This is a genomic window from Pseudomonas sp. GL_103 (assembly GCF_057835175.1).
Genome location: NZ_CM174420.1, coordinates 782,672 through 840,342, shown reverse-complemented (window position 1 = coordinate 840,342; position 57,671 = coordinate 782,672). Strand labels below are relative to the sequence as shown.

General features: G+C 57.7%; 50 protein-coding genes and 1 other RNA gene (2 of these 51 running past the window's edge). 27 read left to right on the top strand and 24 right to left on the bottom strand.

What is annotated here, in order from left to right:
* The 4 genes from glmM to rlmE all read right to left on the bottom strand — a co-directional run.
* Positions 1–347: the 5' end (the start) of a phosphoglucosamine mutase gene (glmM, locus tag AC3IP0_RS03740; protein ID WP_489318305.1), read on the bottom strand. It extends 991 nt beyond the left edge of the window; the window shows 347 of its 1,338 coding nt (coding positions 1–347); its start codon is at positions 345–347; the stop codon falls past the left edge of the window.
* A 16-nt stretch (positions 348–363) separates the two neighbouring features.
* The gene (gene folP, locus AC3IP0_RS03735) at positions 364–1,215 is read right to left on the bottom strand and encodes a dihydropteroate synthase (RefSeq protein WP_489318304.1); all 852 of its coding nucleotides are present in this window, start codon (positions 1,213–1,215) and stop codon (positions 364–366) included.
* 8 nt (positions 1,216–1,223) lie between these two features.
* Positions 1,224–3,134 carry an ATP-dependent zinc metalloprotease FtsH gene (ftsH, locus tag AC3IP0_RS03730; protein WP_489318303.1) on the bottom strand — a complete coding sequence of 637 codons (1,911 nt, stop codon included), beginning with the start codon at positions 3,132–3,134 and terminating at the stop codon, positions 1,224–1,226.
* 199 nt (positions 3,135–3,333) lie between these two features.
* Positions 3,334–3,966, bottom strand: a complete 633-nt coding sequence (rlmE, locus tag AC3IP0_RS03725) for a 23S rRNA (uridine(2552)-2'-O)-methyltransferase RlmE (protein ID WP_489318302.1) — start codon at positions 3,964–3,966, stop codon at positions 3,334–3,336.
* A gap of 105 nt (positions 3,967–4,071) precedes the next feature.
* Here rlmE and AC3IP0_RS03720 point away from each other — a divergent pair, with 105 nt between their 5' ends.
* Positions 4,072–4,380 (top strand): YhbY family RNA-binding protein, encoded by a 309-nt coding sequence (locus tag AC3IP0_RS03720; RefSeq protein ID WP_007942889.1) that lies wholly within the window; start codon positions 4,072–4,074, stop codon positions 4,378–4,380.
* Positions 4,381–4,389: 9 nt separating this feature from the next.
* On the opposite strand, the gene AC3IP0_RS03715 is transcribed toward AC3IP0_RS03720, so the two are convergent.
* The 8 genes from AC3IP0_RS03715 to grpE form a co-directional block, all read right to left on the bottom strand.
* Positions 4,390–4,794: an MFS transporter gene (locus AC3IP0_RS03715; protein ID WP_489319715.1), complete on the bottom strand. Its 405-nt coding sequence runs from the start codon at positions 4,792–4,794 to the stop codon at positions 4,390–4,392.
* Between the two features lie 28 nt (positions 4,795–4,822).
* Positions 4,823–5,299, bottom strand: coding sequence for a transcription elongation factor GreA (gene greA, locus AC3IP0_RS03710; RefSeq protein ID WP_108218328.1), 477 nt, complete (start codon positions 5,297–5,299; stop codon positions 4,823–4,825).
* Positions 5,300–5,301: 2 nt separating this feature from the next.
* Complete coding sequence (gene carB / locus AC3IP0_RS03705) at positions 5,302–8,523, bottom strand: carbamoyl-phosphate synthase large subunit (protein WP_223458586.1); 3,222 nt, start codon at positions 8,521–8,523, stop codon at positions 5,302–5,304.
* Positions 8,524–8,641: 118 nt separating this feature from the next.
* On the bottom strand, positions 8,642–9,778 hold the full coding sequence (gene carA / locus AC3IP0_RS03700) for a glutamine-hydrolyzing carbamoyl-phosphate synthase small subunit (protein ID WP_218429214.1): 1,137 nt from the start codon (positions 9,776–9,778) through the stop codon (positions 8,642–8,644).
* A gap of 259 nt (positions 9,779–10,037) precedes the next feature.
* Positions 10,038–10,841 carry a 4-hydroxy-tetrahydrodipicolinate reductase gene (gene dapB, locus AC3IP0_RS03695; RefSeq protein WP_489318300.1) on the bottom strand — a complete coding sequence of 268 codons (804 nt, stop codon included), beginning with the start codon at positions 10,839–10,841 and terminating at the stop codon, positions 10,038–10,040.
* A 10-nt stretch (positions 10,842–10,851) separates the two neighbouring features.
* Positions 10,852–11,976 carry a molecular chaperone DnaJ gene (gene dnaJ, locus AC3IP0_RS03690; RefSeq protein ID WP_489318299.1) on the bottom strand — a complete coding sequence of 375 codons (1,125 nt, stop codon included), beginning with the start codon at positions 11,974–11,976 and terminating at the stop codon, positions 10,852–10,854.
* A gap of 295 nt (positions 11,977–12,271) precedes the next feature.
* Positions 12,272–14,188 carry a molecular chaperone DnaK gene (gene dnaK, locus AC3IP0_RS03685; RefSeq protein WP_489318298.1) on the bottom strand — a complete coding sequence of 639 codons (1,917 nt, stop codon included), beginning with the start codon at positions 14,186–14,188 and terminating at the stop codon, positions 12,272–12,274.
* A 102-nt stretch (positions 14,189–14,290) separates the two neighbouring features.
* On the bottom strand, positions 14,291–14,857 hold the full coding sequence (gene grpE / locus AC3IP0_RS03680; protein ID WP_046038692.1) for a nucleotide exchange factor GrpE: 567 nt from the start codon (positions 14,855–14,857) through the stop codon (positions 14,291–14,293).
* 240 nt (positions 14,858–15,097) lie between these two features.
* On the opposite strand from grpE, the gene recN reads away from it, so the two are divergent.
* A complete protein-coding gene (gene recN / locus AC3IP0_RS03675) occupies positions 15,098–16,771 on the top strand; it encodes a DNA repair protein RecN (protein ID WP_489318297.1) in 1,674 nt (557 codons plus the stop codon).
* Positions 16,772–16,846: 75 nt separating this feature from the next.
* On the opposite strand, the gene fur is transcribed toward recN, so the two are convergent.
* Entirely contained in the window at positions 16,847–17,251 is a 405-nt protein-coding gene (gene fur, locus AC3IP0_RS03670) for a ferric iron uptake transcriptional regulator (protein ID WP_003197684.1), read from the bottom strand.
* A gap of 97 nt (positions 17,252–17,348) precedes the next feature.
* Between fur and AC3IP0_RS03665 the strand changes: the two genes are divergently transcribed.
* On the top strand, positions 17,349–17,876 hold the full coding sequence (locus AC3IP0_RS03665; protein ID WP_007973139.1) for an outer membrane protein assembly factor BamE: 528 nt from the start codon (positions 17,349–17,351) through the stop codon (positions 17,874–17,876).
* A gap of 61 nt (positions 17,877–17,937) precedes the next feature.
* Here the strand turns inward: AC3IP0_RS03665 and AC3IP0_RS03660 are convergent, their stop codons facing one another.
* The 3 genes from AC3IP0_RS03660 to AC3IP0_RS03650 are packed head-to-tail and all read right to left on the bottom strand — an operon-like array spanning position 17,938 to position 20,090.
* Positions 17,938–18,252, bottom strand: a complete 315-nt coding sequence (locus AC3IP0_RS03660) for an RnfH family protein (protein ID WP_489318296.1) — start codon at positions 18,250–18,252, stop codon at positions 17,938–17,940.
* Entirely contained in the window at positions 18,245–18,679 is a 435-nt protein-coding gene (locus tag AC3IP0_RS03655) for a type II toxin-antitoxin system RatA family toxin (RefSeq protein ID WP_489318295.1), read from the bottom strand. Before AC3IP0_RS03655 ends, AC3IP0_RS03660 begins: the two co-directional genes overlap by 8 nt.
* Before the next feature lie 7 nt (positions 18,680–18,686).
* Positions 18,687–20,090, bottom strand: coding sequence for a sodium-dependent transporter (locus tag AC3IP0_RS03650; RefSeq protein WP_489318294.1), 1,404 nt, complete (start codon positions 20,088–20,090; stop codon positions 18,687–18,689).
* 118 nt (positions 20,091–20,208) lie between these two features.
* On the opposite strand from AC3IP0_RS03650, the gene smpB reads away from it, so the two are divergent.
* Complete coding sequence (gene smpB, locus AC3IP0_RS03645; RefSeq protein WP_008057382.1) at positions 20,209–20,691, top strand: SsrA-binding protein SmpB; 483 nt, start codon at positions 20,209–20,211, stop codon at positions 20,689–20,691.
* Positions 20,692–20,806: 115 nt separating this feature from the next.
* Here the strand turns inward: smpB and AC3IP0_RS03640 are convergent, their stop codons facing one another.
* Positions 20,807–21,574: a GntR family transcriptional regulator gene (locus AC3IP0_RS03640; protein ID WP_150727499.1), complete on the bottom strand. Its 768-nt coding sequence runs from the start codon at positions 21,572–21,574 to the stop codon at positions 20,807–20,809.
* Positions 21,575–21,835: 261 nt separating this feature from the next.
* On the opposite strand from AC3IP0_RS03640, the gene AC3IP0_RS03635 reads away from it, so the two are divergent.
* The 11 genes from AC3IP0_RS03635 to AC3IP0_RS03585 all read left to right on the top strand — a co-directional run bounded on the left by AC3IP0_RS03635 (position 21,836) and on the right by AC3IP0_RS03585 (position 34,187).
* Positions 21,836–23,530 (top strand): lactate permease LctP family transporter, encoded by a 1,695-nt coding sequence (locus AC3IP0_RS03635; RefSeq protein ID WP_489318293.1) that lies wholly within the window; start codon positions 21,836–21,838, stop codon positions 23,528–23,530.
* 151 nt (positions 23,531–23,681) lie between these two features.
* Positions 23,682–24,506 (top strand): (Fe-S)-binding protein, encoded by an 825-nt coding sequence (locus AC3IP0_RS03630; protein ID WP_489318292.1) that lies wholly within the window; start codon positions 23,682–23,684, stop codon positions 24,504–24,506.
* The gene (locus AC3IP0_RS03625) at positions 24,503–25,957 is read left to right on the top strand and encodes a LutB/LldF family L-lactate oxidation iron-sulfur protein (RefSeq protein WP_489318291.1); all 1,455 of its coding nucleotides are present in this window, start codon (positions 24,503–24,505) and stop codon (positions 25,955–25,957) included. Before AC3IP0_RS03630 ends, AC3IP0_RS03625 begins: the two co-directional genes overlap by 4 nt.
* Entirely contained in the window at positions 25,957–26,628 is a 672-nt protein-coding gene (locus tag AC3IP0_RS03620) for a LutC/YkgG family protein (RefSeq protein ID WP_489318290.1), read from the top strand. The genes AC3IP0_RS03625 and AC3IP0_RS03620 overlap by 1 nt, the downstream gene beginning before the upstream one ends.
* Positions 26,625–29,435, top strand: coding sequence for an FAD-binding and (Fe-S)-binding domain-containing protein (locus tag AC3IP0_RS03615; protein WP_489326681.1), 2,811 nt, complete (start codon positions 26,625–26,627; stop codon positions 29,433–29,435). Before AC3IP0_RS03620 ends, AC3IP0_RS03615 begins: the two co-directional genes overlap by 4 nt.
* A gap of 202 nt (positions 29,436–29,637) precedes the next feature.
* A complete protein-coding gene (locus AC3IP0_RS03610) occupies positions 29,638–29,913 on the top strand; it encodes a hypothetical protein (RefSeq protein ID WP_489318288.1) in 276 nt (91 codons plus the stop codon).
* Between the two features lie 334 nt (positions 29,914–30,247).
* Positions 30,248–30,526 (top strand): hypothetical protein, encoded by a 279-nt coding sequence (locus AC3IP0_RS03605; RefSeq protein WP_489318287.1) that lies wholly within the window; start codon positions 30,248–30,250, stop codon positions 30,524–30,526.
* A 94-nt stretch (positions 30,527–30,620) separates the two neighbouring features.
* Positions 30,621–31,017, top strand: a transfer-messenger RNA (tmRNA) gene (gene ssrA / locus AC3IP0_RS03600).
* A 186-nt stretch (positions 31,018–31,203) separates the two neighbouring features.
* The gene (locus AC3IP0_RS03595; RefSeq protein WP_489326680.1) at positions 31,204–32,460 is read left to right on the top strand and encodes an integrase domain-containing protein; all 1,257 of its coding nucleotides are present in this window, start codon (positions 31,204–31,206) and stop codon (positions 32,458–32,460) included.
* A gap of 883 nt (positions 32,461–33,343) precedes the next feature.
* The gene (locus AC3IP0_RS03590) at positions 33,344–33,667 is read left to right on the top strand and encodes a type II toxin-antitoxin system TacA family antitoxin (RefSeq protein ID WP_124304554.1); all 324 of its coding nucleotides are present in this window, start codon (positions 33,344–33,346) and stop codon (positions 33,665–33,667) included.
* Complete coding sequence (locus AC3IP0_RS03585; RefSeq protein WP_124304553.1) at positions 33,630–34,187, top strand: GNAT family N-acetyltransferase; 558 nt, start codon at positions 33,630–33,632, stop codon at positions 34,185–34,187. The genes AC3IP0_RS03590 and AC3IP0_RS03585 overlap by 38 nt, the downstream gene beginning before the upstream one ends.
* 515 nt (positions 34,188–34,702) lie before the next feature.
* On the opposite strand, the gene AC3IP0_RS03580 is transcribed toward AC3IP0_RS03585, so the two are convergent.
* The gene (locus tag AC3IP0_RS03580) at positions 34,703–36,580 is read right to left on the bottom strand and encodes an AAA family ATPase (RefSeq protein ID WP_489326679.1); all 1,878 of its coding nucleotides are present in this window, start codon (positions 36,578–36,580) and stop codon (positions 34,703–34,705) included.
* Positions 36,581–36,814: 234 nt separating this feature from the next.
* Between AC3IP0_RS03580 and AC3IP0_RS03575 the strand changes: the two genes are divergently transcribed.
* From AC3IP0_RS03575 to AC3IP0_RS03560, 4 genes are read left to right on the top strand one after another with little or no spacing between them, the layout of a single operon-like run.
* Complete coding sequence (locus AC3IP0_RS03575) at positions 36,815–37,156, top strand: hypothetical protein (RefSeq protein ID WP_241189846.1); 342 nt, start codon at positions 36,815–36,817, stop codon at positions 37,154–37,156.
* A gap of 4 nt (positions 37,157–37,160) precedes the next feature.
* Positions 37,161–38,369, top strand: a complete 1,209-nt coding sequence (locus AC3IP0_RS03570) for a PfkB family carbohydrate kinase (protein WP_489326678.1) — start codon at positions 37,161–37,163, stop codon at positions 38,367–38,369.
* A complete protein-coding gene (locus AC3IP0_RS03565) occupies positions 38,366–38,971 on the top strand; it encodes a 7-cyano-7-deazaguanine synthase (protein ID WP_124304550.1) in 606 nt (201 codons plus the stop codon). Before AC3IP0_RS03570 ends, AC3IP0_RS03565 begins: the two co-directional genes overlap by 4 nt.
* Positions 38,949–39,632, top strand: a complete 684-nt coding sequence (locus AC3IP0_RS03560; protein ID WP_489326676.1) for a nitroreductase family protein — start codon at positions 38,949–38,951, stop codon at positions 39,630–39,632. The genes AC3IP0_RS03565 and AC3IP0_RS03560 overlap by 23 nt, the downstream gene beginning before the upstream one ends.
* On the opposite strand, the gene AC3IP0_RS03555 is transcribed toward AC3IP0_RS03560, so the two are convergent.
* Together AC3IP0_RS03555 and AC3IP0_RS03550 are read right to left on the bottom strand one after the other, a co-directional pair.
* Positions 39,629–40,399: an 8-oxoguanine DNA glycosylase gene (locus tag AC3IP0_RS03555; protein WP_124304548.1), complete on the bottom strand. Its 771-nt coding sequence runs from the start codon at positions 40,397–40,399 to the stop codon at positions 39,629–39,631. The two genes, AC3IP0_RS03560 and AC3IP0_RS03555, sit on opposite strands and share 4 nt — an antisense overlap.
* Positions 40,399–41,037 carry a DNA adenine methylase gene (locus AC3IP0_RS03550; protein WP_489326674.1) on the bottom strand — a complete coding sequence of 213 codons (639 nt, stop codon included), beginning with the start codon at positions 41,035–41,037 and terminating at the stop codon, positions 40,399–40,401. Before AC3IP0_RS03550 ends, AC3IP0_RS03555 begins: the two co-directional genes overlap by 1 nt.
* Before the next feature lie 1,338 nt (positions 41,038–42,375).
* Here AC3IP0_RS03550 and AC3IP0_RS03545 point away from each other — a divergent pair.
* Genes AC3IP0_RS03545 through AC3IP0_RS03530 form a run of 4 tightly spaced genes read left to right on the top strand, consistent with a single transcriptional unit; the run spans position 42,376 to position 45,343 of the window.
* Positions 42,376–43,776 (top strand): YfjI family protein, encoded by a 1,401-nt coding sequence (locus tag AC3IP0_RS03545; RefSeq protein WP_489326673.1) that lies wholly within the window; start codon positions 42,376–42,378, stop codon positions 43,774–43,776.
* Positions 43,760–44,119 carry a hypothetical protein gene (locus AC3IP0_RS03540; RefSeq protein ID WP_274321127.1) on the top strand — a complete coding sequence of 120 codons (360 nt, stop codon included), beginning with the start codon at positions 43,760–43,762 and terminating at the stop codon, positions 44,117–44,119. The genes AC3IP0_RS03545 and AC3IP0_RS03540 overlap by 17 nt, the downstream gene beginning before the upstream one ends.
* Positions 44,097–45,077, top strand: a complete 981-nt coding sequence (locus tag AC3IP0_RS03535; protein WP_489326671.1) for an integrase domain-containing protein — start codon at positions 44,097–44,099, stop codon at positions 45,075–45,077. Before AC3IP0_RS03540 ends, AC3IP0_RS03535 begins: the two co-directional genes overlap by 23 nt.
* Complete coding sequence (locus tag AC3IP0_RS03530) at positions 45,074–45,343, top strand: hypothetical protein (protein WP_489326669.1); 270 nt, start codon at positions 45,074–45,076, stop codon at positions 45,341–45,343. Before AC3IP0_RS03535 ends, AC3IP0_RS03530 begins: the two co-directional genes overlap by 4 nt.
* Positions 45,344–45,376: 33 nt before the next feature.
* Here AC3IP0_RS03530 and AC3IP0_RS03525 read toward each other — a convergent pair whose 3' ends face one another.
* Positions 45,377–47,137, bottom strand: coding sequence for a hypothetical protein (locus AC3IP0_RS03525; RefSeq protein WP_124304543.1), 1,761 nt, complete (start codon positions 47,135–47,137; stop codon positions 45,377–45,379).
* Between the two features lie 457 nt (positions 47,138–47,594).
* Between AC3IP0_RS03525 and hsdR the strand changes: the two genes are divergently transcribed.
* From hsdR to AC3IP0_RS03510, 3 genes are all read left to right on the top strand, one after another.
* On the top strand, positions 47,595–49,961 hold the full coding sequence (hsdR, locus tag AC3IP0_RS03520) for an EcoAI/FtnUII family type I restriction enzme subunit R (protein ID WP_489326668.1): 2,367 nt from the start codon (positions 47,595–47,597) through the stop codon (positions 49,959–49,961).
* An 89-nt stretch (positions 49,962–50,050) separates the two neighbouring features.
* Positions 50,051–51,520 carry a type I restriction-modification system subunit M gene (locus AC3IP0_RS03515; protein ID WP_489326666.1) on the top strand — a complete coding sequence of 490 codons (1,470 nt, stop codon included), beginning with the start codon at positions 50,051–50,053 and terminating at the stop codon, positions 51,518–51,520.
* Positions 51,517–53,745 carry a restriction endonuclease subunit S gene (locus tag AC3IP0_RS03510; protein WP_489326665.1) on the top strand — a complete coding sequence of 743 codons (2,229 nt, stop codon included), beginning with the start codon at positions 51,517–51,519 and terminating at the stop codon, positions 53,743–53,745. The genes AC3IP0_RS03515 and AC3IP0_RS03510 overlap by 4 nt, the downstream gene beginning before the upstream one ends.
* A 397-nt stretch (positions 53,746–54,142) precedes the next feature.
* On the opposite strand, the gene AC3IP0_RS03505 is transcribed toward AC3IP0_RS03510, so the two are convergent.
* Positions 54,143–55,279 (bottom strand): helix-turn-helix transcriptional regulator, encoded by a 1,137-nt coding sequence (locus AC3IP0_RS03505; RefSeq protein ID WP_489326663.1) that lies wholly within the window; start codon positions 55,277–55,279, stop codon positions 54,143–54,145.
* Positions 55,280–55,518: 239 nt separating this feature from the next.
* Between AC3IP0_RS03505 and AC3IP0_RS03500 the strand changes: the two genes are divergently transcribed.
* Complete coding sequence (locus AC3IP0_RS03500; RefSeq protein WP_489318280.1) at positions 55,519–56,259, top strand: TetR/AcrR family transcriptional regulator; 741 nt, start codon at positions 55,519–55,521, stop codon at positions 56,257–56,259.
* 32 nt (positions 56,260–56,291) lie between these two features.
* Here AC3IP0_RS03500 and AC3IP0_RS03495 read toward each other — a convergent pair whose 3' ends face one another.
* Entirely contained in the window at positions 56,292–57,260 is a 969-nt protein-coding gene (locus AC3IP0_RS03495; protein ID WP_489318279.1) for an acetyltransferase, read from the bottom strand.
* Positions 57,257–57,671: the 3' end of a sulfate adenylyltransferase subunit CysN gene (gene cysN / locus AC3IP0_RS03490; protein WP_489326661.1), read on the bottom strand. The gene runs 1,487 nt beyond the window's last position; 415 of the gene's 1,902 nt are visible here — the last part of the coding sequence; the start codon falls outside the window, past its right edge — the gene reads right to left on this strand; it ends in the stop codon at positions 57,257–57,259. Before cysN ends, AC3IP0_RS03495 begins: the two co-directional genes overlap by 4 nt.

The window sequence follows — 57,671 nt, the reverse complement described above, 5'->3', positions numbered from 1 at the left end:
TTGCCGGAGAAGAACTTGATGCCGTTGTCATCATGCGGATTGTGCGACGCGCTGATGACGATACCTGCCTCGGCATGGAAAGTACGCGTCAGATAGGCGATAGCCGGAGTCGGCATCGGCCCCAGCAGCATCACATCGGCACCTGCCGACGTCAGCCCTGCTTCAAGCGCCGACTCAAACATGTAGCCGGAGATTCGGGTGTCCTTGCCGACCAGCACCTTGCAGGCGCCCATCTTGCGGAAGGCCATGCCAGCAGCCCAGCCGAGCTTGAGCATGAAATCAGGAGTAATCGGGTATTCACCGACACGCCCACGAATACCATCGGTGCCAAAATATTTTTTGCTCATAGGTGCTCCATCATTCTTATTCGGCTGATTCCACTGCGGCGATCATCCGCACCACATCCACTGTTTCGGCTACATCATGGACGCGCAATATACGCGCACCTTTCGCCGAAGCCAGCGCCGCGAGCGCCAAACCACCATACAGCCGATCTCCCACCGGACGATTCAACGCCTGACCAATCATGCTCTTTCGCGAAACCCCGACCAACAGGGGCCGCCCCAAGGCATGCAAGGCTTCCATATGTTTGAACAAGCTTAGATTGTGCTGCAAGGTTTTGGCGAAGCCAAAGCCGGGATCAAGAATGATCCGCTCAGCCGGAATACCCGCCAAAGAACACTGATGCAGGCGCTCGGCGAGAAACTCGCCGACCTCCCTGGTGACATCCTGATACTGCGGATTGTCCTGCATATCGCCCGGCTCGCCCAGCATGTGCATCAGGCAGACCGGCAGCCCGGTGGCCGCTGCAGCATCCAGGGCACCATCGCGACGCAACGAACGCACGTCATTGATCAACCCTGCACCCAGGCGCGCAGTTTCACGCATGACCGCTGGTGTGGAGGTATCGACCGAGATGATGACATCCAGTTCGCGACTGATACGCTCGACAATGGGCGCTACGCGCTCCAGCTCTTCCAGTGGCGATACGACCCTGGCACCGGGGCGGGTGGATTCTCCACCGACGTCGATCAGCGTCGCACCGGCCGCCACCATGGCTTCGGCGTGGCGCATGGCCGCGTCGAGCTGGCTGTATTGGCCACCATCGGAGAAAGAATCAGGAGTGACATTGAGAATACCCATGACATGCGTCTGGGCCAAATCAAGAACCCGGTTGCCGCAAGGCAACCGGGTCGAGGACTGAACAGAAGTCATTTCAAACCTTATACGTCAGCAGCAGGACCACCGATCGGTGTTTCCGGACGCTCATCCTGCACCACCGGCGGGGTGCCGGAAGTACCCGTGCCACCCGACCAGTCGCGCGGCTCGCGAGGCGGACGACCCGCCATGATGTCGTCGATCTGCTCGGCATCGATCGTTTCGTACTTCATCAAGGCATCGGCCATCGCATCGAGCTTGTCACGGTTGTCCGAGAGAATCTGCTTCGCCGTGCCATAGCACTGATCGATGATGCTGCGCACTTCGGAGTCGATCAGCTTGGCTGTCTCACCAGAGAAGCTTGCACTCTGACCGCCACCGCCGCGACCAAGGAACACTTCACCCTCTTCTTCGGCGTACATCAACGGACCGAGTTTTTCCGAAAGACCCCACTTGGTCACCATGTTCCGCGCAATCTGGCTGGCGCGCATGATGTCGTTGGAGGCACCGGTGGTCACGCCATCGAAGCCCAGGGTCATTTCTTCAGCGATACGACCGCCGTACAGCGAGCAGATCTGGCTGATCAATGCACGCTTGGACAGGCTGTAACGATCTTCTTCCGGCAGGAACATGGTCACACCCAGCGCACGACCGCGCGGGATGATCGACACCTTGTACACCGGATCATGCTCAGGCACGACACGACCCACGATGGCGTGGCCCGCTTCGTGATAAGCCGTGTTCTGTTTTTCTTTCTCGGACATGACCATGGACTTGCGCTCGGCGCCCATCATGATCTTGTCTTTCGCCAGTTCGAACTCTTTCATCTCGACGATGCGCTTGCCGGCACGGGCAGCGAACAAGGATGCCTCGTTCACCAGGTTGGCCAGGTCAGCACCGGAGAAGCCTGGAGTACCACGTGCGATCACGGCCGGGGCAACGTCGTCGCCCATCGGCACCTTGCGCATGTGAACCTTGAGAATCTGTTCGCGACCACGGATGTCCGGCAGACCGACCACAACCTGGCGGTCGAAACGGCCCGGACGCAGCAACGCAGGGTCGAGCACATCAGGACGGTTGGTCGCAGCAATCACGATGATGCCGTCATTCATTTCAAAGCCGTCCATCTCAACCAGCAACTGGTTGAGCGTCTGCTCGCGCTCGTCGTGACCACCACCCATGCCAGCACCACGATGGCGACCGACCGCATCGATTTCGTCGATGAAGATGATGCATGGAGCGTGTTTCTTGGCCTGTTCGAACATATCGCGAACACGGCTGGCACCAACACCGACGAACATTTCGACGAAGTCGGAACCGGAGATGGTGAAGAACGGCACTTTGGCTTCGCCGGCAATCGCCTTGGCAATCAAGGTTTTACCAGTACCAGGAGGACCGACCATCAGCACGCCACGAGGAATGCGACCGCCCAAGCGCTGGAATTTGCCCGGATCACGCAGGAACTCGACCAGCTCGCCGACTTCTTCCTTGGCTTCGTCGCAACCGGCAACGTCAGCCAAAGTGGTTTTGACCTGATCTTCGGAGAGCAGGCGTGCCTTGCTCTTGCCGAAGCTCATCGGCCCGCCCTTGCCACCGGCACCGCCCTGCATCTGCCGCATGAAGAACATGAACACGGCGATGATCACGAGGATAGGGAAGCTGGCGACCAGAAGCTGAGTCCAGATGCTTTGTTGTTCAGGCTGTTTGCCTTCGACCACGACGTGGTTATCCACCAGGTCGCCGATCAGGCCGTTGTCCTGGATCGCCGGGCGAATGGTCTTGAAGCTGTCGCCATCGTTGCGCTTGCCGGTAATCACGTAGCCATCAACCGCCACGCGCTCGACCTTGCCATCCTTGACCTGCTGGATGAAGTCGGAATAGTTGAGGGTCTGCGGCTCGTTAGGGCTGGAGAAGTTGTTCATCACCGTCACCAGGACAGCCGCGATGATCAACCACAGGATCAGATTCTTTGCCATATCGTTCAATTAACTACCCTCTGAAGCAAGCTCCGCTACTGGCGCGCGCTTCGCATGATATTCACCGGCCTAACTTACTACATTACCTACAACTTGGCAGGCGCCGTCTGTAACCCTTTGTGAAACACTTCCTACACAATATTCGCTAATTCTGACAAGGCGTAATACAAAAATTCTATCACCCTGATCGAAAATTCACTCAACCCTCACTGCGTCCGCGGAAACCGCGACCCAGCAGGTACTGTTCGCGAGAACGGTCGCGCGACGAGGTCGGCTTGCGCATCTGCACCTTATCGAACTGTTGGCGAACGCTCTTGTGGAACTCGTCGAAGCCTTCGCCCTGGAAGATCTTGATCAAAAAATCACCACCGGGCTTGAGCACTCGAGTCGAGAGATCCAGTGCCAACTCGCACAGGAACATCGCTCGCGGCATGTCGACAGCCGGCAATCCACTCATATTGGGGGCCATGTCGGAAATCACAAGGTCTACTTCCTTATTTCCGACGGCATCGAGGATCTGAGCCAGCACGGCATCCTCGGTAAAGTCGCCCTGAATGAAGGTCACGTCCGGGATGCTGTCCATTTCCAGAATGTCAGAAGCGATCAGTGTGCCCTGCCCACCAATCAGACGACTGGTCACCTGGGACCAGCCACCCGGGGCCGCACCAAGGTCGATTACGCTCATGCCCGGGCGGATCAGACGGTCCTTTTCCTGGATCTCCAGCAGTTTGTAGCTGGCGCGGGAACGGTACCCGTCTTTTTGTGCCATTTTGACGAATGGGTCGTTGAAATGCTCTTGCAGCCATTTAAGACTTGTCTTGGAACGGGCCACGGGCCACCTCGAAAATAAAACGGGTCGTGATTAACTGGGCGGTCCCGGACTCGCTCGGGTAAACTGGCCGCCGCTTTTTACAAGATCAGACGCAGGGGTCAGATTATGCCGCTCACTCAAGAGCAGAAGAAACAGTACAAATCCATTGGCCACCATCTGAAACCGGTTCTGATTGTGGCAGACAATGGTTTGACTGAAGGTGTGTTAGCCGAACTCGAACGCGCATTGGCGGATCACGAGCTGATCAAGATCAAGCTCAACATCCTCGATCGCGAATCGCGCCTGGCGTCCATTGCAGAACTCTGCAAGGTCGGCAAAGCGGATCTGGTCCAGGTCATCGGCAAGATGGCACTGATCTACCGCAAGAACTTCAGCGTCAACAAGCAGCTGTCGAACGTCCATCGCTTCAAGTGATGGCAAGGGTCAAGGGTGTGCTTCGCGCACCCTGCCACTCCATCCCGGCACCGGCTGCAACACCAGCACCAGCCCGGAAAAGCCCAGAACAAGATAGCTGAACGCCTGCCAACGATCGGCATCCGGCCAGCCGAAACGCACCGCGAAGTACATCGCGCACGCATACAGCGCCATCAACAGCAGTTGCCCGCGAATATCCCGCCATAGACTGGCAAGGCCCTCGGTCTTAACCAGCACCAAAGCCTGAAATATCACACACGCCGTAGCGAATCCCACTACCAGCGTATTGAGCATGCCTGCGATTTCGTCGATCAGCAGCGGCGCCAGGCCAATTCGTCCCAGCACCGGCATCAGACCGATTTGCAACAGCCACAAGCCGCCGACCCACAACATCTGAGTCAGCTGCCAAAGCATGGCGCCCGCACGAAGCGGGCGCCGACCTTCAGATGTGACGAACTTCGACAATCTCGTACTCGATAACGCCGCCAGGCGTTTTCACGGCGACCACATCACCCTCTTCCTTGGCAATCAAGGCGCGGGCCAGTGGCGAACCCACCGAAATCTTGCCGAGTTTGAAGTCAGCCTCATCCTCACCCACGATGTGGTAAGTGACGCGCTCATCCGTCTCGACGTTGGCGATTTCAACGGTGGTGCCGAAAATCACTTTGCCGGTGTGCGGAATGCTCGTGACATCAATGATGACCTGATTCTGAATCCGGCCCTCGATGTCACGAATCCGCGCCTCGACCATACCCTGCTGCTCGCGGGCAGCGTGGTATTCGGCGTTTTCCTTCAAGTCACCCAACTCGCGGGCCGTACCGATGTCCTGGCTGAGCTTCGGACGAACGACCTTGGTCAGGTGAGTGTGCTCTTCTTCCAGGGCGCGAGCGCCCTGAACGGTCATTGGGTACTTCGTTATGCTCATGCCTTCAATCCTGCGTGTAGATCCTGCAAGCGGCGCACGGTCTTCTCGGGACCAAACTTCAGCGCTTCACAGATGGCTTCGCCAGCAGCAATGGTGGTGGTGCAGTAAATCTTGTGCTGCAAGGCATTACGACGAATGGAGTACGAATCAGCGATCGACTGACGACCTTCGGTGGTGTTGATGATCAGCGTGACTTCGTCATTCTTGATCATGTCGACCACGTGCGGACGACCCTCGGTCACCTTGTTCACACGGCGCACTTTCAGGCCTGCAGCCTCGATCAGCTTGGCAGTACCGGCAGTGGCGACCACTTCGAAGCCCAAGTTGATCAGATCACGGGCCACGCCCGCAACCAGTGGCTTGTCGTCGTCACGTACGCTGATGAACGCAGTACCGCCGGTCGGCAACACTTCGCTGGCACCCATCTGGGCCTTGGCGAACGCTTCACCGAAGGTATCACCCACGCCCATCACTTCACCGGTCGACTTCATCTCTGGGCCGAGGATCGGGTCAACGCCAGGGAATTTGGCGAACGGGAACACCGCCTCTTTCACGCTGTAGAAGTTCGGAATGATTTCCTTGGTGAAGCCGATTTCTTTCAGAGTCTTACCGGCCATCACGCGAGCCGCGATCATTGCCAGGGAAACACCGATGCACTTGGACACGAACGGTACGGTACGCGAAGCGCGCGGGTTGACTTCGATGACGTAGATGTCGTCGCCCTGCAGCGCCAACTGAACGTTCATCAGGCCGACCACGCCCAGTTCCAGAGCCATTTTCTTGACCTGTTCGCGCATCTCGTCCTGGATGTGCGCCGGCAGCGAGTACGGCGGCAGCGAGCACGCGGAGTCACCGGAGTGAACACCGGCCTGCTCGATGTGCTGCATGATCGCGCCGATTACCACGTCCTTGCCGTCGCAGACCGCATCCACGTCCATTTCGATGGCGCAGTTGAGGAAGTGGTCCAGCAGCACCGGGCTGTCGTTGGACACTTGAACCGCTTCACGCAGGTAGCGCTTGAGTTCTTCTTCTTCGTAGACGATTTCCATCGCACGGCCGCCCAGTACATAGGACGGACGCACCACCAGCGGGTAACCGATCTTGCTGGCGGCACGAATCGCTTCGTCTTCGCTGCGCACGGTGGCGTTTGGCGGCTGACGCAGGTTCAGGCGCTGGACCATCTGCTGGAAGCGCTCACGGTCTTCGGCACGGTCGATGGCGTCAGGACTGGTGCCGATGATCGGCACGCCGGCGGCTTCCAGGGCACGCGCCAGTTTCAGCGGGGTCTGGCCGCCGTACTGGACGATCACGCCTTTCGGCTTCTCGACGCGGACGATTTCCAGCACGTCTTCCAGGGTCACTGGTTCGAAGTACAGGCGATCGGAAGTGTCGTAGTCGGTGGAAACGGTTTCCGGGTTGCAGTTGACCATGATGGTCTCGTAGCCGTCATCGCGCAGGGCCAGTGCCGCGTGTACGCAGCAGTAGTCGAACTCGATGCCCTGGCCGATACGGTTAGGACCGCCACCCAGGATCATGATCTTGTCGCGACCCGATGGTGCCGCTTCGCACTCTTCCTCGTACGTCGAGTAGAGGTAGGCAGTATCGGTGGCGAACTCGGCGGCGCAGGTGTCGACGCGCTTGTAGACCGGGAAGATTTCCAGCTTGTGACGGTGAGCGCGCAGGCTCTTCTCGGTCACACCCAGCAACTTGGCCAGGCGCATATCGGAGAAGCCCTTGCGCTTGAGGCGGAACATCAGATCGCGGTCGATGCTGGTCAGACCCAGGGTCTTGACCTTCTCTTCTTCCTTGATCAGGTCTTCCATCTGCACCAGGAACCAAGGGTCGATCATGGTCATGCCGAAGATATCTTCGACGCTCATGCCTGCGCGCATTGCGTCCGCCACGTACCAGATACGCTCGGCGCCAGGCACGGTCAGCTCGCGTTTGAGTACGCTCATGCTTTCCGGGTTGGCCAGATCAACCTTCTCGTCCAGACCGCAAACGCCCACTTCCAGACCGCGCAGGGCTTTCTGCAGGGATTCCTGGAAGGTACGGCCGATGGCCATGACTTCACCCACCGACTTCATCTGAGTGGTCAGGCGCGCGTCAGCCTTGGGGAACTTCTCGAAAGCGAAGCGTGGCAGCTTGGTGACGACGTAGTCGATGGACGGTTCGAAGGACGCCGGGGTCTTGCCGCCGGTGATGTCGTTCGACAGTTCGTCGAGGGTGTAGCCCACGGCCAGCTTGGCCGCGACCTTGGCGATCGGGAAGCCGGTGGCTTTCGAAGCAAGTGCCGAGGAACGCGATACGCGCGGGTTCATCTCGATCACGACCATGCGGCCGGTGTTCGGGCAGATACCGAACTGAACGTTGGAACCGCCGGTTTCCACGCCGATCTCGCGCAGTACCGCCAGGGAGGCGTTACGCAGGATCTGGTATTCCTTGTCAGTCAGGGTCTGTGCAGGAGCCACGGTGATCGAGTCACCGGTGTGCACGCCCATCGGGTCGAAGTTTTCGATGGAGCAGACGATGATGCAGTTGTCCTTCTTATCGCGGACAACCTCCATTTCGTATTCTTTCCAGCCGATCAGCGATTCGTCGATCAGCAGCTCTTTGGTCGGCGACAGGTCCAGACCACGGGCGCAGATTTCTTCGAACTCTTCACGGTTGTAAGCGATACCGCCACCGGTGCCGCCCATGGTGAAGGACGGACGGATGATGCACGGGAAGCCGAGCTTCTCGAGGACCGCATTGGCCTCTTCCATGCTGTGGGCGATACCGGAGCGCGGGCACGCCAGGCCGATGGACTTCATCGCCTTGTCGAAACGCGAGCGGTCTTCAGCCTTGTCGATGGTGTCGGCGTTGGCACCGATCATCTCTACGCCGAACTTCTCCAGAACGCCTTCGCGCTCCAGGTCCAGGGCGCAGTTCAGGGCGGTCTGGCCACCCATGGTCGGCAGCAGCGCGTCCGGACGCTCCTTCTCGATGATCTTGGCAACGGTCTGCCACTTGATCGGCTCGATGTAGGTGGCGTCGGCCATGGCCGGGTCGGTCATGATGGTGGCCGGGTTGGAGTTTACCAGGATGACGCGGTAACCCTCTTCGCGCAGGGCTTTGCAGGCCTGGGCGCCGGAGTAGTCGAATTCGCAGGCCTGGCCGATCACGATCGGGCCAGCACCAAGAATCAGGATGCTTTTAATGTCTGTACGTTTTGGCATGGGTTTGTCACTCAAATCCGCAGGTCAGTCGGCAAGCCGTCTTGTTCAATCTCTGAAGACTTGAGGGGGTCGCCGGTGTCGGGACCACCCTCAAGCTTTGCTACATCAGGGCGAGCGATCAGCGTCGCTTGGCCATCTCGGTGATGAAGCGATCGAACAGTGGCGCTACGTCGTTCGGGCCAGGGCTGGCTTCCGGGTGACCCTGGAAGCTGAAGGCGCTCTTGTCGGTACGCTCGATACCTTGCAGGGTGCCGTCGAACAGCGATTTGTGGATCGCGCGAACGTTGGCCGGCAGGGTCGCTTCGTCTACGGCAAAACCGTGGTTCTGGCTGGTGATCATCACCACGCCGCTGTCCAGGTCCTGGACGGGGTGGTTGGCACCGTGGTGGCCGTGACCCATTTTCAGGGTCTTGGCGCCGGAGGCCAGGGCCAGCAGTTGGTGACCGAGACAGATACCGAAGACCGGGATCTCGGTTTCCAGCACGTCCTTGATCGCCTGGATCGCGTAGTCGCAAGGCTCCGGATCACCAGGGCCGTTGGACAGGAACACGCCGTCCGGCTTGAGTGCCAGAACGTCGGACGCTGGAGTCTGTGCAGGCACCACGGTCACGCGGCAACCGCGCTCGACCAGCATGCGCAGGATGTTCACCTTGACGCCGTAGTCGTAGGCAACCACGTGGTACGGCAGCTCGGAGGCTTCGATGGTCGCGTGGCTGTCGGTTTTCAGATCCCAGACAGTCGAGCGCCACTCGTAGCTTTCCTTGGTACTGACGACTTTCGCCAGGTCCATGCCCTTGAGGCCAGGGAAACCCTGGGCGGCGGCGATGGCGGCGGCTTCGGAAATGTTGTCACCGGCCATGATGCAGCCGTTCTGCGCGCCTTTTTCACGCAGGATGCGCGTCAGGCGGCGGGTGTCGATACCGGCGATGGCCACAACATTGTTGGCCTTCAGGTAGTCGGACAGAGACATCGTGTTACGCCAGTTGCTCGCCACCAGTGGCAGGTCACGGATGACCAGGCCGGCAGACCAGACGCGGTTGGACTCGGCGTCTTCCGGCGTGGTGCCGGTGTTGCCGATGTGCGGGTAAGTCAGGGTAACGATCTGTTGGGCGTAGGAAGGATCGGTAAGGATTTCCTGATAGCCGGTCATTGCGGTGTTGAACACCACCTCACCAACGGTCTGACCGTCGGCTCCAATGGCTTCGCCGCGAAAAATGCTGCCATCAGCAAGGGCGAGTATGGCTGGCTTAGTCAAGAAGACCTCCCGTAAATAAAGCCTGAAAGGGCGATCGCAGGTTGTAAAAAAGCGGAGTGACGTATGGACACGTCACCCCGCTTCTTCACTGAATTATTCTGCGCGCTTTTAGTGGACACACTAAAGCTGTAGCTTACAGAAAAAGGCATTTTTGGTCTACCGCCAATGAGCCTTAAAGGCTGGAGAATGCGACAGGACGTCGCTTGGCGGAACAAAACCGGGCTCAAACGCTGTGCGCGAGCCCGATTTCGGGTGCATCTTAACGCAGATCGAGCACGTCTTGCATGTCGTAAAGGCCAGGCTCGCGCCCGTCCAGCCACAAAGCAGCACGTACCGCGCCCTTGGCGAAGGTCATGCGACTGGACGCCTTGTGGGTGATCTCGACACGCTCGCCGTCGGCGGCGAACAGCACGGTGTGGTCACCAACGATGTCGCCAGCGCGTACGGTGGCGAAACCAATAGTCTCGCGATCACGAGCGCCGGTCTGGCCCTCACGACCATACACCGCCACCTTTTTCAGATCGCGACCCAGCGCATCGGCAATCACCTCACCCATGCGCACGGCAGTGCCGGACGGCGCATCGACTTTATGCCGATGATGAGCTTCAGTGATTTCGATATCGACATCGTCGCCCAATACGCGAGCGGCCGTGTCGAGCAACTTCAGGCACAGGTTGACCCCGACACTGAAGTTGGCCGCGAAGACAATCGGAATGTCCTTGCCCGCTTCCGCCAGCAACTGCTTTTCTTCAACGCTGAAACCGGTGGTACCGATGATCATGGCCTTGCCGTGTTTACGGCAGAAAGCCAGGTTCCTCAGGGTCACCGTCGGGTGGGTGAAGTCGATCAGCACGTCGAACTCGTCGACCACCCGATCCAGATCACCGGACAGAGGCACGCCGATTCGACCCAGCGCAGCCAGCTCACCGGCATCCGCGCCGACCAGCGTGCTGTCGGGACGATCCACCGCCGCCGTCAGGCCGGCACCCGGGGTTTGCTGCACGGCTTCAATCAGGGTCTTGCCCATACGCCCGGCGGCGCCCATCACTGCAATACGTCGCATGCCTGTCTCCTTACAAATCGCCGAAGAAGCGCTTCACGCCTTCGAACCAACCGGTGGTTTTTGGCGAATGGCTGTTGTCATCCGCCAGCGAACTACGGAATTCCTCGAGCATTTCACGCTGGCGACGGCTCAGGTTGACCGGAGTCTCGACCGCCACGCGGCACATCAAGTCGCCAGCACCACCGCCACGCACAGGCGCGACACCCTTGCCACGTACACGGAACTGCTTGCCGGTCTGAGTCCCTTCAGGAATCTTCAGCTTGACCCGACCATCCAGGGTCGGAATCTCCAGCTCGCCACCCAGCGCCGCATCGACGAAGCTGATCGGCACTTCGCAGAACAGATGCTTGCCATCGCGCTGGAAAATCGAGTGCTCGCGCACGTTGATCACCACGTACAGGTCGCCAGTCGGCCCACCCTGGGCACCCGCCTCGCCTTCGCCGGACAGACGAATGCGGTCACCGGTATCGACACCGGCCGGCACTTTCACCGACAGGGTCTTGTACTCTTCGACACGACCTTCGCCGTGGCAGGAGTCGCACGGATCGGAAATGATCTTGCCCTGGCCATGGCAGCGCGGGCAGGTCTGCTGCACCGAGAAGAAGCCTTGTTGCATGCGCACCTGGCCGATACCGCCGCAAGTCGGGCAGGTCACCGGCGCAGAACCTTTCTTGGCGCCGGAGCCGTGGCAAGGCTTGCAGTTGACCAGCGTCGGAACACGGATATTCACGGTCGTACCGCGCACCGCCTCTTCGAGGTCCAGTTCCAGGGTGTAGCGCAAGTCACTGCCGCGCTGAGCGCCGCCACGGGAACCGCCGCGACCGCCACCGAAGAAGTCACTGAAGACATCGCCAAAGATGTCGGAGAAGTTCTGACCGCCGAAACCGGCACCGCCGCCACCCATGCTCGGGTCGACACCGGCATGGCCGTACTGGTCGTATGCCGCGCGCTTGCTGGAATCGGACAGTACTTCGTAGGCCTCGTTGGCCTCCTTGAACATATCTTCCGACGCCTTGTCATCGGGATTACGGTCCGGGTGGTGCTTCATCGCCAGGCGACGGTAAGCCTTCTTCAGGTCCGCTTCGCTTGAGCCACGCTCAACACCCAACACTTCGTAATAGTCACGCTTTGCCATAAGTCTTTGCACTCTTGAGGACGTCCGACAAAACCCTCCTGAGTTTGCCGAACTCGTTGAGCCCCAATACAGGCCCGGACCCAACTCACGTCAATTCAACGATCCTGGTCTTTGATTCTTGCGGTATTTGCGGCACGAAAAGCAGGAGCATTTCCGGCCATACCACCAACATCCGAACGTTGTCGCATGCTGTAAAAATTCGCGTATTCCAGATACGCCAACGCGGGAGCAAGCTCCCGCGCGGCGACATCCTACCAGTCACCGCCTGAAGGCAGTCAACCGGCCGACCAACAACTTACTTGTGGTCTTTGACTTCTTCGAACTCGGCGTCGACAACGTCGTCAGCCTTTTCCGCCTTGTCGTCGTGCGGTGCAGCGCCTTCAGCAGGCTGAGCCTGTTCGGCGTACATCTTCTGCGCCACTGGAGCGGAGACTTTCGACAGCTCTTCAACCTTGGCGTCGATAGCAGCCTTGTCGTCGCCTTTAACGGCGGCCTCCAGGGCAACTACAGCCGCTTCGATTGCAGTTTTCTCTTCAGCGGTCACTTTATCGCCGGCATCGGCAACCATTTTGCGCGTCGAGTGAACCAGTGCATCACCCTGGTTACGGGCAGTGGCCAGCTCTTCGAACTTGCGGTCTTCCTCGGCGTTAGCCTCGGCATCACGCACCATGCGCTCGATTTCTTCGTCGGACAGACCGGAGTTGGCCTTGATCACGATCGACTGAGTCTTGCCGGTAGCCTTGTCCTTCGCACCTACGTGCAGGATGCCGTTGGCGTCGATATCGAAGGTCACTTCGATCTGCGGCACGCCACGTGGAGCTGGTGGAATGTCGGCCAGGTCGAACTTGCCCAGAGACTTGTTCTGTGCGGCTTGTTTACGCTCGCCTTGCAGCACGTGAATGGTCACGGCGCCCTGGTTGTCGTCGGCAGTCGAGAACACTTGCGATTTCTTGGTAGGAATCGTGGTGTTTTTCTCGATCAGCGCGGTCATCACGCCGCCCATGGTTTCGATACCCAGGGTCAGCGGGCTGACGTCGAGCAGCAGAACGTCTTTCACGTCGCCGGCCAGTACTGCGCCCTGGATGGCAGCACCCATGGCAACCGCTTCGTCCGGGTTGACGTCTTTACGCGCTTCTTTGCCGAAGAACTCGGTCACCAGCTTCTGAACCAGTGGCATACGGGTCTGACCGCCGACCAGGATCACGTCGTTGATCGCGCCAACGTCGATACCGGAGTCTTTCAGAGCGATGCGGCAAGGCTCGATGGTGCGTTGAACCAGGTCTTCCACCAGCGCTTCCAGCTTGGCGCGGGAGATCTTCACGTTCAGGTGCTTCGGACCGGTCGCATCTGCAGTGATGTACGGCAGGTTGACGTCGGTCGACTGAGTGGAAGACAGCTCGATCTTGGCTTTTTCAGCGGCTTCTTTCAGGCGCTGCATCGCCAGCGGGTCACCCTTGAGGTTCATGCCGCTTTCTTTCTTGAACTCGTCGACGAGGTAGTCGATCAGACGAATGTCAAAGTCTTCACCGCCCAGGAACGTGTCACCGTTGGTGGCCAGTACTTCGAACTGGTGCTCGCCATCGACTTCAGCGATTTCGATCACGGAAACGTCGAAAGTACCACCGCCCAAGTCGTAAACGATCACGGTGTGATCGCCCTTGGCCTTGTCCATACCGTAAGCCAGAGCGGCTGCGGTTGGTTCGTTGATGATACGTTTTACGTCCAGGCCCGCGATGCGGCCGGCGTCTTTGGTCGCCTGACGCTGGCTGTCGTTGAAGTAGGCCGGAACGGTGATCACCGCCTCAGTCACGGTCTCGCCGAGGTAGTCTTCGGCGGTCTTCTTCATTTTCTTCAGGATTTCAGCCGAGATTTGTGGCGGCGCCATTTTCTGGCCGTTCACTTCAACCCAGGCGTCGCTGTTGTCAGCCTTGACGATCTTGTAAGGGACCATCTGAATGTCTTTCTGCACGACTTCTTCGTCGAAACGACGACCGATCAGACGCTTCACCGCGTACAGGGTGTTATGCGGATTGGTCACAGCCTGACGCTTGGCCGACTGGCCAACCAGGATTTCGCCATCGTTGGCGTAAGCGATGATCGACGGCGTGGTACGCGCGCCTTCAGCGTTTTCAATAACTTTTGCCTTGCCGTTTTCCAGCACGGAGACGCAGGAGTTGGTAGTCCCCAGGTCGATACCGATAATTTTGCCCATGTTCACTCTCCCGAAACTTTGGATTTGGTTGCCGCAGCAGTGGTGGCTAACTGCGGTAGCACTTAAACGCTTGACTTATAAATGGGGGCCTTGCGGCGGATTTCAAGCCTGCTCGTCAATCGAAGGCGAAACCGGCGCAGGCGCCTTGCTGACCACGACCATCGCCGGGCGCAGCAGGCGGCCATTGAGCTGATAGCCCTTCTGGAACACCTTCAGAACGCTGTTCGGCTCGACATCGGCGCTTTCCTGCATGGCCATCGCCTGATGGTGAACGGCGTTGAACGGTTCGCCATGGGGATCGATCGCTTCAAGCTGATAACGCTTGAGGGTGTCCTGGAACATCTTCAGGGTCAGCTCGATGCCTTCGCGCATCGGACGTATGCTTTCGTCGTCCGGGCTGGACAGTTCCAGGCCGCGCTCCAGGCTGTCGACGATCGGCAGCAGGTCGCTGGCGAATTTTTCCAGCGCGAACTTGTGCGCCTTTTCCACATCCTGCTCGGCGCGACGGCGGACGTTCTGCAGATCGGCGGCTACACGCAAAGCCTGATCCTGAGCGCCTGCCAGTTGCTCTTCGAGCACTTGTACACGAGCCGCCAGGTCATCACCCGAAGCCTCGGGCGCCTGGTTGGCGTCTGGGTTTTGCGTATCCACTGTCTGTTCGTCAGCCATAGATTTCTCCTTTCAATTTCGTCCGCGAGCTCAACTCGCGCTTCTGCCCAGCTATATGGGGCCGCAAAATCCGGCTTCAAGGGGGTCCGACGATTAACCCTACAAAAAACAACTGCTTTGTCATGCCCGGTCGCGATAAGGCTTTCGTCGGACCGAGCGAATCGAGCTAACGAGGGGCATTGTCAGCCAGAAACAAAACACTGTATAAATAACCAGACTTAACACCTGGGAGCGGCCCATATGCTGGTGCACCTGTCCGTACACAACTACGCCATCGTTGAACATCTCGATCTCGAACTCGATCGCGGGATGAGCGTGATCACCGGGGAAACCGGCGCGGGCAAGTCGATCATGCTCGACGCGCTGGGCCTGACCCTGGGCGATCGTGCCGACAGCGGCGTGGTCCGCCCCGGCGCCGACAAGGCCGACATCCTGGCCACCTTCGATCTGGTCGACATTCCGGAAGCCAGTGCCTGGCTGGCCGAACGCGACCTCGAAAACGACGGCCCGTGCATCCTGCGCCGGGTCATCACATCCGAAGGACGTTCGCGCGGCTACATCAACGGCACGCCCTGCCCGCTTGGCGACCTCAAGGCGCTGGGTGAGCTGCTGATCGATATTCACAGCCAGCACGAACACCAATCCCTGCTCAAGACCGATACCCACCGCCGCCTGCTCGATGAATATGCCGGCGCGACCGATCTGGCCCGCCAGGTTCAACTCGCCGCCCAGCGCTGGCGCCAGACCCGCCAGGAGCTTGAGCGGCTCTCCAACTCCGGCGATGAGCAACGCGCCCGCCACCAGTTGCTCAGCTATCAACTCGAAGAACTGGAAAACCTTGGCCTTGGCGACAACGAACTGGAGCAGCTTGAGCAGGAACACAAGAACCTGACCAACGCCGAGACCTTGCTCGGGATCTGCCGGCAAGTCGTCGAGCAATGCAGTGAAAGTGATTCCGGGAATGTACTGAACGCCCTCACCGCCAGCCTCAATCGCCTGTCGAGCGTGAACAGCTCGATCGGTGCGCTGGGCGAAGCCAGCAGCTTGTTGACCAGTGCACAGATCCAGGTTGAAGAGGCCGTTGGTGAACTGAACCGCTTCCTCGACAACTTCGACGCCGATCCATCGCGCCTTCAATACCTTGAAGAACGCCTCGACGCGATCTACACCCTGGCGCGCAAACACCGCATCCAGCCGACCGAAGTCGCCGAGATGCAGCAGAAACTGCTGGATGAAATCGAAACCCTCAACGCCAACGACGAATCCATCGAGCGGCTGAGCGATGAGCTGTCTTCATACGCTCGTCATTATCAGGAAAAGGCTCGCGAATTGAGCGACCTGCGTCATCAAGCCTCGGGGAGCCTGGCCAGCGCCGTGGAACAGGAAATCCAGCGTCTGGGCATGCCCGGTGGGCGCTTCACCATCGAACTGCGTCCAAACAGCAGCGACGAACTGCTGCCTAACGGACTTGAACAGGTTGAACTACTGGTCAGCGCCAACCCGGGCCAACCATTAAAAGCCTTGGCAAAAGTCGCATCCGGAGGTGAGCTGTCGCGGATCAGCCTGGCGATTCAGGTCATCACCGCGCAGACCTCCCGCGTACCGACCCTGGTGTTCGACGAAGTCGATGTCGGCATTGGCGGCCCAACCGCAGAAATCGTCGGCCAGTTGCTGCGCCGACTCGGCGAGCGCGGGCAGGTACTGACCGTGACCCACTTGCCGCAAGTGGCGGCGCAAGGTCATCAGCATCTATTTGTGCATAAAGTGCGCGGCGAAGATGCCACCCGCACGGCCGTTTCCAAATTGAGCAAAAACGACCGCGTCGAAGAAGTCGCAAGGATGCTGGGGGGCATCGACCTCACCAAGGAGTCCCTGGCGCATGCCAAAAAAATGGTGGTGGCCGCAAAAGCCTGAATAAAGGCAGAAAGCACGAAGGCGACCCTGGGGTCGCCTTCGTTCGTTTCGCGAACTGATGTTCGCGCGACATGCTTACTTTTTCTTGCGCACGTACAGCACCAGATTGTGATCAACCATCTCGAAGCCATACTTGTCGACGATTGCTTTCTGAAGCCGCTCGATTTCTTCGTCGAAGAATTCGATCACTTCGCTGGTTTCGACGTTGACCATATGGTCGTGATGCTTTCCGTCGTCCAGTTCGAAGACCGCATGGCCTCCGTCGAAGTTGTGCCGCACCACAAGGCCAGCTGCCTCGAACTGGGTCAGAACACGGTAAACCGTGGCCAGACCGACGTCCTCACCAGCCTCCATAAGGGCCTTGTAGACATCCTCGGCACTCATGTGGCGCTGCTCGGCGGAATCGAGCATTTGCAGAATTTTGACCCGTGGCAGGGTCACTTTGAGGCCGGCTTTGCGTAGTTCGCTATTTTCAACCATGGTCAGCTTTCTCGCGATGCTGCTTCGCAGCTTCTCTTAATGCGGGTATGATCGGCGTTTACGTTGTCCCAGCCAAGATAGTGGAAGTCGCCCACCGATGCAAAACACCAAGCTCTTGCTAACCAGTTTCACCTTTGTGGGACTGCTCGCACTCGCCGGTTGTTCATTCCCCGGGGTTTACAAAATCGACATCCAGCAGGGCAATGTCGTCACGCAGGACATGATAGACCAGTTACGCCCGGGAATGACCCGTAAGCAAGTACGGTTTATCATGGGCAACCCTCTGCTGACTGACACGTTCCATGCCGATCGCTGGGATTATCTGTACAGCCTGCAACCGGGTGGCGGTGAACGCCAACAGGAACGCATTAGCGTTATCTTCAACCCAAATGATCAGCTTGTCAGCCTCTCCGGTGATTTCATGCCAGGCGTGAGCCGTGACGAAGCCATTCTCGGCAAGGACAGCGGCACGACAGTGGCCGCCCCGGCAGAAAACGTCGAGAAGCCAAAACCGGAAAAACCGGTCAAGCCAGGTTCGTTGCTGGATCAGATCCAGAAGGACGTCGACGGTGTAGAGACCGTTCCGGTCCCGACGCCGCAACCACTGGATACCTCGCCGCAATAATTTGCGACGCAATAAAAAGCCCGGCATGCCCGGGCTTTTTATTGTCTGGCGTTCAAGCTACTCACTGATTCCGCGCTTTGGCCTCGGCAGCCTTCGCCGCGCGCAGTCGGCGCACCTCTTTCGGATCAGCCAGCAACGGTCGGTAAATCTCGATGCGATCCCCGGCCTGGACTGCCCGACTCTCCGGGTCAGCTACCACCTTGCCGAAGATCCCCACAGGGCAATGGCTCAGATCCAGCTCCGGAAACTCTTCAGCCACGGCCGACCTGAGCAAGGCCGCCCGCACGGTCGTTCCGACAGGCACGGCCGCTGTCAGCAGCACCTGACGGTCTACGGCCGCGTAGACCACCTCGATTTCAATCATGACCTCAACCATGTATCTGCTTGGCGCGCTGACAGAACGCATCCACCAGGGTATTGGCCGCCTGGTTGAATAGTGGCCCCAGGGTGGCGCGAACCAGTGGCCCGGCATAATCGAACGACAGATCGAGGCTGATCTTGCAGGCTTTGTCGGTCAGCGCCTTGAATACCCAGATGCCATGCAATTGGGTGAACGGGCCCTCTTCGAGGTTCATTTCGATCGACTGCCCCGGAACCAGGGTGTTGCGCGTCACGAAATGCTGGCTGAGGCCCCCCTTCGCCACCCCGACGCTCGCCCGCATATGCTCAGGGGAGTTCTCCAGGACTTCGGCGGACGAGCACCACGGCAGAAACTCCGGATAGCGCGCCACGTCGTTGACCAGGTCATACAGCGCTTGCGCCGGATATGGCAGCAAGGCCGAACGTGAAATGTGTGTCGTCATGTCAGCGTCACTTCCACAGCTGGGCGGCAAACACTACGAGAATGCCGATGGGCGCCACATAGCGCATCAAGAACAAGGACAGGCCAAACAACGCAGGGTTACGGATCGACAACTCGTCGCGCACCGCCTCACGCCCCATGATCCAGCCCGCAAACACCACGAAACACAAACCGCCAAGCGGCAACATCAGTCGCGAGGTGAAGAAATCGATCACGCCGAAGAAGTCGAGGCCACCGGCCGCTCCCCATTGGTAGAGGTGGAACATCCCGCCTTCGTTCACGAAGAACTTGGCCTCTTTCCAGATATTGAAGGAGAACACCGTGCCCAGACCGACAAACCAGCAGCTGAAAGCCAGCCAGAAGGTGACCCAGGCACGACTCACTTTAGTGCGCTCGACCAGGTAGGCCACCATCGGTTCCAGCAGGGAAATCGCAGAACTCCAGGCTGCGACCGCCACCAGCACGAAGAACACCACACCCATCAATTGCCCGAACGCCACGTTACCGAAGGCAAACGGCAGGCTGACGAACATCAGCCCCGGCCCTTCGCTCGGATTCAGGCCCGCCGCGAACACAATCGGAAACAATGCCAGGCCGGCCACCAGGGAAACGAAGGTGTCGAGCAGCGCCACGCCGACAACCGTCCCTGAAATCGACGAGTTCTTCGGCATGTAGGCGCCGTAGATCATGATCGAGCCGACGCCCACGCTCAGGGAAAAGAACGCATGCCCCATCGCGGGCAGCAAGCCGTCCAGGACCTTTTCCGGGTGGAAGTCGAACATGAAATGCACGCCCTCCATGAAATGCCCGGTGGTCATGCTGTAGCCCAGCAGCACGAGGATCATCACGAACAACAACGGCATCATGATGCGCAAACTGCGTTCAAGCCCGGCAACCACGCCCTTGGCGATCACCACCGCTGACAACAGCATGAAAATCGTGTGCCAAAGTGTCAGGCGCCAAGGGTCGGCGATCACATTGCCGAAGTAGGCCCCCACCTGATCCGGTGTCGCGCCCTGGAAGTCGCCACGCCCCATGTCGATGATGTAGTCCAGCGACCAGCCGCCAACCACACTGTAGAACGACAGGATCAGCAACGCCGTGATCATCCCGGCAAACGCGCCCCAGGACCATTTGGCCGAGTGCCCCGCCTCGACCGCCAGTATCTTCAAGGCATTGGCCGGGCTCTGCCGGGCACGCCGGCCGATCAGGGTTTCCGCCAGCATCACCGGCACCCCGATCAGCGCGATGCAGGCCAGGAACATCAGCACGAAGGCACCGCCGCCATAGACGCCGACCATGTACGGGAATTTCCAGATACTACCCAGCCCCACGGCCGAACCGGTCGCGGCGAGTATGAAGACCCAGCGGCTAGCCCAACTGCCGTGGACAGAAACCTTGTCTGTCGACATCGTTATCACGCCCAAGCGTTCAAAAAAGAGGCCGCATTGTCCGGGATTCAATCAACCTGCTCAAGCACGTAGCAACACCGTAGCCGACTCGCGTGCAACTCCCTATAATGCCGCCCCTATGGCTAAACAGAAGAAACACCCAACAGGGACCATCGCGCAAAACAAAAAGGCGCGACACGATTACTTCATCGAGCATCGTTTCGAGGCTGGTCTGGTCCTGGCCGGCTGGGAAGTAAAAAGTCTGCGGGCAAGCAAGCTGCAGCTGGTTGACAGCTACGTGCTGCTCAAGGATGGCGAAGCCTGGCTGCTCGGCAGCCACATTACGCCCCTGACAACCGCCAGTACCCACGTCATCGCGGATCCGGTGCGCACCCGTAAATTGCTGCTCAACCGGCGCGAGCTGGAAAAGCTGGCCGCTGCCGTACAGCAAAAGGGTTACGCCTGCGTGTGCCTGTCCTGGTACTGGAGCAAGCACATGGTCAAGTGCGAGATCGCCCTGGGCAAGGGCAAGAAGGAATACGACAAGCGCGATACCGAGCGCGAACGCGACGCCGGTCGCGAGTTGCAGCGTGCGGTGCGCAACAAGGGCAAGGAAGACTGATTTTTCTGCCTGAGTTTCGCGGCGCCATCGAAAAGATCGCAGCCTGCGGCAGCTCCTACATTGGAATGCGTTCCCTGTAGGAGCTGCCGCAGGCTGCGATCCTTTGCTTTAAAGGTCACATCCCCTTGCGCCGCTCCGCCCGGGCCACGCGCTGCACTTCCTGACGCACCTCCTCCAGCACCTCCTGCACATACAGAATGTGTCGGCTGGAAACTTCCCGCGCCTGCTCCGCACGCCCTTCGATAATCGCCTGATACAACTCCCGGTGCTGTGTGATCAGCATGTCGCGGGTTTCAGTGCGCTGTTTGTACATGCCACCGATGTTGGTCACCACGTTGCGTTTGAGCAGGTCGAACAGCCCGCGAATGGTGTGCAGCAACACGGCATTGTGGCTGGCCTCGGCGATCGCCAGGTGAAACCTTGCGTCCGCCGCCCCCTCTTCGGCACGACTCACTTCTTCGTGACGCGAATAACAGTCCTGCAATTCGTTGAATGCCGCGGTCAACCGCTCGCGGTCCACCTCCGTGGCACGCAGCGCCGCGTAGTAGGCGCAAGACGCTTCCAGCGTATGGCGAAACTCCAGCAGATCGCGTTGCGCCTCGGGATTGCTTTCCAGCAGATGCAACAAGGGATCACTGAAGGTGCTACCCAGTGATTCCACCACATAGTTGCCACCGCCCTGGCGGCTGACCAGCAGGCCCTTGGCGGTCAGCTTCTGAATGGCTTCGCGCAACGAAGGGCGTGACACGCCAAATTGCTCGGCCAGCGCGCGCTCGGCCGGCAAGCGCTCACCCGCTTTCAGCGTGCCCTCGAGGATCATGCCCTCAAGCTGCTCGACAATATCGTCAGACAAACGGCGCTGACGAATCTGATCAAACCCCATAACTCGATTACTCCACGATCCGACGGCTCGCCGGCGCTCTATTCTGGCCTATCGGCGCCGCGCCAGCACCTGCCACAACGCATTTGGTCATACCAGGCAGACGACCTGCGCACTTCGCATTCGACAAAAGTTTTAGGGCGGCAAATTGACACACCGCCTACAAGGCTTTTACCCTAACCAACAGCGATTGTAAATTGGTCTTACCAATTATCCAAGAACGCTGATCAGTGCCTGACCAACAACAATTAGGGGCCACCCCATATGCAAACCTGGCAACAGCTCTATACCCCGCTCGGCAGCCTCGGCCTGTCCGCACTCGCCGCCGTCATCCCCATCGTGTTTTTCTTCCTGGCTTTGGCCGTGTTCCGCCTCAAAGGGCATGTGGCCGGCAGCATCACCCTGGCTTTGTCGATCCTGGTGGCGATCTTCGCCTTCCAGATGCCGGTCGACATGGCGTTCGCCGCCGCCGGGTATGGCTTCGCCTATGGCCTGTGGCCGATTGCCTGGATCATCGTGGCAGCGGTATTCCTCTACAAACTGACGGTCAAGAGCGGGCAGTTTGAAGTCATCCGCAGCTCGGTCCTGTCGATCACCGATGACCAGCGCCTGCAGGTCCTGCTGATCGGTTTCTGCTTCGGCGCCTTCCTCGAAGGTGCAGCCGGTTTTGGCGCACCCGTGGCGATTACCGCTGCGCTGCTGGTAGGTCTTGGCTTCAACCCGCTGTACGCCGCTGGCTTGTGCCTGATCGCCAACACGGCGCCGGTGGCATTCGGTGCCCTGGGCATTCCGATCATCGTTGCCGGCCAAGTCACCGGTATCGACGCGTTCAAGATCGGCGCCATGACCGGTCGCCAATTGCCGCTGCTGTCGTTGTTCGTGCCATTCTGGCTGGTGTTCATGATGGACGGCCTGCGCGGCGTGCGGGAAACCTGGCCGGCAGCGCTGGTGGCCGGCTTGAGCTTTGCCGTGACCCAGTACTTCACCTCGAACTTCATCGGCCCGGAACTGCCGGACATCACCTCGGCCCTGGCCAGCCTGATTTCCCTGACCCTGTTCCTGAAAGTCTGGCAACCAAAACGCGCCGCCGGCCAACACATCGTCGGCGCCGTCTCGGCCTCCGTGGTGAGCGCCAGCGTCGGTGGTTTCGGCCAGAAGCGCACCACCGCGGCTTCGCCCTACAGCCTTGGGGAAATCTTCAAGGCATGGTCGCCGTTCCTGATCCTGACCGTACTGGTCACCATCTGGACCCTGAAGCCGTTCAAGGCGATGTTCGCCGCCGGCGGTTCGATGTACAGCTTCGTATTCAACTTCGCCATCCCGCACCTGGATCAAATGGTGATCAAGGTCGCACCGATCGTGACCGCGCCAACCGCCCTTCCGGCAGTGTTCAAACTGGACCCGATTTCCGCCACCGGCACGGCGATTTTCTTCTCCGCACTGATCTCCATGCTGGTGCTGAAGATCAATCTCAAAATTGGTCTGACCACTTTTAAAGAGACCTTCTACGAACTGCGCTGGCCGATCCTGTCCATCGGCATGGTGCTGGCCTTCGCCTTCGTCACCAACTACTCGGGCATGTCCTCGACCATGGCACTGGTATTGGCAGGCACCGGCGCGGCGTTCCCGTTCTTCTCGCCGTTCCTCGGCTGGCTGGGCGTGTTCCTCACCGGTTCCGATACCTCGTCCAACGCCCTGTTCAGTTCGCTGCAAGCGACCACTGCACACCAGATCGGTGTCAACGACACCTTGCTGGTGGCGGCCAACACCAGCGGTGGCGTGACCGGCAAGATGATCTCGCCACAATCGATCGCCGTGGCCTGTGCCGCGACCGGTCTGGTGGGCAAAGAATCGGATCTGTTCCGCTTCACCCTCAAGCACAGCCTATTCTTTGCAACGATTGTCGGCTTGATCACGTTGGCCCAGGCCTACTGGTTCACCGGCATGCTGGTGCACTAAGGGCTACAGGCAACACGATAAAAACCGACGCCGGGCCACGCCCCCCGGCGTCCGCTATTCACACCCCGGTCTGTAAGGCTGCTGAAAGCTTCCGGCTCTATATTCAGCAGCCTCGACAGACGAATAACCGGGACCACCCGGAGACCGCCTGATGAGCGAGCTTTTTTACAACGCCGTGCCGAATGCGACTCGTGTCGCCCCGCCACTGCCCGAGCCTCGGCAATACCCCAGCGAGAAACCGTCACGGGTCTACCTGTTCGGGACCTGCGTGGTCGATTTGTTCTACCCGGAAGCCGGGATGGACGCGATCCACCTACTGGAGCGCGAAGGCATTCGTGTCGAATACCCACAAGGGCAAAGCTGCTGCGGCCAACCGGCCTACACCTCGGGTTACACCGAACAGGCTCGGACCGTGGCGCGCTCGCAACTGGCGCTGTTTGCCGGCGACTATCCGGTGGTGGTGCCGTCGGGTTCTTGCGCGGGCATGCTCCGCGAACATTACGCCGACTTGTTCAAGGACGAGCCGGAAACGTTGAAACAGGTTCAGGCCCTGGCGGCCAGAACCTACGAGCTGGCCGAGTTCCTGTTGTTTGTCTGCAAGGTGCAGCTCAAGGACAGTGGCGAGCCGGTAAAAGTGGCGTTGCACACTTCGTGCTCGGCACGCCGTGAAATGAACACCCACCTGCACGGCCGCGAGTTGTTGGCGCAGTTGAGCAATGTGGAGCGGGTCAATCACGATCACGAAAGTGAGTGCTGTGGCTTTGGTGGGACATTCAGCGTCCGTATGCCAGACATTTCCGGCGCGATGGTGGCTGACAAGACCCGGGCGCTGAAGGAATCCGGCGCGCACAAGGTATTGAGTGCCGACTGCGGCTGTTTGATGAACATCAACGGCTCGCTGGAAAAGCAGCAGGAAGCGTTGCGCGGTCAGCATCTGGCCAGTTTCCTCTGGCAGCGAACTGGAGGTGCGAAATGAGCACCTCGACGATTATTCCTACGGTTGCCGTAGAAGAAGACTTCCGCACCCGCGCCCACAACGCGTTGGGTGACGCGCAATTGCGAGGCAACTTTCGCAAGGCGATGGATTCACTGATGACCAAACGGGCAGCGGCGTTCAGCGATGCCCATGAAAGAGAACACTTGCGCGTACTGGGCAATGCAATCCGTGCCCGCGCGCTCTCCAAGTTGCCCGACCTGCTCGAGCAACTGGAACAGAACCTGACCCGCAACGGTGTGACAGTGCACTGGGCGGAAACGGTGGACGAAGCCAATGGCATCGTCCTCTCGATCATCCGCGCTCACGAGGGGCGGCAAGTGATCAAGGGTAAATCGATGGTCAGCGAAGAAATGGAAATGAACCATGTCCTCGCTGAACAGGGCATTGAATGCCTGGAATCGGACATGGGCGAGTACATCGTCCAGCTCGACCACGAGAAACCTTCACACATAATCATGCCGGCGATCCACAAGAACGCCGGTCAGGTCGCGTCCTTGTTCCACGACAAGCTTGGGGTGGAATACACCAAGGACGTTGACCAACTCATTCAGATCGGCCGCAGAGTCCTGCGGCAGAAATTCTTCGAAGCGGACATCGGCGTCTCCGGTGTCAACTTCGCCGTGGCCGAAACCGGCACCCTGCTTCTGGTGGAAAACGAAGGCAATGGTCGCATGACCACCACAGTGCCACCCGTGCACATCGCCGTCACCGGCATCGAAAAAGTCGTGGAAAACCTGCGCGACGTGGTGCCATTGCTGTCATTGCTGACCCGCTCGGCCCTGGGCATCCCGATCACCACCTACGTCAACATGATCTCCGGCCCGCGCAAGGAACATGAACTCGACGGCCCACAGGAAGTGCACCTGGTACTGCTCGACAATGGTCGCAGCCAGGCCTTTGCCGACAGCGAATTGCGCCAGACCCTGAACTGCATTCGCTGTGGCGCCTGTATGAATCATTGCCCGGTCTATACCCGAATCGGCGGCCATGCCTATGGGGAGGTTTACCCCGGGCCTATCGGAAAAATCATCACCCCGCACATGGTCGGCCTGGCGAAAGTCCCGGATCACCCGAGTGCTTCTTCGCTGTGCGGTGCCTGCGGTGAAGTCTGCCCGGTAAAAATCCCGATCCCTGCTTTGCTGCGACGCCTGCGGGAAGAAAACGTCAAGTCCCCGGACAGCCCCCATCAAGTGATGCGCGGCCAGGGCAGCAAGTATTCGCGCAAGGAGCGGTTCATCTGGAACGCCTGGGCCAAGCTCAACAGCTCGCCAACGCTGTATCGCCTGTTCGGTTTCTTCGCCACCCGTTTGCGCGCCCTCACGCCGAGCAATGTCGGCCCGTGGACGCAAAACCACAGCGCACCGAAACCCGCTGCCCGCTCGCTGCACGACATGGCCCGCGAACATTTGGCCAAACAGGGAGACCGCTGATGAGCGCCAAGCAAAATATACTCGCCAAACTGCGTAAAAGCCTGACAGGCACCACGCCGGTGGCTGACAACTTCGATGTCGATCTGGTGACTCAGCCTTACACCTACGCCCCTGAGCAGCGCATTGCGCAACTGCGCCAATTGATGGAATCGGTGCACACGGAAATTCATCTGACATCCGGCCTAGAGTGGCCGACGCTACTCGCGCAGTTGCTTCAGGACCGCCAGTTGCCAAGCCTGCTGATCGCACCGACAACGCCCCACGGTCAACGGATCACGCAACACTGGGAGAATAATCCCGGCCTGCCGATGCTCAAGGCCTACGACCGCCCGGTTGAAGAATGGAAAGCCGAGCTGTTCAACGACACCCCGGCGAGCCTGACCACCACCCTCGGCGCCATCGCTGCCACGGGCAGCCTGATTCTCTGGCCGACCCGGGAAGAACCGCGCCTGATGAGCCTGGTGCCACCGGTGCATTTCGCTCTGCTCAAGGCCAGTGAAATCCGCGACAACTTCTATCAGGTGCAGCAGGAATTCGAATGGGCCCAAGGCATGCCGACCAACGCGTTGCTGGTATCCGGCCCGTCGAAGACCGCCGACATCGAGCAAGTGCTGGCGTACGGCGCCCACGGTCCGAAGGACTTGGTGGTACTGATCCTGGAGGACCAATGAGTCTACCGGCCGCTTTCCTGCGTGATGCACAGCAACTGATTCCCCAAGAGCGACGTTTCGACGACCCGTTGTCGACCCTGGCCTTCGGTACCGACGCCAGCTTCTATCGCTTGATTCCGCAACTGGTGATCCGCGTCGAGTCCGAAGACGAAGTGGTGGCACTGCTGCAACTGGCGCAACGGGATCAGGTGCCTGTGACTTTCCGCGCCGCTGGCACCAGCTTGTCCGGCCAGGCGATCAGCGACTCGGTACTGATCGTGCTGGGGGATAACTGGAACGGTCGCGAGATCCGCAGCCAGGGCACGCAAATCCGCCTGCAACCGGGGGTGATCGGCGCCCAGGCCAATGCCTGGCTGGCACCGTTCGGACGCAAGATCGGCCCGGACCCGGCCTCGATCAACGCCTGCAAGATCGGCGGCATCGTCGCCAACAATGCCAGCGGCATGTGCTGCGGCACGGCGCAAAACACCTATCACACCCTGGCCGGCATTCGTCTGGTGCTTGCCGACGGCAGTCGTCTCGATACTGAAGATACCGCCAGCGTCGCGGCGTTTCGCCAAAGCCACGCCACCCTGCTGGAGCGCTTGGCGACCCTGGGCCGCGAGACCCGGGCAAACGCCGAACTGGCTGCGAAAATTCGCCACAAATACCGTCTGAAAAATACCACCGGCCTGTCGCTCAATGCCCTGGTGGATTTCGACGAGCCTGTGGATATCTTGAGCCACTTGCTGGTGGGCTCCGAGGGCACGCTCGGGTTCATCAGTGCCGTGACCTACGACACCGTGATCGACCACCCGAACAAAGCCTCGGCGTTGATCGTTTTCCCTGACGTGGAAACCTGTTGCAACGCAGTGACTGTGCTGAAAAGCCAACCGGTGTCGGCCGTGGAACTGCTGGACCGCCGCAGCCTGCGCTCGGTGCAGGACAAACCCGGCATGCCCGCTTTCGTACAACATCTGTCGAATAATGCCTGTGCGCTGTTGATCGAATCCCGCGCCGCGTCGTCCACCTTGCTGCACGAACAACTGGCGCAGATCATGGCGTCGCTGAAGGCGTTCCCGGTGGAAAAGCAGGTCGACTTCACCGAAGACCCGCAGGAAAACGCCCGTCTCTGGGCCATCCGCAAGGACACCTTCCCGGCGGTCGGCGCGGTGCGCAAGACCGGCACCACGGTGATCATCGAAGACGTCACCTTCCCGGTCGAACAACTGGCCATCGGCGTCAACCGCCTGATCGAACTGTTCGACAAACATCACTACGACGAAGCGATCCTTTTCGGACACGCTCTGGAAGGCAATCTGCACTTCGTCTTCACCCAAGGCTTCAACAGCCCGGAAGAAGTCGCACGCTATCAGGCGTTCATGGACGACGTGGCGCAGCTGGTGGCGGTGGAGTTCGGCGGTTCGCTGAAAGCCGAACACGGCACCGGGCGCAACATGGCACCGTTCGTTGAACTGGAATGGGGCAGCGATGCCTACCAGTTGATGTGGCAACTCAAACGACTGCTCGACCCCAACGGCATTCTCAACCCGGACGTGGTGCTCAGCGAAGATCCACAGATCCACCTCAAGCACCTCAAGCCCTTGCCCGCTGCTGACGAGATTGTGGACAAGTGCATCGAGTGCGGCTTCTGCGAACCGGTCTGCCCGTCCAAAGGACTGACCCTGAGCCCGCGCCAGCGCATCGTGATCTGGCGCGACATTCAGGCGAAGAAACGCGCGGGCATCGATACGTCCGAACTCGAAGCCGCCTACGACTATCAAGGTGTCGATACCTGCGCCGCCACCGGCCTCTGCGCACAACGTTGCCCTGTAGGCATCAATACCGGCGAACTGGTGAAAAAGCTGCGTAGCCAGAAGGCGACGCATACGAAAACCGCCAACTGGCTTGAAGGACATTTCGCCACGGCACTGCAAGGTGCACGCTTCACCCTGCACGTGGCCAATGGTGCGCGGATGTTGCTGGGGGCGCCGAGATTGGCGAAGTTGTCGGCGACGTTGACGCGCCTGTCCAAGGGGCAGGTCCCGCAATGGACCAACGCGATGCCGCAACCGGAAAAAGCCATTCGCTTCAGTCCGACGGTGACGGACGCCCGCCCGCGCGTGGTCTATCTGGCGGCCTGTGTATCCCGCGCCATGGGCCCGGCAGCGGGCGACACGGAGCAAATGTCGCTGCACGACAAGACCCGAGGCCTGCTGGAAAAGGCCGGCTACCAGGTGGTGTACCCGGACAACCTCGACAACCTGTGCTGCGGCCAGCCATTCGCCTCCAAAGGCTATGCCGAACAAGCCGAACACAAACGCCAGGAACTGATCGGCGCCCTGCTCCACGCCAGCCGTGGCGGGCTCGACCCGATCTACTGCGACACCAGCCCCTGCACCTTGCGCCTGGTTCAAGACCTCGGCGAAGTCCGTCTGGACCTGTACGACCCGGTGCGCTTCATCCGCACGCACCTGATGGATCGCCTGGATTTCACGCCTCAGGAGGCACCGATCGCCGTGCACGTAACCTGCAGCACCCAACACCTCGGGGAAAGCCAGGCGCTGATCGACCTGGCGCGCAAGTGCAGCAATAACGTAGTCATTCCCGAAGGAATTCACTGCTGCGGCTTCGCCGGCGACAAGGGTTTCACCACCCCGGAACTGAACGCTCACTCGCTGCGCACGCTCAAGGACGCGGTGCAGCAGTGCAGCGAGGGGATTTCCACCAGCCGCACCTGTGAGATCGGTCTGACGCAACATGGCGGCATTGACTACCACGGACTAGTCTATCTGGTGGACCGCGTTACCCAGGCTAGGGAGCCCTGAAATCTGGACCTCAAGGCAGGCGCATTAATGCGCCTTCCTTAATGCTTCTTGCCGGAATCAACAGTTCTACAGCAGAAAAAAAGAACCCTGATGTGCCGCCGCAGTCCACTGATCAAGTCCCGCAAATGCGGGACCTTCCAAAAACTCGGTAGACCGATTTGATGGCCAGCAATGCCTGGCCCTTCAGTTCAAGGAGAAACACATGAATCGTTCTGTGCTTTTAGGTTTGTTCGTTGCTGCTTCCATCATGGCTTCCACTTCGTTTGCGGCCGAAAAAGACCTATGCGCGGTCAACCTGCAAACCATCGAAAACGGCAAGGCACAGATTCCTCCGGAAATGACTGACCAGGTAAAAGCCTCCGTCGAGCAAGCCAAAGCCGACCAGGCAAAAGGCACCAAGGAAGGCACTGATGATTGCATCGCCGAGACCAACGACATCATCAAGGCCGTCACTGACTCGAAAAAAGGCGGGAAGTAACTCGGTTCACGGCCAACCTTCGGGTTGGCCTTGTGGGCCACGTTGGCGTACATCAACAACGGAGTACTGGCAGCCGGGAGTTCAAAGCCCGGCTGCGCCCGCTACGAAGCAAACCAAAACCCGCCAGTTGCGGGTTTTGTTGCATCTGGGGTCTGGAAATGTGTAACCGCCCGCATCGCTGGAAAAGCTCGACAGGTTTTCTGAAAAAAACGAATTCTTGCGTTGAATCGTAGTCTTTGAGGTAGGCCCGATCAGATCGCGGCTGATTCTTCGGGCTCGGCTTGGCCGTCCGCTCATACGGCAGCACCGAGACCATCAGCTCAAGGAGATACCCATGAAACGCACCACATTCGCAGGCCTGTTCATTGCTGCTGCCATGCTGGCCTCTCCTGTATTTGCTGCGGACAACAACCTTTGTACGAGCAAGCTGCAAGAGCTCAAAGGCAAAGTGAATGCGCTACCGGCGACCGCCACAAACACCTCAATGGAGATCAAAAGGCTGATGTCCAGTGCCGAAGCCTCACAAGCCTCCGGAGACGACAAAAAATGCGTCACCGAGGCCACCCAGGCATTGGCACTCGCGGGCAGTCAGAGCACCCAACCAACCCCATGATCTGTGGTGATCAACCTTCGGGTTGGCCTTCCGGGGCGTGATGACGTACACTGTATAGGCCTGCTGCTCACTTGATTCACAGAGCATCAGGCTCGGGGCCGTTTAGGATTCGACGCCGGTTGCGAAACTTTAGGTGCATGCCGAGTTGGTAACAGAACTCGTAAATCCACTGTTGCAACTACTTATAGTTGCCAATGACGATAACTACGGCCAGGAATTCGCTATCGCTGCGTAAGCAGCCTTAGACCTGAGCTTCTGGTACCTTCGGGTCCAGCAATCACCAGGGGATGTCTGTAAACCCAAAGTGATTGTCATATAGAACAGAATCGCCGTGCAGTACGTTGTGGACGAAGCGGCTAAAACTTACACAACTCGCCCAAAGCACCCTGCCCGTCGGGTCGCTGAGGGTTAACTTAATAGACACGGCTACGCATGTAGTACCGACAGCGGAGTACTGGCGGACGGGGGTTCAAATCCCCCCGGCTCCACCACTTCATCATCTAAAGACGTCCATGGACGTCTTTTTTTGTGCCTGAAATCCAGTAAATACGCGGCTTCCAGGGCTTCCGAGGACTTTTGAGGATTTCTGAGTTCCAGGCGCTTTGGTATCCCAGGTGGTATCCCGGGCTGCCAAATGCTACTTTCAGGATACCAAAACGGTGCTGGAGGTAGCCCCCATGCCTACTAACGCAACCCGCCTCTCCGATCGCCAGCTCAAGGCAGTCAAGGCAACTGGTAAAGACTTCGTCCTCAGCGACGGCGACGGCCTGCAGCTTCGAGTACGCGCCAGCGGCTCGATGATGTGGAATTTCAATTATCGCGAACCGTTGACCAGAAGCCGTCTTAATATGGCGCTCGGTCCATACCCCGACCTCTCATTAGCGAATGCTCGGAAGAAAGCAGTCGAGGCGCGAGAGCTACTTGCTCAAGGCATTGATCCCAAAGCCCAGCGCGATGAGCAAAGGCAAGCCAGATTGGCTGAGACCGAACACACCTTCGAGAAGATAGCCACCGCCTGGTTCGAACTGAAGAAAGACTCAGTGACGCCAGCGTATGCCGAGGACATTTGGCGTTCACTCACGCTGCATGTTTTTCCGAGCATGAAATCGACGCCGCTTTCTGAAGTCAGTGCTCCTATGGTGATCAAGCTCCTTCGCCCGATTGAGGCCAAAGGCAGCCTCGAAACAGTGAAGCGGCTGAGCCAACGACTCAACGAGATCATGACCTACGGGGTCAATTCAGGACTTATCTTTGCGAACCCCCTCAGTGGCATTCGGGCGGTCTTCAAGAAGCCCAAGAAAGAGAACATGGCCGCGCTACGACCCGAAGAGCTATCCGAGCTCATGATCGAAATCGCGAACGCCAGCATCAAGCGAATCACCCGCTGCCTGATCGAATGGCAACTGCACACCATGACCCGTCCTGCCGAAGCGGCTACCACCCGATGGGTAGACATCGACTTTGACAAACGCATTTGGACCATCCCGCCGGAGCGCATGAAAAAGCGTCGTCCGCACACCATCCCGCTGACCGAACAGGCACTCGCGTTACTGGAGACGCTCAAGCCCCACAGCGGCCACAGGGAATACGTGTTCCCGGCAGATAGGAATCCGCGCACCCACGCCAATAGCCAGACCGCCAACATGGCGTTGAAACGCATGGGCTTTCAGGACCGCTTGGTCAGCCACGGCATGCGCTCCATGGCCAGCACCATCCTGAACGAGCATGGGTGGGATCCGGAGCTGATCGAAGTCGCGCTGGCGCATGTCGACAAGGACGAAGTCCGAAGCGCTTACAACCGAGCTGACTACATCGAACGCCGGCGTCCGATGATGGCTTGGTGGAGCGAGCACATCCAGAAAGCGGCCACTGGCAACCTGTCGGCATCTGCGATCAATCAAACCAGGGACCACAACGTCGTGCCGATACGGTGAGCGCTCACCGGACGCTGCCAGTAACCGAGAATGACTCCCCAGATGGAGTGATGGTTGATTTGGCGACAGCGGCGACACCGGCGACAACCCGCGTAATACCTGGTTTGCAGCATGGCGACAGAAGTGGCGACTGTCGCCGTTGCAAGCCTCCCTCTTGGGGCTTTCTCGGCCAAGCCCACGCGAGCGGGAAGGCTCCGCATTCCCACTCGCATGGGCTCTGCGTAATTACATCTCATTTGACCACCTAAAGGCATTGCCACTGACCAGTCATTCGCACTCGCGCTGACCAACCGTTTGCAGTTGATGGATGTCAGCGGATGCCACTCAGCCGCGAGTGCGTCAGCCAAGCACTGAAGGACTGCAACCGCCCCATAGCTGTCGGTGGCGACAGGCAAGAATCAGCCAAAAGCAGACGATTATCCGAATAGTCCTGCGCCCCCTTGGCTGGCAGGTCGCTTAGTCGCAGCCATGTCGATGGGGCCGAGGGGCTGAACGGGCTCTTTTCTTTATCGGGGTTATGGCTTACGTCGGGCGGCTCGACAGACATAGCCTGGCAGGCTCTCGCCAACGGTTATCCGTACATAAGCCGTACGCGCTTGACACGAGTGGAGTACCCGTCTATTGTACGTACTGAGCTTAGCTCAATGAAAGCCAGACTGATGATGAAATAGATAGATAGATAGATAGATAGATAGATAGATAGATAGATAGATAGATAGATAGATAGATAGATACTGAAAATTAAACTGAAGATAAATAGATAGAGAAATGGAAGGAAATATGATGAGAAACCTAATGGCCTCAAAAGTGCGAAAGCGCTATTGGAATTTATAACCAGCGTAAGGAAGAAATACTACCTAGATAAAATTAGCAGGTGACCAAAATGTCTACATTAGTTGAAAACTTGAATGCAGCAAAAACTGCGCGTCTTGATTTAAAGACGACTGAATTCGCCAAAGATTTCATACGCAAAGCAGCAACCATTTCAGGTCTCGACATGACTTCTTTCATTATGGCTTCTGCCTTTAAAGAGGCCGAAGCAGTAATGGAAAACTACAACCGATTGGAGCTTTCAGAGAAAGCTTTCTCTCGATTACACGAAATTCTTCGCGATAGCGATGAAGAAGCAACACCACCCCCAGCTCTAGTAAAACTAATGAGGAATAAAAATGAACGTGCAAGAGATCGCCAATTACGAAGTAGATAACAACCTGCGTGGGAACTATTCTTCCTACATTTTCCCCAAAACCTTCAGCTGTGGGGAAGCGATGCTGGACGACTACTTCAAGACCAAGCTCAAGCGGGCGTTGAAAAGTGAAAACGTCACCGGCATTGGAGCCATCAACGACAAAGGAGAACTGTTCGCTTTCTGCACGCTGACTTTTCTTATTTTGGACAAAGCTCGGGTTCAGACTTATCTGGAGCAAGGGAATCTCCCCCCCCAAGTTCCAGCGGTTAAGCTGAGCATGCTTGCTGTTGACGCTCCTTATCAACGGCAAGGCATTGGCGGGGAACTGCTGATGATTGCATTCGATCAGGCTATTACTGTACACAAGACGATTCCTATTAAAGGGATGTATCTTGATGCAGCGCCCAAAGCAGTCGAATTCTACAAATCCCTCGGGTTTGAGATTTTGGACGACGCAGGTGCTGACGGGACAACGCCAATGTTCATCCCGATCAAGAGGATGATTGCGGCCGCTTCCGCTGCTGCAACCAGTAGCTGACCGACTTTTTTTTCTGGTATGAATAGCGCTATCAATCAACAGCATTGATAGCGACTATTTACTCTCCACCCGCGTGGCGGCGAATATCCCTCTGTTGAAGATTTTTCTTCAGCAAACAGATCTTCCTACACTTTTACCCGTTCTAGGTTTTAAATCAGCTAGGCACGCCGGATTGTCGGGGAGCGGTGAAAATTTCACGATGTGAACAAGATCAATAGTACCTGCAGCCCTACGCAAGAGGTAGAAGTCGGCCAAAAGCGGACGCTTTCGCAGTGGCCTAGCAGACCGTTCCTAAGGCTTGAGGGTATTTACGAAACTATGGGCGATTCACAACGCTGTTCCGTCCCTCCAACAAAGTCATCAACGAAGGGTCGATCGCTCCCGAACTCGGTAAGTTGCTTATGCAGTCTTAAAAGATAAGTCGGATAAGGCGGTAGTCTGACTTCATGATCAGTGCCACACCCACTTGGGTGTGGCTGCACCAGTACCTCATGAGCAGGAGCACAACTCCTCCTTCAAGACTGTGCGAATTGCTGGGCAAGGAAACGAAGCACAGTGTGGAGATTCTCAAGCCCTTGCGGCGAGAAGATATCTTCGCCTGTCTCTGCTTTATGGTAGTGCTCCGCCAGGAACAGCCCATATTGATCCTTGCTGGGTAATGTACTCAGACCCAGCGTCTTCTGTGCGACCTCAAAGCTATCCCGGCCCAGCAAGGCTTCCAGCGCCCAAGACTCATAGGTCGCATCGATATCTGCAAAGGTGATTACGGACGAGTCGGGTAGGAGCCACTTCTTGCGGTATCGATCACGTGCGTCTCGACCCGCTCTATCGTCATCCAAGAGGACTATAAATTTTTCGCCCCGCCCCATGAGCAAACTGAGCAGGTTCCCGGACGAGCTCGAACCGACACCCGGGACGATGGTGAAGTTAATCGTGACGTCACACGTGGTCGAGGCCGCCTTGAACGCGTAGTAGTCCGAGATCCCCTCCACGATGACGAAGGGCGACGTGCCAACAATCTCAGGAACCACATACTGCAGCCTCTCTATTACCGGCTGGAAGTGATGGCTTCTGGTCGGATACTTATCTAGAAACTGTTTGTACTTTATTGCGGCGATTTCAGCCGGTAAAAACTCAAGATCATACCCGTCAACGTCATCATGCTTGGCAGCGCGGTTCTCGACGATGTAGGCGCCTGAGAGCCACCTGGGGTCGACCATGTGATGACTGTGTGTGGAGTAAATGATCTTGTCCCCATTGCCGATCATTTTCTCAAAATACGTCAACAGCTCAACCTGGGCGCGAGAGTGCAGGTTGGCGGCAGGCTCGTCGAACACATAAATGGTTTTGCGCTTACTGTCTTCCAGCTTGAAGCCGGTGAGGAGCAAAAAGGTGAAAAACCACCTGAAGCCGATGGAGCGTTCACTGATCTTGTAGTCAGAGTCACCGTTACTGACAGCAAAAGACACCATGGCAGTGGGTGTATCAGCCCCGGTGACAGACCACTGCAACTCGACCCGCCTGGCTGTCGTCTCGCGCGAGAATACCCGCCACCAGCCGCCAATCACCTCGCTCGTCAGGGCCTGGGAGACCTTCTTGAACACCGCATCAATCTGACTCTTTTCATGGCTTCGATAAAAGGTATCGAGCCACTGAGCGCCATGTTTCTCACTGTACTGCGCAATGCGTCTATTGATGTGCTCTTCTACATCATGATCTGCATACGCAATGATTTTTTCCACGATTTCCCGGTAGTGACGCTGCTCGTAACTCTCCCCCTGAAATGGGGCCAGCTCGATTTCCTCGGGTACGTTAATCAGAAATGTCGGGAAGTAGGCGACCGTTGGTACGCCTTCCACCACCAACTCTGCGATCCGCGCCCACACATCCACCTCAGGATTATCTGGGTATGCGAAGGGCTCAAATTCCTCCTCCCAAGGCAGCTTGACGTTTAACTCCAAGCCGAGACTTCCGCTACTTTCACCGTTCGGATCATTTGCAAAATTGATTTCTTTTGCAATCCGGAACTTCTTGCCCAAGGCCTCGACATCCACCTCAAACCCGAGCGTCTCCGCCAGCTTCTCGATCGCCATTATTTCTGCTTCGTCCAGCTGCACCGTGGCGGCGACGGACACTACGCCCTTGAATGAACCCTTCTGGCTGGCAGGAATGAACGTAAATTCTTTGTTATTTTCTGGACTGAAGGTGTACAGACTTGAGACCGACTTATCGCTACTTACAAATTGCGATATCGCTTCGAGAATAGTGGTTTTACCACTTTCGTTAAGACCAATGAGCATTACGATCGGCGTATCGATCTTGCCTGAAAGCTCAATGCGCGTACTGACAATGCCTTTGTAGTTCTTAATCTCAAAATCGAGGATTTTCGACATCAGCAAACACTACCCTGTGTTAGCACGAACTGAGCCACGCTAGCGTTAACCGCTAAACTTGGCATGCTTGAGCCCTGAACGTGACGCCAACAGCCCTCAGCTACCTATTGGCAAATTGGATCCGGCAGGGTTAGAGTGCTGGCACTCTAGCATTAGTCAAGCCGCTGTCAACAGGCATCGATTTGACGCCAAGATAGCGCTGCGTTGTTTCACATAGGGATATTGGGGAACGTAATGTCAGGTTCAGATGGCAAGCTTTTCCGGGACTACACAGCGGGAGCTCCTACAGAGATCACCTGTGACAGGCTCTACCTGCAGACTCATCTCGCCTCTCCGAAGGCCGATGTGGTTGAGCAGTTCGATGTCGGTGACACCCTGCAAATGACCGTGGGATACGCCGGTACTGAGCTTTCCGCACTCGCTGTTTGGAACGGCCAGACTGCAGGAGGCATCGCATCACCCAAAGCGATCCGGTTAATCACCTGTATCGAGAACGGTACGGCCTACGTAGCGCTTGTGACGGCCAAGATTGGCGGCCAGGTGGCGCTCAAGATCTCTCCGGTCAAACAGGAGTGATTTGATGATCAGCGTATCTGGCGGCGTCTACTACGAACAATGCATGTGCCCCACGTGGCAGGAGCTGTTCGGCTCGGGAGGTCGAGCCGCTACAGCGATCGCGCGCCTGGGCGGGACGGTAAACCTTACGACCTACACGGACAGCACGGCAGAATCGATCCTTCGCATGAGAGCGGCGCTGGAGGGCTTCACCCTGGAGCCGCAGGCCATCGATCACAGCCTGCAGTTCCGCTACAGCCACGGACTGTCCAAACCGTCCATTCACCCAGCGCCCAAGCGCCAAACAAGTCTGCAGGTGACGGCCAGGAACGTCGTGCGCTTCGGCTTTCTGGAGGGTGATTGCGTGGTCGACGCCCACAAGGCGGTTTACGACCCGCAGAGTTCCTGCTACCCAGCGCCCTTTCATGAGAACGGCTCCAGGGCTGAGCGGTTGGCACTCATCCTGAACAGGAGCGAGGCTGAAGCCCTGCATGGCAGCAGCGTGACGAACGCAGCTGACCTGGCACGCGCGTTATCCACATCCCAGCATGCCGAAATCGTCATCATCAAGATGGGCCCAGCCGGCGCGCTCCTCTTCCACGAAGATCGCACACACCACATCCCCTCTTTCGTGACCCCCCAGGTCTGGAAGGTGGGCTCAGGGGACGTGTTCGTCGCCACCTTTGCCTACTTCTGGCTTGAGGATGACCTGACGCCACTGGACGCGGCCCTGCATGCCTCACGGGCGACCGCCTATTACTGCGAATCTCAGGGCTTTGCCTCCAGGGCAGAGCTCAGCACTTACAACCCTGATGGGGCCAGCGTGCCGAAAAAGTCGAAGAGCGGCAAAGCGCCCCTGGTGTACCTGGCGGGCCCTTTCTTCTCGTTGTCACAGCTCTGGTTGATTGAAGAGGCGCGCGGCCAGCTACTGGAGATGGGCCTGAACGTATTCTCTCCAGTGCACGATGTCGGCCATGGCTCGGCAGAGGATGTCGTGCACAAGGATCTCGACGCCATCCATGAGTGCGACCTGATGCTGGCCATCGGTGACGGTCTGGACGCAGGGACGATCTACGAGATCGGCTACGCACGAGCACTCAAGAAACCAGTCATCATGTACGTGGAAAATGAGTCCGAAGAAGATCAGAAAATGATGGTCGGTTCAGGCTGCATCATCACCGATGACTTCGTCACGGCCATTTACCAGACCGCCTGGAAGGCAGCAGAACTATGAAGCGCGCTCTTCTCCTCTCAGGGGGTATGGACTCCCTCGCCGTCGCCTGGTGGCTACGTCCCGAAATCGGTATCACGCTCGATTACGGACAGCTGGCTGCAGAGGCGGAGATCTCCGCCTCCACCACCCTCTGCAAACAGCTCGGTATTGAGCACCACGTCATCTCGATCGATTGCCGTGCAGTCGGCTCCGGTGATATGGCCGGTGGCAAGGCTGACGCAAACGCACCGGCCAGTGATTGGTGGCCCTACCGCAACCAGATGCTCGTCACCCTGGCGGCCATGAAGGCAATCAGCCTGGGCGTGAACACGCTCTACCTGGGTACCGTGAAGTCCGATGGCTCGCACCGCGACGGCACGCCGGAGTTCATCGCCGCCATCAATCAGCTGATGGTCATCCAGGAAGGTGAGATGACCGTTGAGGCGCCTGCGATCGAGCTGAGCACCGCTGAGCTAGTAAGGACTGCCGGGGTGCCCTCCTCCATGCTGGCCTGGGCTCACAGCTGCCACAAATCCAACGTCCCATGTGGTAACTGCCGAGGCTGCTTCAAGTACTTTGAGGTTTGGCACGAGATCGAACATGGACTGGATCAATCTCAGTAGTCCCAAGGTTAGAGCGCAGCCAGGGCACTATCAGCCGTTCACCTGGCCGGATGGCACCTTCCACGCGCTGCCAGAGATAGAGGATGCCGACGACAAAGGCATCCTCAACCTCCTCGATCACAGGCGCACCCGGCGCACGTTCAATGCCTTGAGTGTTGATCAGCTGGGCCAGCTGCTGTGGCGCAGCACGCGTACGCAGGCCATTGCCGAATCGGACTACGGTTTTGACCTGGAGCTGCGGCCCACACCCTCAGCCGGTGCCATTCACCCCATCCATATCCTGGCCCACCTCCCCGGCACGCCAAACTGGCGCCGCTACGACAGTCGCCGGCACGGCCTTGTTGAGCTACCGGGATCAGTGGAAGCCTTCGCGGGATTGGCGGAGCAGTGCCAGCAAACCCTGCCCAGCGAGCAGGCGACGCGGTTGCTGTTGGTGGCCGAACCCGGGAAGACAGCTGCCAAGTATCAGCACGGCGAAAGCCTGATCTGGCGAGACGCCGGAGTACTCCTCGCGATCATGGCGGTGATCGCTGAAGCCCTGGACTACGCGTTCTGCCCGTTGGGAATTACAGGTGAGCCCTGGGCTGGCCAACTCGCCCCTTCAGGGGTACTCACGGGGGTAGGTGTTGCCCTAATCGGTGGGCCGGCACCGAAGAGCTAGGCAGCCTTTAAACCAGCCTGGTTCAGCAGGCTGTGAACGACGGTGGGCGCGGACATCATCTGGTACCACATCAACGCATCGAGCTTGGATGGCCGAACCTCGATCGCTTTGCTCAGCGCAAGAAACTCCTCTTCCAGCTGCAGGTAGTGCCGTTCGACTGTAAGGCCCGGCGAGAAAAAGCCAGCCAATGCTCCGGCGCGCAAGATGTGGATATCCAGGATCGCGACATCATCGGCATCAAGCCAGTTGCGGGCAATCCAGGACGCGGTCTTGTAGCCGATGCCTGGCAGCTCCAGCAGCCAGTCTCGAAGGGCCCGTCCAGCATGAAGTGGAACATCCCCTAAGGCCAGGGCTGCGAGCGCCGAATGAAGGTAACGTGCCTTCTGTTTGGCAAAGCGGTAGCGTACTGAGCGGCTACCAATTTTCAATGGGGTGGTCAGCCATTCCTGAAGCAGCGCCACACTGGGCACTTCACCTTCGAAGGCACCGAGGTCTCTCAGGTGCGCGAACGCCGCCAGGCCGACGTTCGCAGGGATACCGTGCCCACCCAGCAGGCACGCCCCGATCTCTTCCGCCAACGTGGCACCGAGCTTGTAGTTGAGCGGTTCGGGCTCCTGGTCGTTTGCCCAGACCTGATAGGCCCAGTACGCCGGAGTCGGGAACGCTTCGATCAAACCCCAGGAAACGCCAGGCAGCACTTCGCTCATGGCATCAGGGAAATCGCGGCTGTAGAGCTTGGAGTCTACGAACACAACACCGTTTTGCATCACCGGGCCTCCTGAACGGAGCCATAGGTCTGCGTGATCCAGCGCAGGAAATCGCTGCGCTCTACCGGATCCATTGCAGAAACACGGTCGCGGAGCCTGGATTGGCGCCGAGCAATGGTCTGCCGCTCGCGGAACGTGTCACCTAAGTAACGACTGTCGTGAAGCTCTTCTGGGGCAGCGTAGTTCATCCAGACGCATTCCTCCCTGACACCCGTGTGCGTCTTGGCCATAAACGTCACCTTCCTCCATCCTTGGAGCGCTTCTTTGTACAGGGCACTGTCGTAGCCGGAGATCATGACCTTGCACGGTACACTGCACAGCGTAGAAAGCAGCTCTTCATGCTGGGCCTGATCATATTCGAAACGGTAGATCTTGGCGCGACGACGCGTCTGCGTGACATACGGAGGATCAGCATAGATCAGCTCGCTACCGTCGTACGTGAAACTGCTCAGGTAGCTCGAAGCATCACCCTGGATGAGTTCAAGCCCCTCAACCTGGTGATCAGTCCAGGCGCCATGAACAGCAGGATCGACGTCCACGCCAATATTGCGAGCCGCAGGTTTCTTGTGACGCAGGACAGCGCCCGCGCCCAAGTGCGTCTCGATATAGGTCTGATGCGGAGGCATCAGGTTGATCAAGCGCTGGTAGCACTTGCCTTTCCCGCCTGGATATCTCATGCACACATCATCGTCGAAAGTGACGATGATGTCAATGAAGGCTACCGACGAGAGCACTCAGTGAGCGGCAACACCAGGGGGTCATACGTTCATTTTTCTGCTGGATTGGCGCGTTCTAGTTCCAAACGGACGTAACTCGGCTCGCGTCGAGTCCATCCGCTGCATAGGTCTTCACCAATTGAAGGCTCTCAGCATCGTAAGTGATGCCGTCGACAAGGCAGGCTTCAGCTACGCGGGGGGGATTAATATGCAGCCAGACGTAATGCATCCTCGTCCAACTGAATCGCCCCTAGTTTCATAGATGCCTTCAAGCCTCAAGGATGGTCTGCTCAGCCTCCGTGAGACCGTCCGCTTTTGGCCGTTCTCCGCCGGTCGTCACTATGGCGTTTGCTGGTCAAGTCGAATGCAAACGGTTGATCAGCACGAATGCAATTGACTGGTCAGTGACGATGCAAATGGGTGGTCAAGTCCATGCAATTACGCAGGCTCACATTAAAAACCGACAAACGACCACCCGGCTATGGAAAACCACCGGACTCCAAGGTCTTCTAGCACTACCGATTGGCGCAAGAGTCGCCTCCAAAATATGGTTGACCGCGAGTAGAACGAGCGCTAAACCAGAACCGTACCAGCGCTGTCCTCGACAGCACCCAGGTAGCCAGAACCTTTGAGGCTACGCCACATCGTGGTGGTTCACCCCAAGTGCGATTAGCGTCCGGCGGCTCGCACAGTCACAGCGATGTGATGGATGCCACTTCTTCCAGAATGCCCACTGCGGCAACTCATGCCCCCTCCTGGCTGCTCTGCAGCAACTTATCCGCTTGGCTATTTCTTGCGCCAACCTTTTGCCCGTCTCTTTGCCCCCTAAAGAGACGGGCGCATATCACACTGCTGCAGCCCTGCTCGCACGGGCCTTTGCGGCTTTCCCCCTCGTGACAATCGGCGTGACAAACACCGAATGCTCACTCGCCACAGCGATGCCGATGATGGTGCCGCAGCCCATGAAATGGACTGCACCTGACTGACAGTCAGGCATGCCCCAGTCATCGCATCACTGCCTTCACCCGACTCAGGATCTCGCGACACCGGTCTCGTCAGCCAGTGCAGCCTCCACCCGCCCACCGCTATCGGTGTTCAGGAGGCCAGATAATGAGATGCCCAAGCTCCCGGCCGTAAGGAGCCGTCAGTCCCGCGTTAGTGGACAAACCTCACAGGTCGCAGGGGCCTTGATCCCTGATAACACTCAACAACCGTGGCGGGATGAGTGAGGACGAAGTCGATAATCTCAGGAGAATTTCGATGCAACTGTGCGAAGCGTTCGAGCCCCCACAACCATTGCTGGAGTACCAGCAGACGCCACTGCCCTACCCGGTCGAAGCACTCGGGGATCTGTTGGGCCCTGCGGTCGAGCGATTGGCCGAGGTGATCGGCGTGCCCTGCGCCATGGCTGCACAGTCGGTGCTGGCTACCACTGCCTTGGTGAGCCAGGGTCACGCCAATGCCCAACTCGATGGTCGAACCTATCCGCTGTCCCTCTACCTACTGACGGTGGCGTCCTCGGGGGATCGCAAAAGCGCGGTGGATCACCTGGCATTAAGGGCAGCGCGCGACTGGGAGCGGCAACAGTGGACCCTGTATGCGGAAAAGCTCAAAGCCTATCGCGCCGCTTCCAGCATCATGGCCACCCCCAAAACCTCAAAGAAGCACGCGGAGGCGGAAGGCGGTGAACTATCCGAGCCGGTACCGCCGAGACTGATCATTGCCGAGCCCACCATTGAGGCCCTAGTCAAAAGTCTGTGCCATGGCTTGCCCAGCATGGGCTTGTTCAATGATGAAGGTGGACAGTTCTTGGGCAGCAGCACCATGAGCAAAGAGAATCTGCTCAAGGCGATCACCACCTTGTCGACACTGTGGGATGGCAGCCCGATCGACCGGGCGCGCTCCATGGCTGGAGAAAGCCTGCGTGCCTATGACCGTCGCCTCAGCCTGCATCTGATGCTGCAGCCCTACCTGGCCAACCAGCTGTTTAAAGACCCAGTGATCAATGGTCAAGGCATCCTCGGCCGCTGCCTGATCAGTTGGCCCGAGCGCCTGGCCGGCCAGCGACTCTACAAGGCAATCGACCTGACCAGAGATGCCAAAGTCCAGCGCTACCAACAACGGATCACCGCGCTGCTGCAAAAGCCCTGGTCGCTTCACAAGGATGGATCACTCAATCCCGTCACGCTGGAACTGACTCCCCGTGCCCGTCGTGCCTGGATCGATATTCACGACACCATCGAGTGCCAGTCTGGCGAGTTCGGCGAGCTGGCCGGCGTCCAGCCTGTCGCGGGCAAAGCCGCGGCGAATGTGCTGCGCATCGCGGGCGTGTTGGCCATGGTTGAAGAGGCCAGTCAGTTGGAGGAAGCACACATCCAGCGCGCCTCCACGTTGATGGATTACTACCTGGCCGAGATTCAGCGCCTGACCGAACAGGAGCCGGTCAATAGCCGACGCGAGGAAGCGGATCGGCTGCTGCGCTGGCTGGAGCAGAAAGGCTGGACCCACTTCACCGTCCGCGACGTCAATCGCAACGGTCCTCGTTTTGCCCGCAAGAGCGCTGACCATACTGCCTCTTTATTGGTCGTGCTGATCACTCATCGCTGGCTGAGCAGCCGCGACGGAACAACTTTCGAGGTCCGCCATGTTTCGCCTCAATGACGCGGTGCGCCGCTACCAAGCGCAACATCAACCACAGCCAGAATCGCGGCGTGTCGCCGCCTCTGTCGCCACCCTGTCGCCACGCGCCAGGTCAGGTATTACGCGGGTTGTCGCCGGTGTCGCCGCTGTCGCCACACCACCCCAGGAGCCTACCAACCTCGCCCTGCTGATCGAGCAACTGCGTGAGGAAGGGGCACTGCTGCAACATCAGGAGAACGCCCTCCTGGTCCGCCCGACACACTGGCAGCAGGTGGACCAGCTCAGCCCCCACTGGAAAGCCCTGCTGCGCTTTCTGCAAGAGAACGAAAACGGTGAAGATGATGGCTCTGGTCGGTCGGCGTGAGGGTCGCAACTTTGGCTATGGCCGCCAGCTGAGCTACGCCGGCCCACAAGCGCTCAAGGATTTGTTTGCCGGCGGCCACTTTGCCACGGTCAAAGCGCATAGCGATCGCTGGCAAGCGTTCGTGCGTTGGTGTCGATCAGAGGACGGTCCCGGTTACAACGATGCGCGCCAGATCGATCGACGGACGCTGCAAGACTACGCCGCTTACCTGCGCCAGCAGATCCAGCAAGGTGAACTCTGCATCGCTACCGCGCAGAACCGCCTCAGCAGCGTCAACCGCATCCTCGCGGCGCTGCGCGGTGATCAGGACGTGAGGATCGCCAGCCCGAGTCAGGCGTTGGGACAGAAGCGCTCGAGCGTACGCACCCGCGCACCGGATGGCCAAGACCGTGAACAGGTGCAACGAGTGCTTGAGGTGCTTGGCGAACAGCACCATGAGCGGGTGGCCGCGATTGTCCTGCTGGCCAGAGCAACTGGCATGCGCCTGCGCGAGGTGATCTTGGCTGACCTGCCACGATTGCAACGCGAAGCCGAACACTTAGGGCGCATCAACATCCAGGACGGCACCAAAGGCGGCCGCTCAGGGGCTTCAGCGCCGCGATGGATCGCGGCTGATGAAGAGGTGAAGGCGGCTCTGCAGTTGGCTCGTCATGCGTCGCCGACCGGCAGCCGCAACTTGCTGGCCCGAGACGAAAGCTACGCCGCGTTCCTGCAACAGACCGTGCTCCCCGCCCGAGAAACGCTGCATGAACAAGGGCTGAAGGGTTTTCATGAACTGCGAGCGGCCTACGCCTGCGAGCGTTACGAGCAGCTCACGGGCCACGCCGCCCCGATCAATGGTGGCCACTGCTATCGCATTGACCGCGACCTTGATCAGCAGGCGCGCCAACAGATTAGCCTTGAACTCGGGCATAACCGGATCGATGTAGTTTCGGCCTACATTGGAGGTCGGGCATGACCAAGCCCTTCGATATGGCGCTGTTCCTGAGTGGCGTACTGACCGGCTCGAAAACCACGAAGCAACGCCACCTGCGGCAAGCCCGAATCATGCAAGCGGCCATTCAACAACGATGGCAGCGAGACAATCCCTGGACCTGGCAGCTCAAGCATGTGCGCTGGTTCCTCACTCAGCACTTGAAAGACCACTCCGACGCTACCCGGTATTACTATCAACTCACCGCTCTATTGATCTGGAGGCGATTAGGGAATGATAGAAAATACTGATCTATCGCTCGAATTTAGGTGATTTTTATCAACTTATTCTTGGCAATAAACGATGGGATGTATACCCGCTTCTTTAGCGGCATGCACGAACGACGATAAGATCCAGTAGAGCTGGGTTATATTACCTGCCACACTCTTTCCTTTCTGGATTTTCTTGAACTCTTTCTCAATAATTTTCTTCGATATGAACGAACAGCAGATGATACACCTTCGATTGAATCGATAGTCCTGCCTGATCTTGTAAAGATAGTCTTCAAACTTGCCAGGAATACTTTTTCTCGTGCGATTCAAAAGACCACCACTATATTTCTTTTGAAGCTTTTCCTTGTGCTTTTTTAGAAACAGCTTCGGGTCAACGTCCATATTACCGATGTTTTTGATGGCCTGGCCCACGACATCATGGAGATTACTGGCCGACTTGCTAGGCTTCCCATGTTTGGAGTGTATGAAAGACACGGAAAAATCAGTTTGGTTAAAAGTGATGTGATCCGCCCACTCATTGCCTAGATCATCGCAGAAAACGTAGTCGTCAGCACCATGAGCTATCTCAACGATATCAAATACCGAGGTGGAATCAAACTTGGTTATCTTCTTTGTGATTTCACCTTTCTCAGAGGTCGCTGAGGCTAGCGTAGGTAGGACTTTTAAAGTCCGAAGCATTGAAGGGATTTCGTTGATCCCCGCGCCATCCTCAAAGCACTGCCCCATAAAGTACATGTACCTTGGATCGGAGAATGTGATAGTTGCCAAACTCTGCTTCTTGATGTATGCCTGGAGTGTGATCCGTTTGCCGTTCTGCTCAAAATGAATATTTCGGAGTGCCCGGCTATTGACGGCAATCGAGTGAAGATTCTTCTTGAGTGTGGCCGCCCTAAAACTACCTAGGAGTTCGTAATCGGGCCCCGGACCAATTTCGTAAACCTGTTCCATTTCCGCAATCAAGGACTTGATCTGCTTAGATGTCATCTCAATAACACGACCATGTTTGGTTGTGTAAAAAACAGGGATACCTTGATCTATTACGTTTTCAACAAAAAACGAATATTCCAGCAGAATTGCGTTTGGCGCACTCGATTTCCAGACTAAATCAAGCTCGATAAATTTTGCGAAATTATTGAGAAAGTCTTTTTCAGTAGAAGGATTATGGATGTCGTGCAGTTGTGCCTTAGCCCATTCCACGGCGTGATGTACCGATTTTCGTTCCGATGCCTCGACCACGCGACCGCTTTGCGCGGAAATAGTTTTAGTACGCCCCTTCAATTTAAGCTTAAAAAAGTAGGGTATTGATCTCCCCGCAGCGTGTACAGACATAAGCCCTTTCAGATCTGAAGCTTCAAAGGCTCGGCCACGCATTGCTCGATCGGATACAGTCATGTTGCGGGTCGCCATCTTTTGATACTGCGCATCGACGTCGCTAAAAGCAGAGGTCAGCTCACTACTCCGAATTAGCATTGCATGCTTGTCCATGCTTTCCGTTATGCTGGCACAAGACTTTTTGAATATAGCGATACAGTCATCTATGGCAATGATCAAAATGAACGCATAGATCGTATCTTTGAGTGGCTGCTGCCAAAAATGTACATCACGGTCGGTTTTGAAGACGCGGAGGCTATAGGAGAACTTACTGCCGTCTGGAAGCGCATCATCCTGGTCCAGAATGTCCGCGATAAGCGCGCTACCAATAGTCATATTGGAGCTAGCTGCTTCGAGGATTACCGTGAGCGTAGCCTTAGTAAAAGGGGCCGTAGGGCGGTAGAATTGGGCATTCTGTGTAAGCAGGAGATCTTGCGACATCAAGCACCCTTCCGTGGAAATTCTGATAATTGGTAGCATAATGCCACTTATGACTTGGGTCTACGGCATACAACTCTCGGCTTCACGTCGAAAGGTTGAGTCCGCCGCCAAAAACCACCACTAAAATTTTTAGAATCGACCATCCCTCTGGATACCTGTCGCGTCCGGCAGGAAAGTACAGAGCCCCAATTTTTTAGGCTTCTTTGCCGATTGCCTAACGGTGTTGCTTCCTAGCCACCTTCACCCTGCCCTAGGGCACGATCCAAGATAAAAGCACTGCAGGGACGACGTGAAACACTAGTCCTGCTATGGCCTCGGCTTATCTTGCCTACAACTCCATCACCAAAATCCGATCTTCCCCCGTGCCACTATTAAACAAGGTACATTTACACCCATCGAGCACGATCAGCAGTGCCGGAATGGAGCGACCAGGCCGGCTTGAAAGGGAATTGGGGTTATGGACAAAAAGTCGCTTTCCGAGCGGGACATCTGCAGCAAGTACATCGCCCCAGCCGTTCAGCAAGCTGGATGGGACATGCACAAGCAGGTGCGCGAGGAAGTCAGCTTTACCAAAGGCCGTATTATCGTCCGGGGCAAACTACACAGCCGCGGCGAAGCACGCCGCGCAGACTTCATCCTCTACCACCAGGCCAACCTGCCTATCGCTGTGATCGAGGCAAAGGACAACAAGCACTCCGTTGGCTCCGGCATGCAACAAGCCCTGGGTTATGCAGAGGCCCTGGACGTACCGTTCGTGTTCTCCAGCAATGGCGATGGCTTCCTGTTTCACGACCGCAGTGGCACAGGCGGCCAGGTAGAAACCGAACTTACCCTTGATCAATTCCCCTGCCCTGCCGAACTTTGGCACCGCTACTGCCAGTGGAAGGGGCTGGATACAACAGCCCAACACAAGATCGAAGCGCCCTACTACGACGACGGCTCCGGGCGCATGCCTCGCTATTACCAGATGAATGCCATCAACCGCACCGTCGAGGCTGTGGCGCGCGGCCAAGACCGTATTCTGCTGGTGATGGCTACGGGCACTGGCAAGACCTACACCGCTTTCCAAATCATCTGGCGCCTGTGGAAATCGAAACAGAAGAAACGCATCCTGTTTCTGGCCGACCGCAACATCCTGGTTGACCAGACAAAGAACAACGACTTCAAGCCCTTCGGCCAGGCGATGACCAAAATCGCCAAACGCCAGATCGACACCTCCTACGAAATCTATCTGTCGCTCTATCAGGCCGTCACCGGCACTGATGAAGAGATGAACATCTACAAGCAGTTCTCCCGCGACTTCTTCGACCTAATCGTGATCGACGAATGTCACCGTGGCAGCGCCTCCGAGGATTCCGCCTGGCGTGAAATCCTCGATTACTTCTCCAGCGCGACCCATGTCGGCCTTACCGCCACACCAAAGGAAACCAAAGAGGTTTCTAGCATCACTTACTTCGGTGAGCCGATTTACAGCTACACCTTGAAGCAAGGCATCGAAGACGGCTTTCTCGCCCCCTACAAAGTAGTGCGCATCGACTTCGATAAAGACCTGCAAGGCTGGCGGCCACCCAAAGGTATGCTCGATAAAAATGGCGAGCTGATCGAAGACCGCATCTACAATCTCAAGGATATGGACCGCACCCTGATCATCGAGGCGCGCACCCAACTGGTGGCGCAGAAGGTTACCGAACTCCTCAAGGCCACCGATCCGTTTCAGAAAACCATCGTCTTCTGCGACGACATCAACCATGCCGAGCGCATGCGCCAGGCCCTGGTCAACCTCAACCCCGAGCGTGTGGCAGAGAATCGCAAATACGTCATGCGTATCACCGGCGATGACCAGGAAGGCAAGGCCGAGCTGGATAACTTCATCAACCCGGAAGAGCGCTACCCGGTGATTGCCACCACCAGCAAGCTGATGACCACCGGCGTCGATGCTCAGACCTGCAAGCTGATCGTGCTCGACCAGCACATCAAATCGATGACCGAGTTCAAGCAAATCATCGGTCGTGGCACTCGCATCAACGAGGACTACGGCAAGTACTGGTTCACCATCATGGACTTCAAAAAGGCTACCGAGCTGTTTGCCGACCCGGCCTTCGACGGCGACCCAGTAGTGATCTACGCCCCAGAAGGCGATGACTCCCCCGTACCGCCGGATGACCCACTAGCCGATGAAGATGGCATCAGCGCAGGCAACGATAACGAGGGCGATGACCTGGATTTTACCGGCGAAGATGAGGGCAAAAAACGCATCAAGTACGTCATCGACAACGTTACGATTTCTGTCATCGCCGAACGTGTGCAGTATTACGGCCCGGATGGCCGACTGATCACCGAATCGCTGCACGACTACACCCGCACCTGCGTGCAAAAGCAGTTCGCCTCGCTGGACGACTTCCTCCGGCGTTGGAGTGATGCCGAACAAAAGAAAGTCATCATTGAGGAGATGGCCGTCCAGGGCGTGATGTGGGAAGCCTTGGCGGAGGAAGTGGAAAAGAAACAGGGCAAGCCCCTAGATCCGTTCGACCTGATCTGCCACGTCGCCTTCGATCAACCTGCCCTATCACGTCGCGAGCGAGCCGAGCAGGTGAAAAAGCGCAACTATTTCGCCAAGTATTCCGGCGCAGCCCGCCAGGTGTTGGAGGCATTGCTGGATAAATATGCCGATACCGGTATCGAGCATATCGAGGACATCAAAATCCTGCAGCTCGACCCTTTCAGCCAGTTCGGTGCGCCCATCGAGCTGGTCAAGGCTTTTGGTGGCAAGGCTGGCTACAACAAGGCTATCCACGAGCTGGAAGACGAACTTTACGCAAGCTAAGGGCTACGCACCGACGACATGCCAAGGCAGTCGTCCACACTATCCGGTAGAATTTCGCCCCCCCTTGCGGTACGCGTTGAGAGAACTTCATGTCCATTAGCTCCACCATCAAGTCCATCCAGGACATCATGCGCAAAGACGTTGGCGTAGACGGCGACGCCCAGCGTATCGGCCAGTTGGTTTGGCTGCTGTTCCTGAAGATCTTCGATGACCGCGAGCTGGAATGGGAGTTAATGGATGACAACTACCGTTCGCCCATTCCCGACAGTTGCCGCTGGCGTACCTGGGCCGCCGATCCAGAAGGCATGACCGGCGAGACGCTCAAGGACTTTATCGACAATAACCTGTTCCCCCAGTTGCAGAACCTTCATGAGTACAGCAACACGCCCTCGGCCTTTGTGGTGCGTAGCGTGTTTGAAGACGCCTACAACTACATGAAGTCCGGGCAACTGCTGCGCCAGGTAATCAACAAGATTCAGGAAGGCGTGGACTTCAACAAGGCCCAGGAGCGCCATGAGTTCGGCAACCTCTACGAGCAACTGCTGCGCGACCTACAGAACGCAGGTAACGCTGGCGAGTTCTACACCCCGCGCCCAGTCACCGAGTTTATGGTGCGTATGGTCGATCCGAAGTTGGACGAAAAGGTTATGGACCCGGCCTGCGGCACCGGTGGCTTTCTCACCTGCGCCATCGAACACAAACGCAGCCGCTATGTAAAAACCGCCGAAGACGAACGCACCCTGCAGGCCAGCATTTTCGGCGTGGAGAAAAAGCCGCTGCCGCACCTGCTGGCCACCACGAACATGATCCTGCACGGCATCGAGGTGCCCAATCAGATTCGCCACGACAATACCCTGAGCAAACCGCTGATCAGCTGGGGGCCGAGTGAGCGCGTCCACTGCATCGTTGCTAACCCGCCGTTCGGTGGCATGGAAGAAGATGGCATCGAAACCAACTTCCCTGCTGCCTTCCGCACTCGCGAAACCGCCGACCTGTTTTTGGTGCTGATCATGCAGCTGCTGAAAGACGGTGGTCGCGCAGCCGTGGTACTGCCCGACGGTTTTCTATTTGGCGATGGAATCAAAAGCCGCATCAAAGAAAAACTCCTGACCGAGTGCAACTTACACACCATTGTTCGCCTGCCCAACGGTGTGTTCAACCCCTACACCAGCATCAAGACAAACCTGCTGTTCTTCACCAAAGGCACGCCGACCAAACAAGTGTGGTTCTACGAACACCAGTACCCGGCCGGCGTAAAGAACTACTCCAAGACCCGCCCCATGCGTATCGAAGAATTCGCCGTGGAAAAAGCCTGGTGGGGCAACGAAGCAGATGGCTTTGCCGCACGGGTGGAAAACGAATTCGCCTGGCAGGTCAGCATTGAAGAGCTGCAAACGCGCAACTGGAACCTGGACTGCAAAAACCCGCATATCGGCGAACAGATCAGTCACGACCCGGATGAACTGCTGCGTAACTACGCCAGCCTGCAGGATGAAATCAGCGAACTGCGCGACCAACTTAAGGCGGTGCTGACCGAAGCTCTGGAGCGCCAGGTATGACGACATTGCTCACCGATAACCTGCCGCTGCTGGCCGGTGCGCCCAATGGCATCAAGAAGCTGCGCGAGCTGATTCTGGAGCTGGCTGTACGTGGCAAGTTGGTGCCGCAAGATCCAAGCGATGAACCGGCCATTGAGTTGCTAAAGCGGATTGCCGAGGAAAAGGCGCGGTTGGTGGCTGAGGGCAAAATCAAGAAGCAGAAGGCGCTGGCTGAGATTCCTGAAGAGGAAAAACCGTTTGACCTGCCCGCTGGATGGGAGTGGGTTAGATTCGGTAGCGTTTTAGACTTTCAAGGAGGCGGCCAACCTCCAAAAGATTATTTCTCTGATACTCCGCAGCCGGGATATGTCCAGCTAATACAAATTAGAGACCTTGGCGAACGACCACAGCCTGTTTTCATTCCGCGCGAGCTTGCATCGAAATTTTGTACATCGAACGACATCATGGTCGGACGCTACGGGGCCTCTGTTGGGAAGACGTTTTGGGGAAAAGAGGGTTCCTACAACGTAGCGCTAGTGAAAATGGTCGATGAGCATAATATTTTTTATAAAGGTTTCCTTTATCAGCTTTTAAAAAGCCCCCTTGGCCAAGCATATTTCTTAGGCATATCCCGATCAGCACAAGATGGTTTTAATAAGTCGGATATCGAACAAAAACTTGTACCTATATCGCCCCTCGCCGAACAACACCGCATCGTCGCCAAAGTCGATGAGCTGATGGCCCTGTGCGACCGCCTAGAAGCCCAGCGGGCCGACTCCGAAAGCGCCCACGCCCAACTGGTGCAAGTGCTGCTCGACAGCCTGACTCAAACCAGCGACGCCACCGACTTCGCCACCAACTGGCAGCGACTGGCTGAACACTTTCACACCTTGTTCACCACCGAATCCAGCATCGACGCCCTCAAACAAACCCTGTTGCAATTGGCAGTGACGGGCAAACTGGTGCCGCAAGATGTGAGCGGCTGCCTCCAGGACGGACTGCCTGCTGGCTGGGATGAGATCAGAATTGAAAAATTCTGCACTGTCCAAGGAGGGATTCAGAAAACCCCTCTGCGAAGGCCGATCTCTCAGCACTTTCCATACCTACGTGTTGCGAATGTTCAGCGTGGTCGGATTGATGTTAAAGAGCTTGAGCGATATGAACTGTCGCTGGCTGAACTCGCAAAGTGGCGATTAAACGCAGGTGATCTCTTGATCGTTGAGGGAAACGGCAGTGAGAACGAAATAGGAAGATGCGCAATTTGGCAGGGAGAAGTCGCAGATTGCGTCTACCAAAATCACCTGATGCGTGTTCGCCCGGAAATATGTGAGCAAGTGGAATATCTGGCCCTTTACCTCAACTCTCCAGTTGGCATCGCTCACATGAAGCGCTTGGCTATCACAACAAGCGGTCTTTTCAACTTGAGCGTCGGTAAAATTCGTAGCATTCCTGTAGCGCTACCGCCAGTATCAGAACAACGCCGCATCGTCGCCAAAGTCGATCAACTGATGGAACTCTGTGATCAGCTCAAAACCCGCCTAACTCAGGCGCGACTACTGAACGAACAGTTGGCCAATACCCTGATCCAACACGCTCTTGCCGAAGATGCCCAGCAGGTTCTACATACCATGGATAGGCAAGCAGCCCGTACCCTGCTCGCCGCAGAAATCACTCATCGACTGCATAACCAGCGCACCTTCGGCCAACGCAAACTGCAAAAAGTGATTTATTTGGCCGAGCACGCGGCCAGGCTCGCCGGAATCCGGGGTGACTACCTGCGCGATGCTGCAGGCCCCCACGATCGCCAGTTGATGGATAAGGTCCAAGGTGAGATGCAAACCCATCAGTGGTATGAGCGCATCGAGCGCGAGACTGTTGGCAATGCTTACCGCCCACTTTCCCAAGCAGGACAGCACCGGCAGGCGTATTGCAGCGCCTGGCCAGTCGCTGAACGCGCCACCATTGAGCAGGTAATCGAGCTAATGCGGGGCTGGGATACGGATCGTTGCGAAATGACTGTGACGCTCTATGCCGCCTGGAACGACTTTATCCTCGAAGGTCGCCCGGTTTCCGATGAAGCCATCGTAGACGAAGTCATGCATAGCTGGAACGACACCAAGCTGCGCTTTGGCAAAACCGAATGGTTGGCGGGACTCGCAGAGATGAAGAAGCACAAAATCCTCATGCCCACTGGCTTTGGTAAACGCACCAGGGGCGGCATGCTCAGCTTGCCCGGTTTCAAGTAAACAGAGATTGCTTTCGGCCTTCCTCAAAAAGATACGGATACGATGCGTTTTGCTCGCCCCAGCTCCTCGCGGTATTCCAGTTGGTATTCCAAAGTTTTTTACAAATTCACATTAGTAAGTTAAATCAAGCACCTAAAAATCCAATTCAGATTACCCCGGCCCACCACTTCATCATCTAAAGACGTCCACGGACGTCTTTTTTTGTGCCTGAAATCCACCCGCCTCTCAGACCGCCAACTCAAGGCTGTCAAACCAAAAGACAAGGATTAAATCCTCATCGATGGTGAGCCGCTCCAGACCGCGTACTGGCGGCGGTCGAGGATGAGGCTGCCGGCGTAACTCATGGCTAATCAACCGTTTTCGCCAGGCCCCGACACCGATGCATCCAACGCGGCGACTACTTGCAGTAACCGAGGGTCGCTACGCTGCGCAGAATCAACCGCACCAACATGGTCTGGCGGGTCACCCCGGTCTTGGAGAAGGTCGAGCGCAGGTGTGCCCGTGAGGTGTTGCGGCTGATGCCCAGTTCTTCGGAGGCTTCGTCCAGGGTCAGGCCGTTGGCCAGCAGCATGGCCAGCTGGGTTTCGGCCGGGGTGAAGTCGAACAGGGCGCGGACAATCTCTTGCGGTGCGCTGGATTGCTGTTCCGGGTCGCTGATGAAGATCACCACCGCTGGGCACTGTTTGCCTTCGCTCCAGTCTGACAACGGTACCGAGCGCACGATGATGCCCAGGTCCGCGCGGCCCGAAGGCCGTTGCACGCGCAGGGCTTCGACCACCGAGGGGTTGCTGCTTTTTTGCGAGAGCAGCGACTGTTTCACCAGGCGGCGAAACTCCTGGGTGTCACGCGCGGTGCCGATCTGCAGGCCATCGTTGACCAGTTTGATACCGTCTTTTTCCTGGATCAGGCGGTCGGCCACCTGGTTGGTCCGCAGCACTTTGCCGGCTTCGTCGAGAATGATCGTGCCAACCGCCATCTGATCTACCGCGCCGGCATAGAGATTGCGCTCGGTTTCGATACGGTTCAAGCGCATATGGATCTCGATCGAGCGTTCCAGGTGCGGAATGAACTGCGCCAGCAGGGCCTTTTCATCATTGTTGAAGGCCCTGTCGTTGCGACCGCGGCTGATGCGGATGCGGCACTGAGCGCCGTCGGCAGTGTTGATGTCGGCGCCGAGGATATGGAACACGTCCAGCGGTTCGAGGAAATTCTTGCAGAACTCGGAGTTTTGCCAATCGTCGTCGGAGACGAATTCGGCCAGGGTGACGACCTGGCGGTTGGGCAGGTCGACAAAGGGGTCGAGGGTGAAAAAGTGCTGGTTATAGGAGGCCGTGGTTTCGGCTGAGGAGCCAGTGGTGTGGATCATCAGGCCAGTGTCGTGTTGACTCGGCGGGCGCAGGATGAAGGTGACGAATTTGCTTTGCAGATGCACATTGAGCCGGTTGAGGAAGGTCGTCCAGGGGATGTTCTCCAGCGGTCCTTGATAGAGGTTGCCGACGAACTCGCTGAACGTCTCGAGGCTGAGGCTCTGCATGGACAATCCTTTTATATTTATTAGTGTTGGAGATGGTCGAGAATAAGTGCCGTCGTCGATTGAGAGCAACACCCGGATCCATAGTCTGAAAGGAGGTAGGCCTACCTGCCAGATCGTGTAACTTTGCGTCCTGCGAAGCGCACCGGCCGGCCGGTGAGTTTACTTGTACGATCCACCCTATGGCCGATGTTAAACTGCGATTCGTTTCGTACCATTGGTCGACTCAAAAGATTGGTGTGATGACCCAGCAAGTCAGGAAAATCGAACGCTTGACGCTGAAAAGCGTCGTCACTCGAGCAAAGCTCGTGTCAATTGCCGAACGCCTGTTCGCCGAGCGCGGTATCGAAGGGGTGTCGTTAAGCGACATCAACAAAGCCGCCGGGCAGCGGAACAAGAACGCCACGAATTACCACTTCGGCAGCAAGGACGGCTTGCTGCAGGCCATCCTCGACAAGCATGAGCCTGGTATTGCCAGCCGGCGCAACGCATTGCTCGATGAACTGGAGGAGCGAGGTAGTCCTTCGGTGCGAGACGTGGTCCGCGCGCTGATGTATCCGGTGGCCGACAAGATGTTCGATCCCAACGGTGGGAAGGACTTTATCCGTCTGGATGCCCAACTGGTGGCGGTGCATACACTCTCCGTACAGAACCTGCGCGCTTCCACGCTCAATCTGGGTCAGGTGGATCGGTTGAGGCGGGCGCTGCTCGGGGTCCTCCAGGACCTGCCGGAGTCCGTGGCCCAGCAGCGCCTGCACTTGGCGGCAGTATTGCTCCTCCACGGGCTTGCCGATCACTCTCGCATGCTTGATGCGAGCGATAAGAAGACCTTGGTGATGGACACCGAGTTGTTCATCAAGAACATCGAAGACTGCCTGGTGGCACTGCTGGCGAGCCCCATGTCGCCCGAAACCGTCTCCCTTCTTTCCCGCCTTGATGCCTCCGAACAGGTTCCAGCCCATGTTTACAGCTTGCCCTCATGAGGCAGCTGTAAACATTGCATGGGCAATGACTGCTATCTGGATAGGCTCCTTTCGAACTCGCGCGTAAAGCGGTCGACTTCCGATTCAGGCAGATGATTGATACCTCCCGCCAGTTTCCTGCCACCGCCGGTGTCAAAGGTGCGGCAGAAGTCAGCCGCAGCCACCGGACTATGTCCGGGAGTGCGCACGCTTACCGTGAATCCACCTTGCCTTTTGGGCGACAGGATACCCAGCGCGCGATCTGGCTGTGCCTGCATGAGCTCGTTGGCCAGGGTTCCGATGGCCCGCCGTGCCCATGGCGCGTCAGGCAACATCAGCAGCATCGCGCCGGGCACCTGGCGTGTCGGCTTAAGCCGGCGTGCCAGATCCATGTCCTCCTCATAGCCGGCCGCCAGCCGCGCGTAGGCGTCCGAGCTTGCGACGAACTCCAGCGGATCGACAAAGGGCTGCATCAGGGCCGACAGCTCGGCCGGATCGAAATGCAGATCGGCAACGGTCTCGCCATAAGCGTTGTAGTTCAGATAGAGGCCGAGTCGCTCCAGGATCCTGAGCGCTCCAGCGCCTATGCCTTGCGCCTTGGCCATGGCGCAGCCCACCTCAGGCAGGCTGTCGCCGTATGCCGCGGCAATCGCCCATGCACGATGGCGACCGCCAAGATAGCGGTCGACCAGGATGCTGGTGCAGACGTCGGCAGCCTCGTCGATATAAGGCTCGAAGCGCCCATGCCGAGGCATCTCCCCTGCGTGATGATGATCGAAGTAGCGCACCGAAGCGCCCGCCTCAAGCAGGCGAAGCAGATCGGTACGATTCTGATCGAGGGAGATGTCGAGTGCAGTGATGGCATCCCCCTCGCACGCTTCGATACGCCGCAGTAACTGAATGTCGCGCTTGACTCCGGTCAGCAGCTCCGCGCAGGCGAACTCGTCAGGCGCGGCAAGCCGCAGTTGTTGCAACGCACACAGCCCATCGGCATCCCCATTGAATGCAACGTAGCGATTCATAGGGCCTCGCGATCGACAAGATGGCTGACGATCAATTCGGCTGCTTCCTCGGGAGAGCAAGCGGTGGTGTCGATGCGAATTTCCGGGTTTTCCGGCGGCTCGTAGGGGGAATCGATACCGGTGAAATTCGTCAGTTCGCCACGGCGAGCCTTCTTGTAGAGGCCTTTTGGATCCCTCTGTTCGGCCACGCTGATCGGCGTGTCGACAAACACCTCGAAGAACTCGCCCTGTTCCACCAGCTCGCGCGACATTCTGCGTTCAGAACGGAATGGAGAGATGAAGGACACCAGAACGATCTGCCCCGCATCGACCATCAACTTGGCGACCTCACCTACGCGTCTGATGTTCTCGACCCGGTCGGCTTCGGAGAAACCGAGATCCTTGTTGAGACCGTGGCGCACGTTGTCACCA

Excerpts from the sequence above, each read along its gene's own strand:
- grpE (WP_046038692.1), bottom strand. The coding sequence starts at position 14,857 with ATGGCTGACGAACAGACAGTGGATACGCAAAACCCAGACGCCAACCAG.
- AC3IP0_RS03625 (WP_489318291.1), top strand. The coding sequence starts at position 24,503 with ATGAGCACCTCGACGATTATTCCTACGGTTGCCGTAGAAGAAGACTTC.
- AC3IP0_RS03720 (WP_007942889.1), top strand. The coding sequence starts at position 4,072 with ATGCCGCTCACTCAAGAGCAGAAGAAACAGTACAAATCCATTGGCCAC.
- AC3IP0_RS03620 (WP_489318290.1), top strand. The coding sequence starts at position 25,957 with ATGAGCGCCAAGCAAAATATACTCGCCAAACTGCGTAAAAGCCTGACA.
- AC3IP0_RS03560 (WP_489326676.1), top strand. The coding sequence starts at position 38,949 with ATGGACTGGATCAATCTCAGTAGTCCCAAGGTTAGAGCGCAGCCAGGG.
- AC3IP0_RS03590 (WP_124304554.1), top strand. The coding sequence starts at position 33,344 with ATGTCTACATTAGTTGAAAACTTGAATGCAGCAAAAACTGCGCGTCTT.
- AC3IP0_RS03565 (WP_124304550.1), top strand. The coding sequence starts at position 38,366 with ATGAAGCGCGCTCTTCTCCTCTCAGGGGGTATGGACTCCCTCGCCGTC.
- AC3IP0_RS03650 (WP_489318294.1), bottom strand. The coding sequence starts at position 20,090 with ATGTCGACAGACAAGGTTTCTGTCCACGGCAGTTGGGCTAGCCGCTGG.
- folP (WP_489318304.1), bottom strand. The coding sequence starts at position 1,215 with ATGACTTCTGTTCAGTCCTCGACCCGGTTGCCTTGCGGCAACCGGGTT.
- AC3IP0_RS03655 (WP_489318295.1), bottom strand. The coding sequence starts at position 18,679 with ATGACGACACACATTTCACGTTCGGCCTTGCTGCCATATCCGGCGCAA.
- AC3IP0_RS03545 (WP_489326673.1), top strand. The coding sequence starts at position 42,376 with ATGCAACTGTGCGAAGCGTTCGAGCCCCCACAACCATTGCTGGAGTAC.
- AC3IP0_RS03535 (WP_489326671.1), top strand. The coding sequence starts at position 44,097 with ATGGCTCTGGTCGGTCGGCGTGAGGGTCGCAACTTTGGCTATGGCCGC.
- AC3IP0_RS03580 (WP_489326679.1), bottom strand. The coding sequence starts at position 36,580 with ATGTCGAAAATCCTCGATTTTGAGATTAAGAACTACAAAGGCATTGTC.
- AC3IP0_RS03615 (WP_489326681.1), top strand. The coding sequence starts at position 26,625 with ATGAGTCTACCGGCCGCTTTCCTGCGTGATGCACAGCAACTGATTCCC.
- AC3IP0_RS03515 (WP_489326666.1), top strand. The coding sequence starts at position 50,051 with ATGTCCATTAGCTCCACCATCAAGTCCATCCAGGACATCATGCGCAAA.
- AC3IP0_RS03665 (WP_007973139.1), top strand. The coding sequence starts at position 17,349 with ATGCAAAACACCAAGCTCTTGCTAACCAGTTTCACCTTTGTGGGACTG.
- hsdR (WP_489326668.1), top strand. The coding sequence starts at position 47,595 with ATGGACAAAAAGTCGCTTTCCGAGCGGGACATCTGCAGCAAGTACATC.
- AC3IP0_RS03585 (WP_124304553.1), top strand. The coding sequence starts at position 33,630 with ATGAACGTGCAAGAGATCGCCAATTACGAAGTAGATAACAACCTGCGT.
- AC3IP0_RS03570 (WP_489326678.1), top strand. The coding sequence starts at position 37,161 with ATGATCAGCGTATCTGGCGGCGTCTACTACGAACAATGCATGTGCCCC.
- AC3IP0_RS03610 (WP_489318288.1), top strand. The coding sequence starts at position 29,638 with ATGAATCGTTCTGTGCTTTTAGGTTTGTTCGTTGCTGCTTCCATCATG.
- AC3IP0_RS03530 (WP_489326669.1), top strand. The coding sequence starts at position 45,074 with ATGACCAAGCCCTTCGATATGGCGCTGTTCCTGAGTGGCGTACTGACC.
- AC3IP0_RS03640 (WP_150727499.1), bottom strand. The coding sequence starts at position 21,574 with ATGGGGTTTGATCAGATTCGTCAGCGCCGTTTGTCTGACGATATTGTC.
- AC3IP0_RS03555 (WP_124304548.1), bottom strand. The coding sequence starts at position 40,399 with ATGCAAAACGGTGTTGTGTTCGTAGACTCCAAGCTCTACAGCCGCGAT.
- AC3IP0_RS03605 (WP_489318287.1), top strand. The coding sequence starts at position 30,248 with ATGAAACGCACCACATTCGCAGGCCTGTTCATTGCTGCTGCCATGCTG.
- AC3IP0_RS03500 (WP_489318280.1), top strand. The coding sequence starts at position 55,519 with ATGACCCAGCAAGTCAGGAAAATCGAACGCTTGACGCTGAAAAGCGTC.
- fur (WP_003197684.1), bottom strand. The coding sequence starts at position 17,251 with ATGGTTGAAAATAGCGAACTACGCAAAGCCGGCCTCAAAGTGACCCTG.
- AC3IP0_RS03630 (WP_489318292.1), top strand. The coding sequence starts at position 23,682 with ATGAGCGAGCTTTTTTACAACGCCGTGCCGAATGCGACTCGTGTCGCC.
- dnaK (WP_489318298.1), bottom strand. The coding sequence starts at position 14,188 with ATGGGCAAAATTATCGGTATCGACCTGGGGACTACCAACTCCTGCGTC.
- AC3IP0_RS03635 (WP_489318293.1), top strand. The coding sequence starts at position 21,836 with ATGCAAACCTGGCAACAGCTCTATACCCCGCTCGGCAGCCTCGGCCTG.
- AC3IP0_RS03505 (WP_489326663.1), bottom strand. The coding sequence starts at position 55,279 with ATGCAGAGCCTCAGCCTCGAGACGTTCAGCGAGTTCGTCGGCAACCTC.
- AC3IP0_RS03510 (WP_489326665.1), top strand. The coding sequence starts at position 51,517 with ATGACGACATTGCTCACCGATAACCTGCCGCTGCTGGCCGGTGCGCCC.
- AC3IP0_RS03715 (WP_489319715.1), bottom strand. The coding sequence starts at position 4,794 with ATGCTTTGGCAGCTGACTCAGATGTTGTGGGTCGGCGGCTTGTGGCTG.
- AC3IP0_RS03495 (WP_489318279.1), bottom strand. The coding sequence starts at position 57,260 with ATGAATCGCTACGTTGCATTCAATGGGGATGCCGATGGGCTGTGTGCG.
- AC3IP0_RS03575 (WP_241189846.1), top strand. The coding sequence starts at position 36,815 with ATGTCAGGTTCAGATGGCAAGCTTTTCCGGGACTACACAGCGGGAGCT.
- AC3IP0_RS03660 (WP_489318296.1), bottom strand. The coding sequence starts at position 18,252 with ATGGTTGAGGTCATGATTGAAATCGAGGTGGTCTACGCGGCCGTAGAC.
- ftsH (WP_489318303.1), bottom strand. The coding sequence starts at position 3,134 with ATGGCAAAGAATCTGATCCTGTGGTTGATCATCGCGGCTGTCCTGGTG.
- carB (WP_223458586.1), bottom strand. The coding sequence starts at position 8,523 with ATGCCAAAACGTACAGACATTAAAAGCATCCTGATTCTTGGTGCTGGC.
- smpB (WP_008057382.1), top strand. The coding sequence starts at position 20,209 with ATGGCTAAACAGAAGAAACACCCAACAGGGACCATCGCGCAAAACAAA.
- AC3IP0_RS03540 (WP_274321127.1), top strand. The coding sequence starts at position 43,760 with ATGTTTCGCCTCAATGACGCGGTGCGCCGCTACCAAGCGCAACATCAA.
- recN (WP_489318297.1), top strand. The coding sequence starts at position 15,098 with ATGCTGGTGCACCTGTCCGTACACAACTACGCCATCGTTGAACATCTC.
- AC3IP0_RS03595 (WP_489326680.1), top strand. The coding sequence starts at position 31,204 with ATGCCTACTAACGCAACCCGCCTCTCCGATCGCCAGCTCAAGGCAGTC.
- dapB (WP_489318300.1), bottom strand. The coding sequence starts at position 10,841 with ATGCGACGTATTGCAGTGATGGGCGCCGCCGGGCGTATGGGCAAGACC.
- AC3IP0_RS03525 (WP_124304543.1), bottom strand. The coding sequence starts at position 47,137 with ATGTCGCAAGATCTCCTGCTTACACAGAATGCCCAATTCTACCGCCCT.
- dnaJ (WP_489318299.1), bottom strand. The coding sequence starts at position 11,976 with ATGGCAAAGCGTGACTATTACGAAGTGTTGGGTGTTGAGCGTGGCTCA.